Raw genomic sequence first — 57,119 nt, 5'->3', positions numbered from 1 at the left:
GCGGGCCTCATGGGAGCCGGTCGCACCGAGCTGGCGATGAGCGTGTTCGGTCGGTCCTACGGGCGCGACATCCGGGGCCGGCTCTTCGTCCACGGGCGGGAGGTACAGGCCCGCACGGTCGCCGAGGCGATCGACAACGGCATCGCCTACGTCACCGAGGACCGCAAGCGCTACGGGCTCAACCTCATCGACGACGTGCGGCGCAACGTGTCCGCCGCCGCGTTGGACCGGCTGTCCCGCCTGGGCTGGGTGAACGGCAACGAGGAGATCAAGGTTGCCGAGACGAGCCGCAAGGAGATGAACATCCGTACGCCGAGCGTCATGGCGGTGGTCGGCAAGCTCTCCGGCGGCAACCAGCAGAAGGTGGTGCTGTCGAAGTGGCTGTTCACCGACCCGGACGTGTTGATCCTCGACGAACCGACCCGCGGTATCGACGTCGGCGCCAAGTACGAGATCTACACGATCATCAACCGGCTGGTGGCGGCCGGTAAGGCGGTGATCGTCATCTCCTCCGAGCTTCCGGAGCTGCTCGGAATGTGCGACCGCATCTACACCCTCGCCGCCGGCCGGATCACCGGCGAGATGCCGGTGGCCGAGGCGACTCAGGAGAGCCTCATGGAGCTGATGACCAAGGACAAGGAGCTCGTCGGATGACCAGCATCAAGACCCCTTCGACGGAGCGCCCCACGCCGCCGGACAGCACACCCACCGCAGCCCTGCACAGCGGGACGAACGACCTGCGCGCGCTGGTGTTGAACAACCTGCGGCAGAGCGGCATCTACGTCGCCCTGGTCGTCATCGTCGCGCTCTTCGCGGTCCTGACCGACGGGGTGTTGCTGAGCCCCGGCAACATCACCAACATCGTTCTCCAGTACTCGTACATCCTGGTCCTCGCGATCGGCATGGTCATCCTGATCATCGGCGGGCACATCGACCTGTCGGTCGGATCGGTCGTCGCGCTCACCGGAGCGGTCTCCGCCGTCCTGGTGATCCAGCAGGGCCATCCCTGGTGGATCGGCGTCGTCGCGGCGCTTGTCGTCGGCGTCGCGGTAGGCGCCTGGCACGGGTTCTGGGTGGCGTACGCCGGCATTCCGGCCTTCATCGTGACCCTGGCCGGCATGCTGCTGTTCCGGGGTCTCACCTTGCGGGTGCTCGACAACATCTCGCTGTCGCCGTTCCCCTCCGAGTACCAGCAGGTCGCGGCGGGCTTCCTCAACGGCCTGCTCGGTGGCGAGGGCTTCGACGCCTTCACGTTGCTGATCGGCGCCATCGCCGTGGCCGGCTACGCGGTCAGCGGCTTCCGCACCCGCGTGGCGCGGATCCGCTACCAGCAGCCGGTCGAGTCGTTCCCGCTGTTCGTCGCCCGGGTCGTGCTGGTCGGCGCGGTCCTCATGTACTTCGCCTGGCAGTTGGCGCACGCCCGAGGGCTGCCGATCGTGCTGATCATCCTGGCGGTCCTGGTGCTGGTTTACGGCCTGCTCACCCGGCGTACCGTCTTCGGCCGCCAGGTCTACGCGATCGGCGGCAACCTGTCGGCGGCGGCGCTGTCCGGGGTGAAGGTCCGCACCGTCAACTTCTGGATGTTCGTCAACATGGGCTTCCTGGCGGCGGTGGCCGGCGTCATCTACTCGTCGCGGTCCAACGGCGCCCAGCCCGCCGCTGGCAACATGTTCGAGCTGGACGCGATCGCCGCGGCCTTCATCGGCGGCGCGGCGGTCACCGGCGGCGTGGGCACCGTGGTGGGCGCGATGGTCGGTGGTCTGATCATGGCGGTGATGAGCAACGGCATGCAGCTCATGGGCATCGACCAGTCGACCCAGTCCGTGGTGAAGGGCCTCGTCCTGCTCGTCGCGGTCGCCTTCGACGTCTACAACAAGCGTCGCGCCGGCACGTCCCGCTGACGCCCTGACGTACGCCCGTGTGCCCCTGCCCGCGTTCCGGGCGGGGGCACACGTCGTTCGGTCGCGTGCCGTCGGGACTTGACCGGGTCGGCCCTGGCAGCGGATCGCGGCGCCGGACGTGGCGATTTTCGTAGATCTTGGACAGTTTCCGTTCCGGGTGAACGGAAACTGTCCAAGATCTCGCCGTGGAACCGCGCGGGTCGCCGCGATCGAGCGGGCTCCGTCGGCCAGGGGGAGCGAGGGTCCCGCTGCGCCGCTGACGGCGCAGCGGGACCGCGCGGTCAGTGGCAGGAGGTGGTGCCGGTGTCCGTGTAGGTCTGGCCGGCCACCGGGACGAACTGCCAGTCGTAGCTGTTGGAGTGCAGGGTGAACTTCAGCAGGCCCCACGCCGAGCTGTTACGTGCCTCGCTGTTGGGCTGGATGGTGCCGAAGCCGTAGTGGCCGGCGCCGCCCATCCCGGCGACGAAGCTACGCAGCCCCCGACTCGAGTCGGCGGCACCGGCCGGGTTCATCGGGGCGAACCGCTCGTACACGTGGTTGTGCCCCCACACCACGACGTCGGCGTTGTAGTCGTAGAGGGCCTGGTACAGCGGACGCGTCGACGTCGACGGCGCGTGGTTGGAGCTGGACGTGAACAGTGGGTGGTGCCAGTACGCGAGCGTGCACGGCTTGCCGCTGGCGGCCAGGTCCGCACGCAACCACTGCTCCTGCGCCGAGCCGGCCGACATGCTGATGTTCGAGTTCAGCGACACGATGTGCCAGTTGCCGAGGTCGTACGAGTAGTAGCCGCGACCGCTCGGGCCGGCGGACGTACCGAAGTAGTTGTAGTAGCCGGTCGCGCCCGACGTGTTGTAGTCGTGGTTGCCCGGCGACGGGCGGGTACGGGACTTGTGCCGACCCCAGGTGGGCTCGTAGTAGCTGTTGAACTGCGACGCCGTCCCACTGTCGTAGACGTTGTCGCCGGTGGTGAAGACAGTGCCCGGGATGGTGTCGAGCAGCGCCGCCGTGGCACTGTCGCCGGAGCCCGAGTCGGCGATGTCGCCAGCGCCGACGAAGACCGGGTCGCCCGACGGGGGCGGCGTGGTGGTCCCGGTGGTGACCACCAGCTGCGGGGCGTCAGCGCCGCTCTCCCGGGTGTCGTAGTAGGCGCCGTCGCCGCTGGCCGAGGTGGCGCCGAAGCTGTACGTGCCGTTGCCGGTGACCGCGGCCGTGACATCGACCTCGTACCAGGTGTTGCCGCTGACCGCGCCGATGGTGCCGAGCGTGGCCCCGTCGATGGCCGGCTGGTTGTTCCAGGTGGTGCCGGTCTCCGACCAGGTGGTGTTGGACATCCGGCGGAACGTGCCGCCGGCGTCGCTGCCGCTGTTACCGCTGATCGTGCGCAGTCGCAGCTTGGCGGCGGTCACCGTGCCGCTGACACCGCTCACGGTGAAGCGCAGGAACGAGCGCCGCACCGGTGAGTTGTCCACCACGACCTGCGTGGACGTGCCGTAGTTGGTGGTGGCCGTGTCGCTCTGGACGTAGGTGTCGGCGACCGGCGTGAAGGTCACGCTCGCCGCCGACGCCGCGCCAGCGCCGGTCACGACGACGGCGGCGGTCGCGGCGACGATCACCGTGACCAGCCCCAGCGTCACCGACGGACGGGGGAATCGAATGTCCATCCAGGACTCCTTACCTCGTGGGAAGAGCGCAAGGAATGTAGGAAGGTCGATGAGCCGGCGGGCGACGGGCGGATGAACACTGCGTCCCGGCAGGCGAACACCTCGTTGTTGGAAAGCCGTTCACCCGGCCCTCGCCCGGATGCCACCGACGGTCCGTTGTGTCCACCGCGGCGAGTACGGACGATGGCTGCCCGTCAGCCGTCGATCCGAGGAGATGCGCGTGTACCTGTCGACCGTCTCCCGACCCGTCGCCGACCCGCCCGGACCGGGGCCCCGACGTGGCCGGTTCGCGATGGTCAGCGGCAACGTCATCGCGCTCGGCACGGTCAGCCTGATCACCGACGTGTCGGCCGAGATGGTGGCCGCGGTCCTGCCTCTCTACCTGGTGCTGGGCCTGAACCTCAGCCCGGTGGCCTTCGGCGTGCTGGACGGCGTCCACACCGGCGCCACCGCGCTGTTGCGGGTCGTCGGCGGTTTCGCCGCCGACCGGTTCCGGCGGCGCAAACTGATCGCCGGCCTCGGGTACGCGCTCTCGGCGGTGGCGAAACTCGGACTGCTGCTCGCCGACCGGTCGATCCCGGCGATCGGTGCCGTCATCGCCGTCGACCGGCTCGGCAAGGGGGTGCGCAGCGCGCCACGCGATGCTCTGATCACCCTCTCCACCCCGCCCGAGGCGCTGGGTCGGGCATTCGGGGTGCACCGGGCGATGGACAGCTTCGGCGCGTTCCTCGGGCCGCTCGCCGCGTTCGCGGTCCTGCTGGTCGTCGGGCAGTCGTACGACGCGGTCTTCGTCACCAGCTTCTGCATCGCGGCACTGGCCGTCGTGGTGCTGGTGCTCTTCGTCCGGGAACGGCCCACCGGCCCGGCAGCCGACGGCCCGGCGGCGGACGGGCCGGACGACCCGAAGGTGTCCGTCCGCGAGGCGGTCGGCCTGCTGCGCGGCGGGCCTGCCCGGCGGCTGGTGCTGGCCGCCGCGATGCTCGGCCTGGCCACCATCGGCGACGGCTTCGTCTACCTGCTGCTGCAACGCCGGATGGACCTCGGCCTGCGCTGGTTCCCGCTGCTCGCGGTGGGAACCAGCCTGGCCTACCTGCTGCTCGCCGCCCCGCTCGGCGCGCTCGCCGACCGGATCGGTCGCCTGCCCGTGGTGATCGGCGGCTACACCGCCCTCGGTGCGACGTACCTGCTGCTGGCCGGCCCGGTCGACGGCTGGCCACTGATCGCTCTGGCGCTGACGCTGTACGGCGCCTTCTACGCGGCCACCGACGGTGTGCTCATCGCGCTCGCCGGGCCCGTGCTGCCGGCGCGACTGCGGACCACCGGAATCGCGCTGGTGCAGACCGGGCAGGCCCTGGCGTACCTCGTCTCCTCAGTGCTGTTCGGTCTGGCCTGGCAGGCGTGGGGACCGGAGCACGCGGTCCGCGCGGCGGCGGTGGCCGTCGCCGGCGTCCTGGTCGGCACGCTGCTCCTGCTGACCTCCCCGTCCCGACCCACCACCCGGAAGGTGCTCCGATGACCGCGATGTCGACCCGAGCGAAACTCGGCGTGGTGGTCGCCTCGGCCGTGCTGCTGGGCACGGTGGCGGCCGGCTACGCCGCCACGGCCGCGCAGGCTCCCCGGACACCGCCGCCCGTCGGCGGCGAGCAGGCGGTCAGCCTGGCACCCGGGCGGCGTCTGCTGGCGATCACCGACCGGCACGTCTCCACCGTCGCCGCGACCGACCCCGCCGGGCCGCGCACGGTCGGCGGTCTGGAATGCCTGCGGGTGTACGCCGCGGCCGGCACCGGGGTCTGCCTGAAGCCGGAGACCGCGTGGTCGTACCAGGTTGTCGTGCTCGACGCGGAGCTGCGCCAGACCCGGGCGGTCGGTGTACCCGGTCTGCCGAACCGGGCCCGGGTCTCGGCCTCCGGCCGGATGGTCTCCTGGACCACGTTCGTCGGCGGTGACTCGTACACCTCCAGTGGCTTCTCCACCCGCACCGGGATCCTCGACACCGTCACCGGTGCCACTGTGGCGTCGCTCGAAGACTTCGCGATCACGATGGACGGCCGCCGCCACCGCAACCCGGATGTCAACTACTGGGGCGTCACCTTCACCGCCGACGACAACCGCTTCTACGCGACCATGTCCACCGGGGGTCGGCGGTACCTCGTCCGGGGTGACGTCGCCGCCCGCACCGTCGAGACGCTCAAGGAGAACGTCGAGTGCCCGTCGCTGTCACCGGACGGCACCCGGCTCGCGTTCAAGGAGGCGATCGACGCCGACCCGGCGAAGGGCTGGCGGTTGTCGGTCCTCGACCTGTCGAGCATGCGGGTCACCGCGACCGCGGAGACCCGCAGCGTCGATGACCAGGCGGCCTGGCTGGACAGCGGACAGCTTGCCTACACGCTGCGTCGGGACGACGGCCAACCCGACGTGTGGAGCGTCCCGGCGGACGGATCGGGTACGCCGGCGCTGACGATCCCCGGCGCCGAGTCGCCGTCGCCGCTCACCTGACCGCGACCGCGGACAACACGGCCCACCGAGCCGAGCGGGGCCGTTCAGACGGCCTGGTCAGGGCGGGTCGCCGACGCTGGTCACCCCGTCGTCTCCGGGGCGGGACGACGGGGTGGTCACGGCGCGCAGGGTGATCGACTGGTCGGTGTGCTCGACCTCGAACAACGTCCCGGCGGGGAAGGCCGCCGACGTCTCGGGCGGCAACTGGATCGTGCCGTCACCGGCCACCACGGCGAAGTCCCGGCCGTCACGCCCCTCGGCGCCGACCCGGCCGTCGCGGATGGTGACCGCCCGGCCCAGTCGGGCGCCCACCTCGCCGTCGTGGGTCACCACCACCACTGTGGTGCCCCGCTGCGCGTTGACGGTGGTCAGCGCGGCGAGCACCTCGTCACGACCGGCCACGTCGAGCTGACTGGTCGGCTCGTCGACCAGGAGCAGGCCGGGCCCGGCGGCGAGCCCCTGCGCCAGCGCCGCCCGCTGGCGCTGACCCGGGGTCAGGTCGGCGACCCGCCGCGCGCCGGCACCGCCGAGACCGACCAGTTCGAGGATCGCCTCCGGTGGGTCGAGCCGGCGTCTGGCCGTGCGCGCCACGGCTCGCTGCGCCAACCAGATGTTGCGCGACAGCGACAGGTACGGCAGCAGGTTGCGTTCGGCGCCCTGGAGCACGGTGCCGACAGTGGTGCCGCGCAGGGCGGCCAGGCCCTTGGCGGGGAGCCGGGACAGCTCGTGGTCGCCCACCTGGACCCGCCCGGCGGAGGGCTGCATGAGCCCACCGAGGATCGCCACCAACGTGGACTTGCCGGAGCCGGACGGACCCACCAGCGCCAGCATCTCACCGGCCGCGATGCTCAGGTCCACGCCGGAGAGAGCGACGACGTCCCCGGTGGCGGTGGGGTAGATGTGGATCAGTCGATGGCAGCTGACGGCCACCCCCTCGGCCGGCCGTGCGGTGGTCACCGGCGCGTCCTGCCGGGCCGCGGTCATCGACCGCTCCGGCGGCGCACCGAGCTGGCGATGATCCGACCGAGCACGACAGCGGTGAGGGCGAACAGGACGACGGCCGGCACCGCGAACAACAGCAGCCGGTCGACGGTCGGCCAGTCGGGTGTCGGGACCGGTGAGCGGCCGTCGCTGAACAGGCGCTGCCCGCCCCGGGTGAGGAGCCAGATCACCAGGGTGACGAGAGCACCCGACCCCACCGCGAACGCGACCGGCCATCCGTAGCCGCCCCGTACGGCGCGTGGCGGCAACCCCTGCCGACGCAGCGCCACCAGCGTGGCCACCCGGGCGCGTTGCTCGGCGGAGGCCGTCGCCACCATGCCGGCCGCCCCGATCAGCACCCCGGCCAGCGCGGCGAAGACGTTGAAGCGCAGCGCCAGGGCCGCTCCCTGTCGATCGAAGTCCGCTCGGACCTGGGTGATCGTCCGGTCGCCCCGTACGACCAGGCCCTGTTCGCGAAGCCGGTCGAGGACATCGGTGGGAGCCGACCGCGCCAACCAGACCTCCTCGCTGCCGTTCTGACTGGCGACGGCGAGTCGGTCCGCGTACTCCAGGTCGGCGATGAGACCGGACGCGCCGAGCCGCGGCAGGCGGTCGACCAGACCTCGAACCGACCCGTTGGTCGGTGTCCCGTCGACACCGTCGTACGGATGAGACCCGCCGAGGCTCGTCCCCTTCGACCGGGTCAGGTAGATGGGCAGCGGGAACGGCGAATCGAGCACACCGACACCGGCCGGCCTCGCGCGCGGGCCTTCCGCGACTTTGAGGACCAACGCGGCTTTCGTTCCGCTCGCTGTGCTGATGGACGTGTCATCCGTATCGAGCAGCCGCCACCGTTGCAGATCGGCGAGCTGTGCGCCGGTCAGCACGACCGACTCGCCCTCGCCGTCGGCGGTGCTCAGCTCCTCGAACTGGACCGTGAGTGGCCGGGACACCACGGGAGCATCGATCTCGATCTTGACGAGTCGGCATTCCTGCGCGCACTCGGGCACCTGGAGGTCGTAATCCTTCCGGCCGGGCGTGATGTCCTCGCGGGCAAGGGCAACCCGGGTGCCGTTCCGTCCGGAGATCGTGATCGCGAGGCGGACCCGATGCCCGCCGAAGATCTCGGCGTCGAAGTCGGCGGAGAGCGCCATGATGAGCTGCTGACCCCGCAGCCGCACCGGTTGCCCGGGTGCGGGCGGGTGGATGTCTCGGGCGATGTCCGCCAGCGAGGCGCCGTAGGACGGATGCGGCGCGGCCACCGTCGCCAGCCTCTCGGAGTCCACTGCCAGCAGCGGTGTGCCGGCCGCGGCGGGCGTACCCGACACCACGGCGGCCATCGCGAATCTGCCCTCGGGGTCGACCGCCCGCACGGCTGTCAACAGATGTGCACGCGACGTCGCGTCGACCTCGACGACGCGGGGCGCGCCGACCTCGACGACCGACCGGTCGAGGTAGGCGGCCGAGGCGACCTCACTCGTCGCGACGGTGAAGGCGAGCATGGCGACGGCCACGGTGAGCAGGGCGATCAGCGGCCGGAACCGGGGTTGGCGGGCCACCTGCACCAGGGCGAGGCCGACCGCTGTGCGGCCACGCGCGAGCAGCGCCGCGCCCACAGCGGCGCCGGCGAGCATCGCGACCCGCGCCAGCAGCACGCCTGCGGCGAGCGCTCCGGCGATCGGTGCCACCAGCGCCAGACCACTGGGCGATCCGCCGGAGCGCAACTGCACCACGGCGCCCACGGCGATGGACACCGCGACGACGTCGCCGATGGTGGCCCGCCACCCTCGTATCCGGGCCGGCACCCTACGCAGCAGGTCGACGACCGGCGCGGACATCATCCGGGCCTGGGCCAACAGCACCGCGGCGAGCGCGCCGAGGGCGGCGACAGCGGCGAAGACGATCGTCGTCGCGTCCACGGCGACGTCGGCGTGGGCCGGGAGGGTGCGCGCGGCGAGCAGGTCGGCGGCGGCCAGACCCGCCAGGCAGCCGAGGGGGATCGCGACCAGGACGGGCACGGCGTGCTCACCGATCGCCAGCACCCACAGCCGTCGACGCTGCACGCCACGGAGCAGGAGCAGGCCCTGCTCCGGTCGGCGTTGGTCGGCCGCCGAACCGACAGCGACGAAGAGGACCAGCCAGCAGAGCAGGACGAGCAGCCCCGCGCCCAGCACCACGCCGTCGGCCAGCTGCCCGCGTTGCAGTGTGACGCGGTCCAACAGACTCGGCAGGCTGCTGCCGGCCCCGTAACCCTCACGCCCCCCGTCGCGCTCCAGCACCGCGATCGTCTCCCGCAGGTCCGGCACGGATCGGCCGTCCAGCAACCGTTCGGTGGCGTAGAGATCGGCGGTCGAGCGGGACAGGATCACGTCGTCGGCGAGGGGTGACGACTCGGCGCTGAAGATGGCGTCCTCGGCGCTACCCGGGATCGACGTGGTGGCCGTGTCCGCGGCGGGCGGCCGGATGAGCTCCTCGCCGAGCCAGTACGGATCCCGCACGTCCAACGGTTGGTAGACGCCGGACACCCGCACCGGCACGGCGCCGAAGGTGAACTGATCCCCGACGCCGACACCGAGCCGCGCCGCGGTGTGCGTACTGACCATGACCTCGGGGACCTGACCTCTCGCTGTGGCCCGGGGGCAGGCGCCGGTCACGGCGACCCGCTCGCAGACCCCCGCCCGATAGGTCAGGTTCGAGGTCACCCTGCCGGCGCGACCGGCGGCGACACCGCCGCTCTGGGCGCCCAGGACGACGTCGAACCCGGCCGGCGTCAACTGACGGACCCTGTCGGCGAACACCGTCCTGGTCGGATCGCCGGGCATCCCCGGATACTCGACGGGCTCGGCGAGTCGCACCCGCCGCTCGTTCGGCTGCGCGGTGGACAGTTCGTAGCGCCACAGGGCCTGCCCGGCCGCGGCGGTGTAACTCGGTGCGGCCGCGGCGGCGGCACTGGCGAGCAACGCGAGCAGGAGCACGGCGGCGGCCTGCGCCCGACGGGCCGCGAGCGCTGCCCAGATGATGGTCAGCATTGACGGCGATGCTATCGGCGGTGCCTTTCGCCCGCCGTCCCGTGCGGATGGACTGAGATCTGCCGGTTATCGCAGGCCCGTCAATCGCGGACGATCTCCGCCCGACCCTCGACGAGATGCAGCTCCGCCTCGCAGGCGGCGGCCACCTCCGGGTCGTGGGTGGCGAACACGACCGCCGCGCCCCGGCGTGCCTCGTCGTGCAGCAGATCCAGCACGCGCTGCCGATTACCCGCGTCCAGCTCGCTGGTCACCTCGTCGGCCAGCAGCACGCCGCCGCGCAGCGCCAGACCGCGAGCGATGGCCGTCCGCTGCTGCTGGCCGCCGGACAGCTCCTCGACCAACTGGTCGGCCTGGCCGGAGAGACCCAGCCGATCCAGCATCGTTGCGGTCTGCTGGCGGGCCTGCGCCGCTGCCACACCGCCGGCGACCAGCGCCACCTGCAGGTTCTCGGTGGCGGTCAGGATCGGGGCCAGACCGTTGTCCTGCGGGACGAGGACGATCCGGTGCTCGACCGCGTGGTCGCGGTCGCGAAGCGCCTGCCCGTCGACTGTCACCGCGCCGTCTCGCGGGCGCAGCAGCCCGGCCATCGCGTGCAGCAGGGTGGTCTTGCCGGCACCCGACGAACCGGTCAACGCAAGCACCCGACCCGGACGGACCGTCACCGACACGTCCCGGAGCACGGTCGGCGCATGGCCGTAGCCGATCGACACCCGTTGAAGAGTCAACATCCGCGCTCGCCCCCTCCGGTAGCGGCGTTCCGCACAGTGCCGCGCCCTACCGCATGGCGCAATTCTCGTTCAGGGGTGGTGCGGCGCGCAGCCCGGCCGAGGCCGGCTCGGGCGCGAATCCAGGGATGTAGAAAACCTTCGATGGGTTCGTTGACTTTTGACGATTTGCTACACAACAATCGGCGTCAATATCGACGGTTGTCTCTCGGTTGTGATCCGGCGGGAGGCATCCGTGGCGGAACTCGACGGTCCGAGAACCCATCCGAAAGTGAGGCCACGATGAGACACGGTCGACGACTGGTCGGCGGCACAGCCGCCGCCCTGTTGATGGTCACGAGCCTGATCGGGGCGGCGCCCAGCGCCGCCGCCGCGGCCGTCACCCCCGCGCTCACCGCCGCGGTGACCGCCAAGCTGCTCGGTTCTGCCGAACTGTCAGTGGCCGGAGCGCGACCGGAGACCCGGGTCACCGTCAGCCGTACCAGCGGCCGGTGGGCGTTCGGCACCGCCGTCGCCCTCGCGCCCCGGCAGGAGGACGCCCACCCCACCGGGTCGATCTTCATCGCCCGGTCCGAGCCTGCCGGGTGGCGGATCGCCTTCGACGGCGAGGCCGCCTTCGGCGCCCTGGCCGCCGAGTCGCCGCTGACGACCGCGCAGGAGAGGGACGTGCTCACCACCACCCCGAGCCCGATGTACGCGGGCGGCGACTACCGGACCGGGATGGCCCTGCCGTTCGGCGTTGGCCAGACGTGGACGCTCACCAGCGGCCCGCACGGCTGGGGTGGAACCGAGTCGCCGTACAGCTCGGTCGACCTGGCCGGCGGCGACCAGGTGGTCCGTGCCGCCCGGGCGGGCGCGGCGTACACGATGTGCCAGGGGTGGATCCGGGTGATCCACGACCGGGGCTACTCGACCGACTACTACCACCTGTGGAACAGCATCTCCGTCAACGGCGCCAGCGTCGGTCAGGGCGCCGTCCTGGGTAACACCGGCACCGACGTCACCTGCGGCGGTGCCGCCTACGGCCGGCACGTCCACTTCGGGCTCCGGCAGAACAGCGCGTACGTGCCGATCGCCGGGCACGACATCGGCAAGTGGGTGCTGGCCAACGGGGCCGCCGCGTACCAGGGCGGTGCACGGCACGGGTCGGCCTGGGCCGGTGCTGGTGGCGGTCTCTACAACTACGGCGCGCTCGGCTTCAACCAGGGGGTGGTCGACGCGAACGGCGGCGGGGCGCTCACCCGACGTGCCGGGCCGGGGACCGGCTACGGCTCACTCGGCTCGGTGGCCGACGGCGCCACTGTCACCATCTCCTGCTCCGCCAACGGCACCTCGCACACCGGCCGGTATGGCACCACGGCGCTCTGGAACCGGTTGAGCGACGGCAGTTGGGTGTCCGACGCCTACCTGTCGACAGGTGTGAACGGTCCGGTCAACGGCTGGTGCTGACGAGCCCGACCCCGAGGTGGGCGGCCCCGCGCCGCCCACCTCCGTCACCGCGAGGAGTGCTGATGTCCGCTCGAACCTCCCACCGAAGCCGCTTCCTGCTCGCCCTGACCACCGCCCTGACCGGGGTGGTCGTGGGTGCCACCCCCGCCGCCGCCGACCCCGGCGGGACACCAGCGACGGCCACCCCGCTGGCCGTCGCGTTCGACACCGCCGCCGCGCGCTACGACGTTCCGCGCGACCTGCTGGTGGCGCTCGGGTACGCCGAGTCGCGGCTGGACATGCACGGCGGCGCGCCGAGCGCGGCCGGCGGGTACGGGCTGATGCACCTGACGAGCAACCCCGAGGTGCGCACACTGGACGAAGCCGCCACGCTCACCCGGCTCAGTCCGGCCGCGCTGCGGACCGACGCTACGGCGAACGTCCTCGGGGCGGCAGCAGTGCTGCGCGCGTACGCCGATCAGGCCGGCCGCACCGCCGCGGACCGCGACGACGTGAACGCCTGGCATCCGGCGCTGGCCCGCTACGGCGGCGCGCACGACCCGTCGGTGGCGCGGCGCTACGCGGACAGCGTCTACGACCTGCTGCGCGCCGGGTTCAGCGAGCGCGGCGAGACGGTGTCGGGCCGACCGGTAGCGCCGCGCCGGGGCACCCTGGAGCGCGCCGGCGGGGTCGGCACGCTCAGCACCGACTACGGGCCGGCCGTCTGGGCGCCGGCCAGCACCAGCAACTACACGGTGGCCAGTCGGCCGGGCAGCCACCCGGTCACCCGCATCGTCATCCACACCGCGCAGGGCTCGTACTCCGGCACCGTCGGCTGGTTCCAGAACCCGGCCGCGCAGGCCAGCGCGCACTACACCTTCCGCTCCTCCGACGGGGCCGTCACCCAGTCGGTGCGGGAGAAGGACATCGCCTGGCACGCCGGCAACTGGACCTACAACACCCAGTCGATCGGCATCGAGCACGAGGGGTACGTCGACAATCCCGCCTGGCTCACCGACGCGATGTACCGCGCGTCCGCCGCACTCACCCGCAGCCTCGCCACCAGGTACGGCATCCCGAAGGACCGGGCGCACATCATCGGGCACAACGAGGTGCCCGGCGCGACGCACACCGACCCGGGCCCGAACTGGAACTGGACCTACTACCTGCAGTTGGTCAACGGCATCACCGGCGTCGGCTCCGGCACGGTGAGCACCAGCGCGAGCACCCTGAACGTCCGCTCCGGCCCCGGTGCCAGTTATCCGGTCGTCGGCTCGGTCGCCGACGGCGCCACCGTCGCCGTCTACTGTCAGGCCGTCGGCAGCACTGTCACCGGCCCGTACGGCACGACGTCCGTCTGGAACCGGATCGGCACCAACCGCTACGTCTCCGACGCCTACCTGCTGACCGGCTACGACGGGTACATCCCGAACGTGCCGCGCTGCTGACGGCCCGGTACGACCACTACCGCTCAGGCGGTCGACGACGCGCCGAAGAGCAGGTCCAGCTGGGCGTCCAGCGCGCCCAGCGCCTGCTCGGCGGTGTACTGCCCGCCGAGCAGGTAGACACCCAGCCCTTCCATCAGCGCCAGCAGACCGGCCGCGGCGGCGGCGTCGTGCCGCTCGGGCAGGAGGCCGGCGATGAACTCGGTGAGCTGCCGGGTGCCCTCCCGCAGGCCGGTCGCGGCGGCCGGACGTACCGCCGTGTAGGCGAGGAACGCCAGCGCCACCCGACCGTCGTCGCGGGTGTGCGCGTCGACCGGCAGCAACGCGGCGAGCAGGGTCCGCAGCAGCAGCCGGGGCGGTGGGTCAGCACCCAGCCGGGCCACCGCCTCGGTGACCCGGATCTGGCTGCGCTCGCGGACCACGCTCAACGCGAACGCCATCATCTCGTCCTTGGTCCGGAAGTAGTGCTGGACCATGCCGGCCGACACGCCGGCTGCGGCGGCCACGTGTCGGAGGCTGACCGCTTCCAGCCCCTGAGCCGCGGCGACCCGCATCAACGCGTCCGCGATGAGGGTGCGTCGCTCCTGGTGGTCGACCTTCTTCGGCATGGCCTCGATCGTTTCACAGTGGTTGGCCCGGGCACCCCGCCAGCGGCGGTGGTTACCGGCTGACGGTGCCGCCCGTGGGGGTGCCCCGGGCGCTGCGCAGCAGGCCGTCGGGGTCGTCGGCGTACAGTCGCAGCTCGTTCGTCGGCGCGGACCCGCCCCTCGGCAGGTCGAAGGTCAGCGGCCGGCGCAGCAGGACGTCGACGCTCGTCTGGCTGCCGACGGCGATGGACACCACCCGGCGGTCGCCCTCCTGCTCGACCTGGACCGACCTGCTCGACGGCAGCGAACGGTACCGCTTGCGCAGTGCCTCGACGTCGGCCCACGGGATGAAGATGTCGATGCCCGCGTTGAGCCGCACCCGCAGGCCACTGTCACCCACGACGTGGGGATGGATGGTCATGCCGGCGTACAGCCCGATCATCCAGAGCAGACCCCAGACGCCGAGGCCGAGCACGATCCAGCGGGCGGGCCGCCAGGGCACCACGTGGGTGACGACGACATCGAAGATCGGGATCTCCAGCGCCGACAGCCCGATGAAGATGCCCAGGATCGGCTTGACCACGCCGAGGTAGCCGAACGGCTCGTCGCCGGGCCGCAGTGGCAGTGCACGCCGCCGCGCCCACACGTAGAGGTTGCGCCACGTCGCGGCCTCGGCCTCGGCCGCGCGACGCAGCAGCGGGCCCACCCGCGCCCTGGTCGTCGCCGTGGTGTCGCTCATCGTCGTCCTTCTCCGTAGGGGTGGACGGTCAGTGGACCGTGACGGTGCCGGCGCCGCCGTCGACAGTGACGAGTTGCCCCGTGGTGATCGTCCGGGTGGCGTCCGGCACGCAGATGACGGCGGGAATGCCGTACTCGCGGGCCACCGTCGGGCCGTGCGCCATGATCGCGCCGGTCTCGGTGACCAGCGCCGCGGCGGTGAGGAACAGCGGGGTCCACCCGGGGTCCGTGGTCGCGGCCACCAGGACGTCGCCGGGCTCGACGTGGGCGGTGCCCGGGTCGTGGACGACCCGGGCGGGGCCGGTCACCCGACCCGCCGACGCGCCCACGCCGGCGAGCGTCCCGTCGCCGGCCGCCGTCGGGGGCAGGACCGCCTCGACGTCGGTGCCGTCGGAGAGCAGCGCCACCGGCACCGTCGCGCGGCGTAGCTCCCGGCGGTGCACGGCCCGCCGGGAGGTGACTGTCGCTCGCGGGTCGACACCCTGGTGTACGGCGGCGTGCACCTCGTCGAGGGTCAGGAACATGATGTCGTCGGGTTGGTCCAGCAACCCGGTGCCGTGCAGGTCGGCGCCGATGAGCAGCAGTTGCCGGCGGGTCTCGCGCAGTGGGTACAACCCGGCGAACTTGCCGGCCTCGCGCAGACCGGCCAACGACCGCGCCCGGCGCAGCAGGAAACCGGCGATGGTGCCGCGCACCGGCCGCCGACGGCGGGCTCGCCCGATCAGCTCCGCCAGCGCTCGCTCGGCGGCGACGGCGGCCTGTCGGAAACGTTCGTCGGGGCCCTGGCGTGGATCGGTGACCCGCAGGTAGTTGGCGACAGCGGCGAAGACCGGCGCGGGGTCCTCCTCCCAGCGCGGCACGCCGAGGTCGACTTCGGCGACGCCCCGGTGGCCGTAGGCCTCCAGGAAGGCGACCATGCCGATGTCGGGCAGGGTTCCGCGCAGGTAGCGCGTGGCCAGCTCGGCCGGCGGGGTGTCGAGCAGGAGTCGGCGGTGCTCGCCCGCGCCCTGGGCCAGCCGCCACAGCGCCAGGTCCATCTCGATGGTGACGTTGTGCGGCATGCCGCCCAGCACGGTGTGGATCTCGTCCGGCCCGGTGAGGCCCTTGAGCAGCGCGGCCGGCAGCGCGGCGGCCAGCATTCCCGCGACGATCGGCCACATGATCGCGTCGGCGCTGTCGTCGGCCTCCTGCGCCGTCTGCACGAAGCGCAGCCGGTCGGCGGCGGTGCGCAGGTCGGCGGGGGCCGCAGACCGGGTCCTCAGCCGCTCGACCGCCTCGAACATCCGAATCCGTGCGGTGTCGGGACGGGCCAGCGCCCGCAGGATCCCGACCACCGCACGCCGGGCCGTCCGCAGCGAGGCGGCCCCCGGGGCCCGGCCGCGGCGGGGGCCGCCGTTGGTCGGGGCGAAGCGGGGGTCGTCCAGCAGGTGCTCCATCACCGCCTGGGCGCGCGGCCCGAAGTCGACAGCCATGAGCTTGACCAGCCGTTTGCGCGACGACCGGTCCCGGGCCAGGTCGGTCAGGTCGCCGTAGAGCCGCCCACCGATGTCCACGATCTCCACCCGCACCCCGAGCGCGGCCAGCATGGCGGTGATCTGCGTCCGCAGTGTCGCCATGCCCATCGGGGTGACCGGTCGCAGCATGCCCTGGACGTGACCGAACTCCAGGTAGACCCGGGGGAGGGGCTTGTCGGTGGCCGGCGGCTGCGGAAACATCGTGGTGATCGGCCGGGCCTGCAGCAGCCACTGGACGTCGTGCGCGTCGATCGCCCACTCGATGTCCTGCGGGCAACCGAAGTGGGCCTGCAACCGTTCGCCGGTGGCGCGCAGATCGGCCAGGTGTGCGGAGGTCAGGCAGCCGGTGTCGGCTCGGCTGACGCCGTCGAGGACGTAGTGGTCCACAGTCGCCGCGCCGTCCACCACGGCCGTGCCGAGACCGGGGGCCGCGTCGACGGTCATCTCGTCGCGCCGCCCGCTCAGCGGGTTCGCGGTGAACAGCACCCCGGCCACCGTGGGCGTGATCATGCATTGCACCACGACGGCCATCCGCACCTGCCGGTTGTCGATCTGTCGGGCGTCGCGGTAGGCGGTCGCCCGGTCGCTGTGCAGCGAGGCCCAGCACTTCTCGACGGCGGCGATCAGCTCGGCGTCGCCGACGACGTCGAGCACGGTGTCGTGTTGCCCGGCGAAGCTCGCGTCGGGCAGGTCCTCCGCCGTGGCGCTGGAGCGCACCGCGACCCGGCCCGCGCCGAGCCGTTGGTACGCGGCGACGACCTCGGCGGCCGGTACCACGCCGAGTCGGTGTGCCTCGGTGGTGACGCAGAAGCCCTCGGGGACCCGTTCGCCGCGCCGGATCAGCTCGCCCAACCCGGCGGCCTTGCCGCCGACCAGGTCGAGCAGGTCGGTGGTCGCCTCGGACAACGGGATCACGTGCATGGGGGCCCACTCTCTTTGCAATACAACTGCATTGAATGCGATGGTACCTCGTTGACGATGCGACTGCAATGTCACCGCTCGCGGTGCGACAGGGCTTTGAGGCGCTGACCCGGCGCCGTGGCGTTGCCGGGATCTGCCATGCTCGGGCCGGTGACGACCGGCCGCCCCGCCAGAGCCCGTGCCCACCGCCGCCCCCGACGCCGTGCCATCCGCGTCCTCCTCGCGCTCGTCGCGGTGGCGGCCGTCCTGGGCATCGCGGTGGTGGCGGTGCCGATGCTGCGACCGGCCGGGCCGCGTCCGCTCTTCCAGATGCCGGTGGCCTGTGGGGAGACGTGGCAGCTCAGCACCTATCCCGGCCACGACGACTACGACGTCGACTTCTTTCCCGTCGAGGGCGAGACGTGGGGGCGGCCGGTGCTCGCGTCCTATGCCGGAACTGTCACCGTGGCGGGCGTCAACGGGTCGCTCGGTGGTCGTACCCCGGAGAACCCGGAGGGTCCGCGCGGGCGCGGCGGCGGTTACTGGGTGAAGATCGATCACGGCGGCAAGTGGGAGACGCAGTACCTGCACCTGCTCGAACCACCACTGGTCGAGGTGGGTCAGAAGGTCGCCCAGGGCGAGCAGATCGGGAAACTGGGCAGCACCGGCAACTCCGGCGCGCCGCACCTGCACTACGAGCAGCGCCGAGGCTGGGAGAAGGTCGAGACGCACTTCGACGGCGAGCCGTCGGGCATCACCACCGACGAACGCGAACAGATCCTGCGGCGGGTGAGCAACAACTGCCCGGCCGTCTCCTGAGGACGGCGGTTTGCCCGGTGCTTCTCGGGGCACTGATTCGGGGAACAGTTCGGACCCAGGGAGGAGCCGGCCATGGTCAAGGGTGACGTCGACACGTACCACGAGGACGGTCAGTGGAAGAACAAGCCGGAGGGCAACGAGCGGGCCAGCAGCACGCATGACGTGAAGGCCGACGCGCAGGCCCAGGGCCGCGAGATGGCGGCCGACCGCGGCGTCGAACACGTGGTCAAGAAGCAGGACGGCACGATCGGGGAGAAGAACACCTACCCCCGCAGCCGTGACCCCCGCGACATCGAGGGCTGAGCGCCCTCGTCCCGAATCTCGCACGGACCGACCCCCTCGGCAGGAGTGCCGGCGGGGGTCGGTCCGTTTCCGCTGGCGGTCGTCGGCCTGCCGCGGTTATCCGAGTACCGAAATTATGGGTGTTTTTGGGGGTTATAGTCCGAATCGGTACTGGAGTGAAAGCTGGGAGTGGGCATGTCGTTGTGGAACCGGCGTGGTCCGTCGAGCGCCGGGGCGCTGATCATCGTCGTGCTCGCCGGGATGCTCGTGGTCGAACCGCTCCCGGCGTCGGCGGCCGGCTCCGTCCTGTTCGACCAGCCCTTTCACCAGAACACCGCGAACGGCATCGGCGCGGTGTCGCTGCCAGCAGTGCCCGGCACCGGGACTACCAACGCCGCCTGCCTGAGCGCGGCCGGCAACTCCACCACCGGCCCACTGCTGAGTTGCACCACAGCCACCGACCCGCAGGGCGCGGGCAAACTGCGCCTCACCCCCGCGACCGTCAACCGGCAGGGCGGGGTGTTCGGCGCGGTGAGCGTCCCCACCTCGCAGGGCCTGCACCTGACCTTCAACACCTACCAGTACGGCGGCGGCAACCCGGGCGCGGACGGCCTCGCCTTCGCGCTGGCCGCCGTCGACCCGGCCAACCCGAGGTCGCCGTCCACCCTCGGCCCGTCGGGCGGCTCGCTGGGCTACTCGGCGGCCTTCAACGGCGTGTCGGCGGGACTCTCCAACGGCTACCTGGGCATCGGCCTGGACGTCTTCGGCAACTTCAGCAACAGCACGTACCAGGGCACCGGCTGCACGAACCCGCCGTACATCTCGACCACCAACGCGCGGGTCCCCGGCCAGGTGGTGGTCCGGGGACCGGGCCGCAACGGGGTCGGCTACTGCGCGCTGAACAGCACCGCCGCAAGCACCTCGGCTCCTGCGCTGCCGCTGCGGGCCAGCACCCGAGCGGCGTCGGTGGTGCCGGTCGAGGTCGTCGTCAACACCACCTCGTCGTCGTACACCACCGACACCGGCATCACCGCTCCCGCCGGCCAGTACCGGGTCAGATTCACCCCGGTCGGCGGGCAGGCCCGAACCCTGGAAGGCGCGCTCCCGGTGGTGTCGCCCAGCCTGTACCCGTCGCCGACCTGGCTCAACGCCAACGGCTACCCTCGGCAACTCGCCTTCGGCTGGGTGGGCTCGACCGGCTCGGTCACCGACTTCCACGAGGTCGACGACGCCCGGGCGGTCAGCTTCAACCCGGTACCCGACCTGAACGTGGCGCAGACCAGCGCGGTCGGTGCCACCCCACAGCCCGGTGACCCGGTGACCTACTCGATCACCGCGGGAGTCGACGCCGGCACCGCCGAGACGGCACCGATCTCGGTCACCCAGACCCTCCCCGCCGGTGTCGTCCCGCGCGGCGCGTTCGGCTCCGGTTGGGTCTGCGGCGCACCCTCCGGTCAGAGCGTCACCTGCACCAACAGCAACGGCCCGTTCGCCGGCGGAACCTTCCTGCCGCCCATCACGGTCACCGCGACCGTCACCGGCACCGGCGTGACGCCGGCACAGATCCAGACCGCGACGGTGGCGACCTCGTCGTCGATCGACGCGAACCCGGGTCTCGCCACCGGCACCACCCCGGTCGCGCCGGCCACCGCACCGAGCGGCGTCACCGTCACCCCGGCGCAGAGCACGGTCTCCGGAGGCATCCCGGTCACCGTCGGCGGCAGCAACCTCACCGCAGCGACAGCGATCACCATCGGTACGGCCGCCGAGCAGCAGGCCGGCACGTCGGTGCTGCTGGTGCCGTGCACCTCCGGCCCGGCCGCCGGCTGCTTCACCGTGAACCCCGACGGCACCCTCGGCATCTCCGCCATGCCCGCCCGGTCCAGCCCGGCGACAGTCACGGTCAGCGTCGTCACCCGAGGCTCCGCCGGATCGGCGAGCTACGTCTACGCGTCCGCCCCCGGCACGCCGAGCACGCCCACCGCTGTCGCTGGTGGCGCCAGCGCCACCGTGAGCTGGACCGCGCCGGCGAACAACGGCAGCCCGATCACCAGTTACCTGATCACCCCGATCCGGGACGGCGTCACCCAACCGACAGTCACCTTCGACGCCTCCACCACCAGTCGCACCCTGACCGGGCTGACCGTCGGCGCGTCGTACACCTTCCGGGTGGCAGCGGTGAACGCCTACGGCACCGGTGCGGCCAGCCCACCCTCGGCGGCGGTGGTCCCGTACACGCTGCCCGCGGCCCCGACGAACACCTCGGCCACCGCGGGCACCAACGCCGCCACGGTGAGCTGGACGGCCCCGGCCAACGGGGGGTCGCCGATCACCGGTTACACGGTGACGCCCTACCTCGGTGCCGTGGCGCAGACCCCCCGGGTCTTCACCGGCACCGCCACGACCCAGATCGTCACCGGGCTGACCGCCGGTGCCTCGTACACCTTCCAGGTGGCCGCGACGAATGCCGCCGGGACCGGTCCACAGTCGCCCGCCTCCGCGTCGGTGACCGTCAACGCGCCACCGACGCTGACCTTCCCACCGCCCCCACCCGGCAAGGCGTACGACCCGTACCAGTACCAGCTGACTGTCACCGGCGGCACGGGCCCGTTCACCTGGGCGGTCAGCGCGGGGAGCCTGCCGGCCGGGCTGACCCTCGACCCGCTCACCGGGCTGCTCTCCGGCACGCCCACCGAGGCCGGGACGTTCCCGTTCACCGTCCGGGTGACCGACTCGTTCGACCAGTCCGCGACCCGACCGGTCGACCTGGTCATCACCCCGCTCGGCGGGCTCTCCATCAGCGTCCCGGCGGTCTCCGCACTCGGCACCGTCACCTCGGGCACGACCGGCGTCTCAGGCCAACTCGGTCCGGTGACCGTCACCGATGACCGGGGGCCGTTCTCCGGAAACTGGGTCAGCGTCGTCTCCAGCACGAGCTTCACCACGGGTTCCGGCTCGGGCGGCGAGACCATCCCCACCAGCAACATCACGTACGCCTCCGGGCCCGCCCTGGCCAGCACCGGGATCGGCACCTTCGTGCCGCAGCCCGGGGCGTCGCTGTCCACCCCGCGTACCGCCGCCGGGTGGTCCGGCCAGGCGGGGGGCCCGAACGCCGCGACATGGAACCCCACCCTGTGGGTGGCCATCCCGTCCGGAGTGGTGGTCGGCGACTACGTGGCGGTCGTGACCCACTCCGTCATCTAGGGTCGCTTCGCTGGCGGGACGCCGCTGCCCGGCCGTTGGAAGGCAACGGCCGGGCAGTCTCTGCGGTGGTGCGGGCGTCAGGCCAACCGGGTCCGGTGCCTGCGGACGAGATGCCAGCCACCAAGGGTGCCCAGCACCAGCAGGGCGATCCCGCCGACCAGGTAGACCAGCCAACTCGGCCCGCTGGAGGCCGAGACCGTCATCGGCGCCGCGACGGGAAGGACGATCTTCCCGGTCGCGGTGCGCTGCACAGTGCCGCTGGCGAGCGTCGCGTGCACGTCCCAGGTCCCCGCGGGCAGCGTCTGGTTGACCTCGATCCGAACCTGACCGCTCTGGCCGGGCAGGATCGTCACCCCGTTGGTCACCTTGAACGGTCCGGCCTGGACCGCGGTCTTGGTCAGCGACAGGGTGCCGGTCATGTCCAGCGCGCGTTCACCGGTGTTGGTGACCTTCGCGGTGACGACGGGGAACTCGCCGGTGCCGGGCTCCGCGGCCAACCCCTCGATCCGGAAGTCCGTTGGCGGCTCACCACCCGGACCGACGTCGAGGTAGACCCGGATGCCCACCCGGTGGATCTGGGTGACGTTGCCGGCGCCTTCCGTCGCGCTGGTGACCTGTGCCCAGATCGCGGCGTACCGCTCGCCCTTCGAGGCCTTCTCCGGCACGGCGACCTCGACCTCGACCGGTCGTCGCTCGCCCGGGTCCAGCCGCATCGCGGCGGTCCTCAGCCGGATCCACCCGCTGAGCTCGTTGCCGGTGCGCCCCTCGGGCACGGTGAAGGCGTTGTTCTCGACCGACGCGGCGCCGGCATAGAACTCGATCTTCTGCGTCTCGGCGGAGGTGTTCTGCACCTCGACCCGGCGGTTGATCGTCGCCCCGGGCTTCAGGTGGTCCACGATGTAGACCCGAGCGCGGGGATCCTGCACCCGACTCGCCGGGATGTCCAGCATCCGGATGCTGATCGCGGCCTCCTCGGCCGGATCGTGTCGCTGCTCCCGCACGGCAACGGCTGGTGCCGCCGAAACCCCGAGCGCCACGAGGGCGACCGAGGTCAGCAGCACCAGCCGGCCGAGCGGCTCAGAACACCGAATGTGTCACCGTCCCGGTGTAGACACCCTGGACGGTGCCGACGGGCACGTTCACCACCAGGGTGGGGTTCCAGGCGGCGAAGTTGTTGCCGGTGCCGCCGGTGTGGGTCATCGCCGTCCGGGGCACGTTGATGACCACCGCGTCGGCGGAGGTCGGCTGGCCCGGTGTGAAGGTGCCGCCGCCGGCGGTCGCCGTCGCGGGGCCGGACCAGTACAGGACGTTGATGTTCGGGATCGTCTCGCCGGAGCTGCCGCCGCCGGTGGTGAAGTCGGTGGAGATGACGTTGGCGGTCCAGTTGGGGGTGAGCGACCCGCGTTGGTCCAGCACGGTGACCGGGCCGAGTTGACCGGAGACGGTCGTGCCCTCCACGCCGTTGCCGATGTTCGCCGTCGACGGCACAGTGATCGACAGACCACCGGCGGCGTCGACGGTGAGGGTGACGACAGTGTTGCCCGTGGTGTCCGCGGCGGCGGGTCCGGCGAGCGCGGCGACGGCGGCAACGCCGGCCAGGCCCGCGAGAATCTTTCTGCGCATCGAGTCTCCTTCGTCCTAGAAAACCTGGGAAGCGCTTCCGAGACTAACTACGCAAAACGCCCATAATGGGCTGAACGACGCGAACGTCACCCGGTCGTCGGCCGGTGGTCGTGTTCGGTCTCGGCGAGGGCCCGGCGCCCTGCTGGCCGCCGAGCCCCGCGAGCAGCCTCAGGCCGGAACCACGTACGGGAATGTGGCGGAACGGGCCGCCTTGGTGACCTCCGAGGTGAGACCGGAGGTGGTCGCGGTGTTGAGAACCAGGGAGAACATCACCTCGGGCGCGTTGTCGGCCAGGCCCCGTCCGTTGCGGCCCGCGAAGCCGAAGTTCGCTGCCGTGCCGACCGTGTACGACAGCAGGTCGGGGTAGAGCTGCCGGGCGACGCTCCAGCCGTACGCCTGTGGATCCGGCGCGGTGCCGTTCGCCTTGACGACCCCGGCGACCGCGTTCGCGATCTCCTCGCCGCCTTCGGCGAGGTCGCTGCCGGGGTGCCGGAAGTTCGCGGGGTCGGAGAAGTCGGTGTCGTGGGGCCAGAAGATCGGCCACATCATGGGGTGGCCGGCGCGGTTGATCTGGCGCCAGCCGCCGGCGTCGGTGGCCAGCAGGGTGCGACACCACACGCCGATCTCGGTGCCCTCGCGCAGCAGTGGCTCGTCATGGGAGACCTCGAGAACGATCGACTCGACGGTGGTGCCGGCGAAGCTGTTCCTGGCCTGGTCGGCCCGCCACGCGGAACGGTCCACCACTGAGCCGTTCTTGACCGCGCCGTTGATGGTGGCGAGTTCGTCGAGGTCGATGAAGAAGGGGTCGGTGATCCGGCCGGCCCAGACCCGCACGTTGCCGCCGGCCGTCACCTCGGCGGTCCGCCCCTCGACGATGGGGGTGCCCATCGCGGCGTCGTCGCGGGCGTCGGCCCCGGTGAGCTCGTACAACTGGAGGGCCTGCCGGGCGTCGCCGTCCGGTTCGCCGAAGGCGAACCGGTAGGTCAGGTCCTCCGCCTCGGAGCCATTGATGTGAATCTTGATCTCGTAGCGCGCCTCGGCGTGGAAGCCGCGCTTGATGTCCGCCTTGGTCACCGAACTGTTCACGTCCATCACGAAGACAGTGGCGCGGTCGCCGTTGAAGACGAAGAGGTCGTCGATGTACAGCTGGCCGCCCTGGGCGGCGAGGGGCGTATCGAGGTGGTGCGACATGAGCTCACTCCCGGAACTGGCCAGATTATGGATTAATCCGAACATAGAGGGCGCAAGCCTGGCCGCTGCGTTCATCGAGCCAATCGGTCTGCCGGGAACGCGGACACACACCGGTGGGCCGCCCGAGCTGCGCTCGGATGGCCCACCGGTGAACGGGTGGTCAGATGCGAGACCACTTCTGGTTGGCCGCGCCGAGGCAGTCCCAGAGGTGCAGCTTGCCGCCGTTGTTGGGGTTGGCCTCCCGTACGTCCACGCACTTGTTGGCGTTCAGGTTGACCAGGTCGCCGGCGGCGTTGAGGGTGAAGCGCTGGGCGCTGTTGCCGTTGCAGCTGACCAGGTTGACCTCGGTGCCGTTGGCGGTGCCGGCCCAGGCCGGGTCCATGCACTTGCCCATCGCGCGGATGGTCCCGTCGGAGGCGAAGGTCCAGCTCTGGGCCGCCGTGGTGTTGCAGTCCCAGATCTGGAGTTTGGCGCCCTCCACCGGGTTGGCGCCGGGGATGTCGATGCAACGACCGCTCTGCGCACCCCGGATCCGGCTGGTGCCGGCCCCCGGGTCGCCCCCGCCCGAGGTGTAGCTGGACACCCGGACGTAGTCGACGAGCATCTGCTGCGGGAACTGGGTCGAGCCGTCCGGGTAGCCGGGCCAGTTACCACCGACCGCCACGTTGAGGATCATGAAGAAGGGGTGGTCGAACACCCAGCGGTTGCCGCCGAGCCGAGCGGGATCGACCCGGTGGTACTGCACGCCGTCGACGTACCACGTGATCACGTTCGGTTCCCAGTCCACCCGGTAGGTGTGGAAGGTGTCGGCGAGCGGCGCGCCGAGGGTGCGGCTGCCCGTGATGCCGCCGCCGCCGGAGTAGCCGGGCCCGTGCACGGTGCCGTAGACGGTGTTCGGCTCCCGGCCGATGTTCTCCATGACGTCGATCTCGCCAGCGTCGGGCCACCCGCCGCCGGTGCCGAGCATCCAGAAGGCCGGCCAGATGCCCTGGCCGCGCGGGATCTTGATCCGGGCCTCGAAGCGCCCGTACGTCTGGGTGAAGGTGGCCGCCGTCAGCAACCGCGCGGAGGTGTACTCGCAGCGCCCGTAGTGGCACTGGTAGTTGGCGGGGTTGTCCCGACGGGCGGTGATGACCAGGTTGCCCTGGCCGTCGTGGACGGCGTTGCTGGTGCTGTTCGTGTAGTACTGCCGCTCGTTGTTGCCCCAGCCGCCGCCGCCGATGTCGAACCGCCACTTGTTCTGGTCGACGGGGGTGCCGGCGGGGGAGTTGAACTCGTCCTGCCAGGTGATGGGGCCGATGGCGGCCTCGGCCCGGTCGGGGTGCGCCGGGAGGACGAGCGCCGTCGTGGTCGCGACGAGGGCGACCGCCAGGAGTACGAGAGGGCGGAAGCGGAGGCTGGGCCGGGCTGTGAACACGGGAGGCTCCTCAGCGTGGGGGTGGTGGAGGCGCTTGACCAGGATAGAGAGCGCTCTCTGGAGCGAAGTATGTCGATATCGTGGCTTTCTGTCAAGAGTGTTTCCAATACCACGACCGTCCGTTACCGCCCGATGCTGACCAGTGAGCGGCAAGCGCCGGACCGCTGTCGTTGACCTGCGGTCGATCGATGCCTCCGAGATGGACGGCGCTGACCCGTCGACGGAGTTCGGCGGCGGCACGACTGTTACTCGATAGCGGTCGAATCGACCCTTCCTATTGCCGTGGGGCGTCCACCCGCGACAGGATGGCGAGGCGTGCCGGAAACGTTTCCGTAACCTGCGCGCTGCTGGTCTCTGTCACAAGGAAGTGGGAGTCAGTCATGAGCGAGGCGTCGACGGCGCTGGGTGTGCGCCTTTACCCGGACCTGGTCGAGCGGGGTGGCCTGGCCCCCGCGCTCATCGACACCGCTGCCCGGCACGGGCTCGATGTCGGCCGGGTGACCGCGCCGGAGCAGGGGCGGGCCCGGTTCACCTGCGCCGAGCTGCACTCCGACGAGGGCGTGGTCTGCGTGGGGCTGGGATCGCAGGCTCGATACTTCATGATCGACCTTCGGGTCTCGGGCGAGGTTCTCGCGCGCGGTGACGTCATGGACCTCGCGCAGGTCGCCCACGTGGCCGCGGCCTGGCGGGCCGGCCTGACGATCGCCGAGCTGACCGCCCGGTTCCCGTTCATGGAGGAGATCAAGCACCGCCCGGCACCGGTGGCCCAGGTCGGCTGACCGGCCGGCCCGGTCAACAGCGCAGCCGAGGTGGCAGTGGTGACTCGGCGCCGGCCCCACGGTTGAGGTAGGTCGACTGGACGAAGGCGACGAAGCGTTCCGCGTCGGTCGCCGTGGACGCCAGTCCGAACGAGACGCGGACCGCGCCGCCCGTCGGCAGCCGCAGCGCCGCGAGGTACTTGTCGATCGTGTAGACCCCCGCCAACAGTCGCTGCCGCGTCGCGGCCCGGCTGATCCCGAACGCGCCCTCGCCCGCGCCGGGATTGCAGAAACAACCGGTACGCAGGGAGATGCCGGCAGCTGCCGCCTCCCGCGCCACGAGCCGTTCGTCGACCACCGTGCCGTCCGGGTGGCGGAGGTTGAACGTCACAGTGCCGCCGCGCCCCGCACCCGTCGTCGGCCCGTACACCTCGACCAGCGGCCCGCCGGTGTCGTGCCGCAGGGTGGCCAGCCGCTCCAGCAGCCAGGCGGTGAGCAGGCCGACCCGGGAGTGGACGAGGTCCACGCCGATCGAGTCGAGCCAACGCAAGCCGAACTCCACGTCCGGGATGCTCAGGAAGTTGAGCGTGCCGTCCTCGAACGCCGACTCGTCGTCCATCGGCCGGTGCCAGTCACCCTGCACACTCACCGCCCGGATGGTGCCGCCGGCGAACCACGGCCGGCGCAACCGGGCCAGCGCCGAACGGCGGGCCAGCAACGCGCCGACGCCGGTCGGGTAGCCGAAGAGCTTGTACCAGCTCAGGCACACGAAGTCCGGCCGTACGACGCTGAGGTCCAGCCGGTTCGTCGGCGCGAAGGCGGCAGCGTCGAGCAGCACGTCGTAGCCCCGTTGGTGGGCCAGCTCCACCCAGCCCAGCGGGTGCTGCACGCCGGAGAAGTTGCTCTGTGCCGGATAGGCGAACAGCCCGCGCCGACGCGACCGACGGGCCAGGCGGCCCCGGCCGGCGTCGAGCGCCGCGACCAGGTCCGACTCGGCGACCCGCAGCTCCGGCCCGTCCAACGGCACATAGCGCACGGACCCGCGGGCGGACCGGGCGTACTCGCGGATGCCGTTGACCGAGTTGTGGTTGTCCCAGGTCAGCACCAGTGACGCGGTCCTGCCGAAGTGGTACGCCTCGCCGACCAGCCGGCAGGCGCCGCTGGCGTTCGGGGTGAAGACGACCGCGTACTCGGCCGGGTCGGCGCGGAAGAAGTCGAGCACCGCGCGTCGCGCCGACTCCACCAGCGAACCGGCCGCCGCGCTGGTCGGGTTCTCCGAGTGCGGGTTGCTGTACAGGCCGGCGAGCAGCCGATCGTGGTGGGCGCGCACCTGGGCCTGGGCCGTCACCCCGGCCCCGGCGTAGTCGAGGTACACCCGCCCGTCGGCGTCCAGGTGTCGGTACTCGGTGGCGCGCAGCTCGTCGATCCGGCCGGTGGCGGCGTATCCCGGCAGCGCGGTGGGGGAGGTGTGCGGGGCCGGCTCACTACGCACGACGGAAGTCCCTCCGCACCAGCACCGCCCAGGCCGCGCCCAGGAAGAGCAGCACGAAGCCGCCGAGCACCAGCCAGTCGACCCACACCGGTCGGGAGAAGCTGTCGCCGTACGTGGCCAGTAGCGGCGGGCCGAGCGGGGAGCCGCCGTCGCGCCAGAGCCGCTCCACCCCGGCGGTGTGCCCCAGGCCCTCGAACGCCCACCGGTTCGACATCGCGTAACTGAGCCACTGACCGCCGACAGCCATGGCCGGCACCGGCAGGATCGCGCCGACGAACAGCACCTGCGGGAAGCAGAGCATCGGCAGCATGAGCGTCGCCTGCGCCGCGTCGGACACGGCCGCCGAGCAGAGCAGGCCGAGGGCGAGCGCCGCCGCCGAGGAGAGCAGCAGGGTCGCGTACAGGGCGGCGAAGTCGGCGCCGCCGACCGGCGGGAGCCGGTCCATGCCGCGCAGCACCCCGAGCAGCGCCAGGTCCACCAGGGCGAGCAGTGGCAGCAGCACCGCGACCTTCGCCAACAGGTACGGGGCCAGCCGGACACCGGCCAGCCGCTCCCGGCGCAGGATCGGCAGCTCGGTGCAGATCTGGAGGAGCCCGTAGGTCAGCCCGAAGAAGAAGCCGCCGAACGCGATCCAGAAGAGGATCATCACGGTCACCGTCGGGCTTGGTCGGCTCGGCTCGAACGCCCCCGGCCGGAACAGCAGCGCGAACATGCCGAGCACCATCAGCGGGGAGCCGAGCAGGATCGCCAGCGTCAGCCGGTTGCGGGCGACGATCTCCGCGTTGCGCGCGGTGAGGACCGCCCACTGGCGCAGCCGGCCGGCGCGCCGGGGTGGCGGCACGGCGCCGCCGTCATCGTCGGTGCTCCGGGCCGGCTGCTCGGCGGTGCTCCGGGCCGGCTGCACGGCGGTGCTTCCGGCCGGCTGGTCGGTGGTGCTTCCGGCCGGCTGGTCGGCGTCGCGCTGTTCGGCGAAGCGGTCGGGCCACTCGGCGGGCCGGGTGGTGTCGTCGAGTCGGAGGTGCAGCTCGACGAGGGACCGCAGGCCGAAGAACTCCCGGGCGGCGGCCGGGGTGCCGCTGAAGGCCAGCCGGCCCTGACGGGTCAGCACGACGACCCGGTCGCAGTGGTCCACGTCGGTGACCTGGTGAGTGGTCAGCACGACAGTGGCTCCCGTGTCGGCGAGCGCGCGGAGCACCCGGAGCAGCTCCACGGCGATCGCCGGGTCGAGTCCGGAGGTGGGTTCGTCCAGGAAGAACACGCCGGGTCGGGTGAGCAACTCGACGGCGATGCTGGCGCGCTTGCGTTCACCGCCGCTGAGCAGGCCGACCGGCGTGCCGGCCCGGTCGGTGAGTCGCAGCTCGGCGAGCACCTGTGCGACCCGGTCACTGATCTCCTCCGGCTCGGTGGCGGAGGGGAGGCGTAGTCGGGCGGCGTACCGCAGGGTGCGGGCCACTGGCAGCTCGCGGTGGATGATGTCGTCCTGCGGCACCACCCCGATGGCGCCGGTAGCGGCGGTGCCGTCGTACGTCACGGTGCCCGCTGTCGGGTGCTGCACCCCGGCGAGGACCTCCAGCAGGGTGGTCTTACCGGCGCCGCTGGCGCCGACGATCGCGACCAGCTCGCCCGGCGCGATGCTCAGCGAGATGTCGGCCAGGATCTGGCGGCCGCCTCGCACGCTCTGGCCCAGCCCCTGAGCGGCGATGCCGACACCGGCTCGCGGGGGAGACGTGGTCTGCTCGGTGGTCATGGCGAGTGCTCGATCCGGTCGGGGAGTGGTCCGCCTGAAAATCGTGACTCGTCGATGCTACTGAGTGACCGCGCAGTGTTGCCCGGAGTGGACGGTCAGTGACCGTTGTCCGGTCAGCCGATGGTGGTCCGTGGCGGCGGCCGGTGCACCACCGGCCGCCGCCGTGCGGGCGGGTGGGGTCAGAGCGGCGGGGCCTCGGCGAAGAACTGCCGCAGCGCGTCGGCGACCAGGGTGGGCGCCGTCATCGTCACGAAGTGCGACTGACCTGGCCAGACGAGGTAACGGGCCGCCGGGATCGTCGCCGCGAGGGTGGCCATCGTGGTGGGCATCGGCTCCCAGGTGTCCGCGCCGGCCATGAGGAGAGTCGGTACGGCGATCGAGGACCACCGGCTGATGTCCGTGCTGTCCTGCGCGAGAGCCTCCAGGTCGTGCAGCCAGCCGACCGCCGAGCGGCGCGCCTCGACCGGGTCGGGCACCCGGTCGCCCATGCTGGCGGCGATCGCGGCGACGACCTCGGCCGGAACCCGGGTGACGTCGTTCAGGGCCGCGGCCATCGCGGCGGCGTCGTCGCGATCGAAGGCGGCACGGTACCGGTCGAGCGGCGGCGCGATCTCCGCCCCGGCCGCGAAGAGCGGCGGCTCGAAGACGGCCAGCGAGCGGACGGGGCGCGGATCGGCCAGGACGGTGTGCAGCGCCGCTGTCGCTCCATAGGACGCACCGACGAGATGGACCGGTCGGCCTGAGGATCGGCGGGCCGACTCGATGACGGCGATCAGGTCGGCGGTCTCGTGCCGGAAGGACTTGGTGCCGGCCGGGACGTCACTGGGACCGTAGCCGCGCCGGGCCGGCAGCCACACCTCGTGGTCGTGGGCGAGGTGCTCCGCGACGGCGGCCCAGGAGTGCAGCCCGCCACCCGAGCCGTGCACCAGGACGACGGGGTCCCCGACGCCCAGGCGTCGTACCACCAGGCGGGTCCCGTCGGTCGACTCGATCGACTGGTCGTGGCTGTTCACTGCTGCTCCCGGGTCTCGGTCGGCCAGTTGCTCAACGTGGTGTGCACCGCGTCGAGGATCGACTGCCACGACGCGTCGACGCTGCGGGGATGCCCGAAACCGTCGACCGTTTCGAGGCTGGTGAAGCCGTGGAAGGTGCTGCGGACGAACCGCATCGCGTCGGTGAGTGCCGGTTCGTCGAGCCCGTACCCGCGCAGCATCGCGTAGCTCAGCTCGATCAGGCGCAGGTGCCCCGCCGACCGGGTGCCGACCTCGGGCGGCAGCTGAAGCTGGGTCGCCGCGTACTGCCCGGGGTGCGTCACGGCGAAGGCGCGCCAGGCGTCGGCGAACCCGATGAGGGCCTGGTGGCCGGCCCGCCCCGCCACCGCGAGCGCGAGCGCGTCGGCGAACGTGGCCGCCGCCCGCACCGCGACGTGTTCGATCAGCGCGTCGCGGCTGCGGACGTGGACGTACAGGGCGGCGTCGGAGACCCCGAAGTGTCGGGCGACGGCCGCGACGGTCAACCGGGACAGGCCGACCGCGTCCGCCAGCTCGGCTGCGGCGGCCGAGACGCGCGCGCTGGTCAGACCCTGCCGTGGCATACCGAACCTTTGCCTCGTTAAGCGGAAACTTAGGGGTCCTAAGATAGCACCGGCGGCGCGCCCCGTGGGGCCGGCCCGGCATGAACGGCGCAGCCGGGGGAAGACCGCCGGGCCCAGCGCCGAACAGGAGATCCGTGATGAGAGCCGTCGTGTACGCCGACGTCCGGACGGTCGAGGTGCGCGAGGTGCCCGACGCGACACTGGAGGCGCAGACCGACGCGCTGGTGCGGATCACCTCCACCGCCCTGTGCGGCACCGACCTGCACATGTACGACGGACGAACCAGCGCCGAGCCGGGTCTGGTGCTCGGGCACGAACCGTTGGGTGTCGTGCAGGAGGTGGGCGCGGCGGTGCAGACCGTGCGGCCGGGCACCCGGGTGGTGATCCCCACGCACCTGTTCTGCGGAACGTGTGTGATGTGCGCCCGAGGGCTGTCGGCGGCCTGCCTGCGGGCCCGGGCCGAGGGGCCGGGCGCGGCGTACGGGTACGCGGGGATGGGTCCGTACCGGGGTGCGCAGGCCGACCTGCTGCGCGTGCCGTGGGCCGACGCCAACTGTGTGCCGCTGCCCGGCGAGCCGGGGGACGCGTACGAGGACGACTTCGTGCTGCTCGCCGACGCGTTCGTCACCGGCTGGCACGCCGCCGCCACCCTCGCCGAGGTCGAGCCCGGCGACACCGTGGCGGTCTTCGGCGCCGGCACCATCGGTCTGCTCGGCGCCTACTCGGCACTGCTGCGCGGCGCCCGGGTGGTGTACTCCGTCGACGGCGTCGACGCCCGCCTCGACAAGGCCGGCGAGGTCGGCGCGGTGCCTGTCGACTTCCGCCGGGGCGACCCGGTCGAGCAGATCCGCGCCGATCGGGCCCGGGCCGGGTTGCCGCTCGGCGAGGAGAAGCTGGGTGGGGTCGACAAGGTCATCGACGCGGTCGGGTTCCAGGCACGTGACCGGGAGCACCCGGACCGGGAGCGTCCGAACCAGGTCATCACCGACGCCGCCCGGCTGGTCAACGCCGCCGGCGCGATCGCGGTAGCCGGTGTCTACCCGGACCGGGACCCGCACCCCGCCCCCGGTGCTGACGGCCAGGAGGACCTGGTCGCGCCATGGGGAGCGCTGTTCGCCAAGGGGGTCGCGGTCCGGTTCGGTCGCACCCACGACCGCCGGTACACCACACTGCTGCGCGACCTGGTCGTCGCCGGTCGAGCGCGGCCCAGCATGATCGTCACCCATTACGGCACCCTCGCCGACGCCCCGGAGTTGTACCGGCGCTTCGACCGCCGGGAAGACGGGGTGATCAAGGCCGTGCTGCGCCCGTCCTGACCGGCAGGCACCGCGCGGGCGCGTCGCTGGCGAACCGCCCCGATTCGCCCGTAAGGGACGTTGGGGAGCAGTCCACTTCCTGGTCCGGGGCCTGACGAGACGATCATCGTCGATTCGACCCGTGCGCAGAGGCGTGGGTCACACCGGCGGCCGACGGCTGTCGTGCCGTCCCGGGGGCGTCGACCGCCCTGCGGCTCGATCAAGATCATTCAATGCTGGCGATCGCCTCGCCCGCTGCCCTCTTCGGGCGCCTGGCGGGATCGTGCCTGGTGGCGGGCCTGGGGAGGGTGGCAGGAGTCGATAGCGGCGTCGCGCTCCATTTGACAACGTTGCCACCGACAGGCGAAGGTGCCCGGAGGGGCTGCTGAGGTGGCTGTGACGGGCGAATACTCTGCTACGTCTATATTGCCGGATTGTTACTTTTTCAACAGTCTCTCGCCTTGCGGATAGCCCTCCGGCCGCAATACGTTGCCGTCAACAACAAAACCAAGTGAAGGTTCAACCTTCCGGAGGCAACCGATGACGTTGGCGAGGTGGTACGAGCTATGAGCGACGTGCCGATCCTCCTTGAGATGCGCTCCATCACCAAGGAGTTCCCCGGAGTCAAGGCCCTCTCCGACGTCAACCTGGTGGTTCGCGCCGGCGAGATCCATGCCATCTGCGGCGAGAACGGTGCGGGCAAGTCCACCCTGATGAAGGTGCTCAGCGGGGTCTACCCACACGGCAGCTACGACGGCAAGATCATCTATCAGGGGTCGGAGAGCAAGTTCTCCGACATCCGGGCCAGCGAGAACGCTGGCATCGTGATCATCCACCAGGAGCTCGCGCTCATTCCCGGGATGTCGATCGCCGAGAACATCTTCCTCGGCAACGAACCGCGCAAGCGGGGCGCGATCGACTGGAAGGCCGCGAACCGGATGGCGCTGGACCTGATGGCCCGGGTCGGTCTGGAAGAAGACCCGGACACCCTGATCAAGGACATCGGGGTCGGCAAGCAGCAGCTCGTCGAGATCGCCAAGGCGTTCGCCAAGGACGTGAAGCTGCTCATCCTGGACGAGCCCACGGCGGCCCTGAACGAGGCCGACTCCCGTCACCTGCTGGACCTGCTGCGCGGTTTCCGGTCCCGCGGCATCACCTCGATCATGATTTCGCACAAGCTGAACGAGATCGAGGCGATCGCGGACCAGATCACCATCCTGCGCGACGGCCGGACCGTGGAGACCCTCGACGTCAAGGCGGACGGGGTCGACGAGGACCGGATCGTGCGGGGCATGGTCGGCCGCGAGCTGAGCAGCCGTTTCCCGGACCACACCCCGAAGATCGGTGACGTCTTCTTCGAGGTCCGCAACTGGAACGTCCGGCACCCGATCTCCGCCGACCGGCAGGTCTGCAAGAACGAGAGCTTCGTGGTGCGCCGCGGCGAGATCGTCGGCTTCGCCGGTCTGATGGGCGCGGGCCGCACGGAACTCGCGATGAGTGTCTTCGGCCGCTCCTACGGCGTGTACGAGTCGGGCACCATCATCAAGGACGGCAAGGAGATCGTCCTCAAGTCGGTCGCGGACGCGATCGACAACGGGCTCGCGTACGTCAGCGAGGACCGCAAGGCGATCGGCCTCAACCTGCTCGACGACATCAAGTCGTCGACGGTGGCGGCCAAGCTGTCCAAGATCTCGCACCACGGCGTGCTGAGCGAGGTCGAGGAATACCAGGCGGCCGAGGCGTACCGCAAGGAGTTGCGGACCAAGGCCCCGACGGTCGACGAGAGCGTCTCCAAGCTCTCCGGCGGCAACCAGCAGAAAGTCGTCCTGGCGAAGTGGATGTTCACCGACCCGGACCTGCTGATCCTCGACGAGCCGACGCGCGGCATCGACGTGGGCGCCAAGTACGAGATCTACGGCATCATCCAGCGGCTCGCCGACCAGGGGAAGGGCGTCGTCGTCATCTCCTCGGAGCTGCCTGAGCTGATCGGGCTCTGCGACCGCATCTACACCGTGTTCGAGGGCGCCATCACGGGCGAGATCGCTCGGGCGGACGCGACCCCGGAGACCCTCATGAAGCAGATGACCTCGACGAAGAAGTTGGCCACCCGATGAGCCGTATCAAGGACCTTCAGAAGAACCTGTTTGGAGGCACGACCTCCAACGCTCGCCAGTTCGGGATGATCTTCACCCTGGTGGCGATCGTCGTCCTGTTCCAGATCCTGACCGATGGCCTCACCCTGCGGTCGGACAACCTGATCGCGCTGTTCCAGCAGAACTCGTACATTCTGATTCTGGCCATCGGCATGCTCATGGTGATCGTGGCCGGGCACATCGACCTCTCGGTCGGCTCCGTCGCCGCCTTCGCGGGCATCCTGGTCGCCAAGTCGATGGCCGACTGGTCGCTGCCCTGGCCGGTCGCCATCCTGTTCGGCCTCGCCATCGGCGCGATCATCGGCGCCTGGCAGGGCTTCTGGGTGGCGTACATCGGGGTGCCGGCGTTCATCGTCACCCTGGCCGGCATGCTGCTGTTCCGTGGTGGCAACCAGTACATCGGTAACGCCAACACCATTCCGGTGCCGGAGGGCTTCCGGGAGATCGGCTCCGGCTTCCTGCCCGAGTTCGGTCCGAACACCGGCTACAACAACGCCACGCTGCTGCTCGGGCTGGCCGCAGCGGTAGCAGTGGTGTGGCGCGAGATCCAGGCCCGCAAGACCCGGCGGGCGATGGACGCCGACCCGGCGCCCATGTGGATCTCCATCCTGCGGATGGCCATCATGGTCGGCGTGATCGCCTTCGCGGCACTGCGCTTCGCCAGTGGTCGCGTCGGCACCAGCTTCCCGATCTCGGGCATCATCCTGCTGGTCCTGGTGATCGCGTACTCCTTCTACACCCGCAACACGGCCGGTGGCCGGCACATCTACGCGGTGGGCGGCAACTCCCGGGCGGCCGAGCTGTCCGGCGTGAAGCTCAAGCGGGTCAACTTCTTCGTCATGATGAACATGTCCGTCCTGGCCGCGCTGGCCGGCATGATCTTCGTGGCCCGTTCGGCGGCCTCCGGACCGCAGGACGGCAACGGCTGGGAGCTGGACGCCATCGCCGCGGTCTTCATCGGTGGTGCTGCCGTCTCCGGCGGCATCGGCACCATCAGCGGCTCGATCGTCGGCGGTCTCGTGATGGCCGTGCTGAACAACGGCCTGCAGCTGATGGGCGTCGGCACCGACCGGGTGCAGATCATCAAGGGCCTGGTCCTGCTGCTGGCCGTCGCGATCGACGTCTACAACAAGAGCCAGGGGCGCTTCTCCATCATCGGGAGCCTGATGCGGCCCTTCCGCCGCGACGACTCCGCCCCACCCGCCTCACCGCCGGACGCGGAGCGCGAGCCCGCCAAGGCAGCGGTGTCCGGCTGACGGCCACCGACCTCACCACCCTGTTACACCTCAAGAAAGGCAAGTCCTCACCATGCGTAAATTCTTCGGCACGTCGGTGGTCGCGGTCAGCGCCGCCGCCATGCTGGCCCTCGCTGGCTGCGGCTCCGGCCGTGACGGCGACAGCGACTCCGGCGGCGAGGCCGCCAAGGGCTTCGCGGCCAACTCCCTGATCGGCGTGGCCCTCCCGGCCAAGACCTCGGAGAACTGGGTCCTCGCCGGCGACCTGTTCACCAACGGTCTCAAGGAGGCCGGTTTCCAGGCTGACGTGCAGTACGCGGGCGCGTCGACCACTGTCGCCGACCAGCAGGCCCAGATCACCGCCATGACCACCAAGGGCGCCAAGGTCATCGTCATCGGCGCCACCGACGCCGCGCAGCTGTCGACCCAGGTCGCCGCGGCGCACGCCGCCGGTGTCAAGGTGATCGCGTACGACCGGCTCATCACCAACACGCCGGACCTCGACTACTACGTCGCGTTCGACAACTTCAAGGTCGGCCAGCTCCAGGGCCAGGCCCTGCTGGACGGCATGAAGGCCAAGAAGCCGAACGGCCCGTACAACATCGAGCTGTTCTCCGGCTCGCCGGACGACAACAACGCCGGTGTCTTCTTCAACGGCGCGATGGACGTGCTCAAGCCGGAGATCGACAAGGGCAACGTCGTTGTCGCCTCGGGTCAGAAGGACGTCAAGCAGACCGCCATCCAGGGCTGGAAGGCCGAGGGTGCGCAGGCCCGCATGGACCAGCTGCTGACCTCGACCTACGGCAACAAGGAGCTGGACGGCGTCCTCTCCCCGAACGACACCCTGGCCCGCGCCATCCTGACCTCGGTCAAGGGTGCCGGCAAGCCGATCCCGGTGGTCACCGGTCAGGACTCCGAGGTCGAGTCGGTCAAGTCGATCGTCGCTGGCGAGCAGTACATGACGATCAACAAGGACACCCGCAACCTGGTGAAGGAGACCATCAACATGGTCAAGGCTCTCCAGGCCGGTGACAAGCCGCAGGTGAACGACACCGAGTCGTACAACAACGGCAGCAAGGTCGTCGACACGTTCCTGCTCCCGCCGGTCGCCGTCACCAAGGCGAACGCGGCTGAGGCGTACGCCAACGACCCGAAGCTCGCGCCGCTCACCAAGTAATCACCGCACGGTAGGTAGCAACGCCGATGGGTCCCGGGTCTCCTCTTCCGGGACCCATCGTCGTCAGTGCACCCCCGCACCAACCGGCATCGACCCGGAAGGAGGTCTGACCGTGGCGGCACCAGTACGGTCCAGGCCAGCCGGCGTCGGCCGCAACGCTGAATCCCCGCTGCCGTCGCTCCCCGGCGCCAGCCAGGAGGAGATCCGGCGGCAGAACCTCGGCGCTGTTCTGCGCTACGTCCACCTGCACGGACCGACGTCCCGCGCCGAGCTGACCAGCCGGCTCGGGCTCAACCGAAGCACCATCGGCGCCCTCGCGGCCGACCTGGTCACCAGCGGCCTGGTCACCGAGGAGGCGCCGGCCACCACCCGCCGCGCCGGCCGCCCCTCACTGGTGGTCAGTCCCCGCTCCGACCGGGTCTACGCCCACGCGTTGAGTATCGACGCCGACCGGCTGCGTGCCGCCCGGGTCGGCCTCGGCGGGCAGATCCTCGATCGGCGGGAGCTCCCGCGACCCAGCGGCATGTCGGCGATCGACGCCGTCGGACCCCTCGCCGACCTGGTCCGGGACATGGAACGCGCCGTGGTGGGCGACGCGCTGCTGGTCGGCGGCGCCGCCGGGGTCACCGACACCACCCGCGACCCGGACGGCAGGATCCGGATCGCCAGCATGGACGAGACGCTCGGCGCCGCGCTGGGGGCGGAGTTCAGCGCCGGCCCCGGTTTCGTGGCCGGCGACCTTGCCGACATCGCCGGCCTGGCCGAGCACGTGCGCGGCGTCGCGGTCGGTGTCGACGACGTCATATACCTGCACGGCGACCTCGGCATCAGCGCCGGCATCATCATCGGTGGCCGACTGGTGGTCGGCCACCGGGGTCACAGTGGCAAGGTCGGCCACATGGTCGTCAATCCCAACGGCCTGCCCTGCGGCTGCGGTTCACGCGGCTGCTGGGAAACCGAGATCTCCGAAGCCGCGCTGTTGCGCCACGCGGGCCGTGACCCGAGCGACCGCGCGGCGGTGGCCGAGGTGCTGCGCGCGGCGGCGGACGGCGACCCGACCGCCCGCGCGGCGGTCGAGCAGGTGGCGGACTGGCTCGGCTTCGGCGTGGCGAATCTGGTCAACGTGGTCAACCCGGACCTCGTGGTGTTCGGCGGCGCGCTGCGCGACATCTTCACCGCCGGGGCGGACGTGGTCCAGGACCGCCTGGACACCATGCCACTGCCGGCCTCCCGTGAGCACCTGCGGTTGCGCGCGGCGGCACTCGGGCGCGACGCGGTCCTGATCGGTGCCGCCGAGTTGGCGTTCGACAAGCTCCTGGCCGATCCGCTGAACGTCGGCGTCGCGGGCCAGGTCGGGACCAACGAACCCGGCTAGCCGTGGAGTGCCCGCCGGCTCCGGCGGGCTCCCCCTTCTCACCTCCCTCGCTGTGCTGTGGGCTTCGACGCGCTCAGCATTCTCGTACGGCCTACCGTATGTTGTACGGTAGCGGCGTTGACAACGTGGTGAGGGGAGCGCTGTGACGACAAGAGGCGACGCGATAGCGGCCCAGGGGCTGCGCAAGCGATACCGGGAGCGGTACGCGCTGGACGGCTTCGACCTGCGGGTGCCGCAGGGAACGGTGTGCGGCCTGCTCGGCCCGAACGGTGCCGGCAAGACCACCTCGGTACGGATCCTGTCCACACTGCTACGGCTGGACGAGGGTCGTGCCGAGGTCGCCGGGTTCGACGTGACGAACCAGCCCGACCAGGTGCGCTACCGCATCGGTCTGGTGGGGCAGCATCCCGCGCTCGACGAGGCGCTCAGCGGTCGGCAGAACCTGGTGCTCTTCGGCCGGCTGTTCCACCTCGGTCGCCGGCGGGCCCGGCAGCGGGCGGCCGAGCTGCTGGAACGCTTCGGTCTCGCCGACGCCGCCGAGCAGCCGGTCAGCACGTACTCGGGAGGGATGCGCCGCCGGCTCGACCTGGCGGCCGGCATGATCCTGGCCCCCGCGGTCCTCTTCCTCGACGAGCCCACCACCGGGCTGGACCCGCGCGGGCGCAACGAGGTGTGGGAGTCGGTCCGGGAGTTGGTGCGCACCGGCACCACAGTGCTGCTCACCACCCAGCACCTGGACGAGGCCGACCAACTCGCCGACCGGATCTCGGTGGTCGAGGCCGGCCGGGTGATCGCCGAGGGTACGCCGGACGACCTGAAGACCCGGCTCGGCGGCGACCGGATCGAGGTGGTCGTCGCGGCGCCGACCGACCTCGCCGTCGCCGTCGCCGAGGTCCGCCGGGCGGTCGACGACGAACCGACTGTCGACGTGGACCGGCGGATGGTGAGCGTCCGGGTCGGTCACCGGGCCGGCGCGCTCGTCGACGTGTTGCGGGCGCTCGACGCCGTGAACGTCCCGGTGGCGGACGTCGCGCTGCGCCGACCGACCCTGGACGACGTGTTCCTGCACCTCACCGGAGACCGGGCACCGACCGCCGAGGTGGTGGCATGAGCGCGGTGAGCATGCCGGCCCCGGCGGTGGATCTGACGCCCGGCCGTCCCGCCCTCCTGGCCGACAGCGGCACCCTGATCTGGCGCAACCTGGCCCGGTGGCGACGCGACCCCGGCCCGCTGATCGCCTCGCTCGGCTTCAACATCCTGATCGTGCTGATGTTCGCCTACCTGTTCGGTGGCGCGTTGCAGGTGCCCGGCGGCGGCAGCTACCGGGAGTTCCTGATGCCCGGCATGTTCGTGATGACCATGGTCTTCGGCATCAGCCTCACCACGGTGGCCGTCGCCGAGGACCTGGAGCGCGGCGTGACCGACCGGCTCCGATCGATGCCCGTTTCCCCGCTGGCGCCGCTGGCGGCCCGGGCGGTGGCCGACATGCTGTTCGCGCTGGTCACCCTCGGAGTCCTGCTGCTGACCGGTCTGGCAATCGGGTGGCGGGCGCACGGCGGGGCCGCGGCCACGCTGGCGGCGGTGGGGTTGATCCTGCTGCTGCGCTTCGCCCTGATCTGGGTCGGCATCTTCCTCGGGCTGGTCACCCGTGGACAGACGGCCGTGGTGGCCGTGCAGACCCTGGAGTTTCCGCTCGGCTTCCTCTCCAACGCGTTCGTGGCACCGTCCACCATGCCCGCCTGGCTCGGTGCGGTGGCCGCGTGGAACCCGCTGTCGGCGACCGTCGGCGCCACCCGCGAGCTGTTCGGCAACCCCGGTTGGGGCGGTGACTCCTGGGCTGCGCAGCACTACCCGTGGCTGGCGGTGCTCTGGCCGCTCGTCCTGGTGGCGGTCTTCCTGCCACTCTCGGTCCTCCGGTACCGGCGGCTGGCCGACTGAGCACGAGCCGCTGAGCAATCCGACTCGCTGGGCCCGGTCGATGCCGCTGAGCGCCGCTAGGCTCGCCGGCGTGGACGTGCACCGACTCGATCGGGCCCAGGCGCGACGGATCGCCATCCGGGCCCAACTGCTGGCCGCCCCGCGCCCGAGCGACCTTCTCACAGTGGTCCGTCAGTTGACCCTGGTGCAGCTCGACCCGACGGCCGCCGTCGCGCCCAGCGCCGATCTCGTCTGCTGGAGCCGGCTCGGTTCGTCGTACCAGCCGACGCAGTTGCGCGACGCCCTCGAACGGGACCGGACGCTGTTCGAACACCAGGCGATGGTGCGTCCGATGGACGACCTGGGGCTCTTCCTCGCGGCGATGGCGGCGGCGCCCGGTCACGAGCGCCACCGCGAGTGGCTGCGCGCCAACGACTCGTTCCGGCGCGACGTGCTCGACCTGCTCGGCCGCTCCGGTCCGCTGCTGTCCCGCGACATCCCGGACACGAGCGTCGTGCCGTGGCCGTCGTCAGGCTGGACCAACAACCGCAACGTCACCCAGATGCTGGAGTTCCTGGTCCTGCGCGGCGAGGTCGCGATCGCCGGCCGCCAGGGCCGACAGCGGCTCTGGGACGTGGCGGAGCGGGTCTACCCGGCCGGCGTGCCCGTCGTCGAGCTGGAGCAGGCACGCCGGCTCCGCAACGAGCGACGGCTGCGGGCGCTGGGCATCGCCCGGGAGAAGGCGGTGGTGGTGCCCGGCGAGCCGGCCGAGGTCGGTGACGCGGGCGAGCCAGCGGTGATCGAGGGAGTCGCGGGCCAGTGGCGGGTTGACCCGGCCGCGCTCGGGCAGCCCTTCACCGGTCGTACGGCGTTGTTGTCGCCGTTCGACAGGCTGGTGCACGACCGGGTCCGCCTCGCGGACCTCTTCGCGTACGACTACGTGCTGGAGATGTACAAACCCAGGGCGGGTCGGCGGTGGGGCTACTTCGCGTTGCCGATCCTGCACGGCGACCGGCTCGTCGGAAAGCTGGACGCCACGGCCGATCGTCGGCGCGGCATCCTCACCGTGCACGCCATCCACGAGGACGTGCCCTTCACCCCCGACGTGACCACCGCCGTGCACGACGAGGTGCACGACCTCGCGTCCTGGCTGTCGCTGACCGTGGACCTTCCCCGCTGACGGGTGATCGCCGAGGCCCCCGCCGCCCCGACGAGCACCCGTCAACCGGTTAGGCGATCCGGCGGACCCGGCGGACGGCGAGATAGAGCAGGAGCAGGGCCAGGGCGACGAAGATGCCGGTCTCGATGCCCTGGAACAGCCAGAACCGGTCCGCCGGCTGGTACAGCTGCCAGTTGTACGCGCCCGGTTCGAGGCCCAACTCGGCCCCGCAGACCCGGCCGTCCGGGGCCTTCCCGCCCGGCGGGCACTGGATCCGGGTGTCCTCCGCGATCATCGTCCCGTCCGGGTTGCGCACACCCTGGGTGAGGATCCAGTCCCCCCGGCTGACCTCCGGTGGCCCTTCCCCCTCGATCGGGAAGGTCTGGGTGCGGGCCGGCTGGTAGTGCGGTCGGGCCAGGATCTCCACCGCCGCCCGTACGCCGATGAACCCGGCGAGGGTGATGCCCATGGCGGGCAGCATCCGCTTCCACATCGTGCCGGCGAAGATGCCGAGCGCGACGGCGAAGAGGGTGTAGCCGATCGGCGCGATGCCCTGCAGGTCGAAGACGATCATGCCGAGCCGGCCCTCGTACGCGGCCTGGGTCAGCGGGTCGACCCACCACGACATGCCCAGCCCGTAGACCGCCGCGAGAACCAGGACGGCCGCGCCCACCAGCCCGAACTTCACGAGGGCCCAGCGGGTCCGGCCGACGCCCTGGGTCCAGACGAACCGGTGCGTGCCGTGCTCCACCTCGCGGGCGACCAGTGGTGCACCCCAGAACAGACCGACCAGCACCGGCAGGGAGACCAGCAGTACGGCCACCAGGTTCAGGCTGCTGTACTGGTTGCCGAAGCGGCGGAAACCCGCGTCGCAGGCCTCCCTGGTCGCCGCCGTCACATTGGTGTCCGCGAGCTGACGTGCGCAGTCCGCCAGCCCAAGATCGGAGAAGGTGTGCCGCATCGACAGACCGATCGGCACCAGCATGGCGGCCAGCGCCGCGAGCGCCAGCACTGTGAAGAACGCCTGCTTGCGGTGTTGCCGCCAGGTCAACCAGATCATGCTGCCACTCCCCACTCGCTGTGACTGGTCTGCGTGGTGCCGTCGGCCAGGTAGGCCAACACGACGTCCTCCAGGCTGACCTCGCGGATCGTCCAGGCCGGATCGGTGACCGGCCCGTCGGTGCGGACCAGCAGGGTGGTCTGCCGGTCGGTGTGGCTGGCCCGGATCACGGCGGTGACGCCCCCGATGACGCCGCCGTCGTGACGGGGGCCGACCAGCTGCCGGTGCTCGGCGACCAGGTCGTCGACCGCGCCGGTGAGCTGCACCTGGGAGGCGTTGAGCACGATCAGGTAGTCGCAGACGCGTTCCAGGTCGGCCAGCAGGTGTGAGGAGAGCAGGACGGTGGTGCCTGACTCCGCGACGCTGCCCATCAGCGACTGGAGGAACTCCCGTCGGGCCAGCGGGTCGAGGCTGGCGACCGGTTCGTCGAGCAGCAGCAGCCGTGGCTGCTTGGCCAGTGCCAGGGCGAGCGCGACCTGGGCCCGTTGACCGCCGGAGAGCTTGCCGACCGGCTTGTCCGGCGGTATGCCGAGCTGGGCCAGCCGCTTGCGGGCCAACCCCGCGTCCCACCGTTTGTTCAGCTTGCCGCCGGCGATGACCAACTCGGACGCCGTGAAGTCCCGGTACAGCGGGGTGTCCTGGGCGACGAAGCCGATGTCGGCCAGCCCGTCCGTGTCGCCGTAGGGAGACCGGCCGAACACCCGGACCGTGCCCTCGGTGGGCTTGAGCAGCCCGACGGCCAGGTGCAACAGCGTGCTCTTGCCCGCGCCGTTGGGCCCGACCAGCGCGGCGATCCGCCCGGCCGGCAGATGCAGTGAGCAGTCCCGTAAGGCCCAGGTGCTGCCGTACCGCTTGCCGAGCCGGTCTGCTTCCAAGACCATGTCCATCCCTTGTCCTCTCGTTGCGTTCACGCGGGCTCCTTCTGCGGGGCGTCGTCGGCGAGGGTGGCGCGCAGCGTCGTCTCCACCAGGGCGATGACGTCCTCGGCCGTGAGGCCGGCGGCCTGCGCCCGGTGCAGCCAGGCGACCAGGTCGTCGCGCAACTCGGCCTGATTGGGCAGGGACGCCCCGGCCAGGGTGCGTTGGACGAAGGTGCCCACCCCGGGCCGGCCGCCGACCAGACCCTCGATCTCCAACTCCCGGTACGCCTTCAGCACCGTGTTCGGGTTGATCGCCAGGGATTGCGCGACGTCCCGGACCTTCGGCAACTGGTCTCCCGGCGTCAGCAGGCCGACCCGCAGCGCCTGTTTCACCTGCTGCACGAGCTGCATGTAGGTGTTCACCTTCGACCGGCTGTCCAGTACGAACTCGATCACTCGCGATGATCCTTCCTGTTGTCCTACGACAGTAGGACTAATAGACAGCTTCATCGTTGCCCGGTGAGCTGTCAAGCCCGCCCCGGCCCGTTCACCCCCGCGCGCACTGTCGGCTCGCGGGTGCCGGGCCGGCCCAGGTGGCACCGGCAGGCCAGCGGTTGGCCCCGACGGGCCAGCCCGACGGGAAGGGACCGGCAGCGATCCGCGTGGAGGGGGAGGGGTTCGATGGTCACCAACGAACTGACGACGTCGAGGACGACTCCACTACAGGCCGCTCGCGCCCGGGGCCGGGTACGCGGCCGGCTGATCCTGCTCGGCCCGGCGTTCGTCGCCGCCGTCGCCTACGTCGATCCCGGCAACTTCGCCACCAACTCCGCCGCCGGTGCCCGCTACGGCTATCTGCTGGTCTGGGTCGTGGTGGTGGCCAACCTGATGGCGATGCTGGTGCAGACCCTCACCGCGAAGCTGGGTCTGGCCACCGGGCGCAGCCTGCCCGAGCTGTGCCGGGAACGCCTGCCCCGGCCGGTGAACCGGATGATGTGGGTGCAGGCCGAGCTGGTCGCCATGGCCACCGACCTGGCCGAGGTGATCGGTGGGGCGGTGGCCCTGTACCTGCTCTTCGGCATTCCCCTGCTGCCCGGCGGGATCATCATCGGCACCGCCGCGTTCGCCGTGCTCGCGCTGCGCTCACGCGGCTACCGCGCCTTCGAGGTCGCCATCGCCGTCCTGCTCGGGGTGATCGTGCTGGCCTTCGCCGCCAACCTGCTCGCCTCCGGCTCCGATCCCGGCTCGGCGATGGCCGGTCTGGTGCCGCGCCTGCAGGGCACGGACAGCGTGCTGCTGGCCGCCGGCATCCTCGGCGCGACAGTGATGCCGCACGTCATCTACGTGCACTCCGCGCTCACCCGGGACCGCATTCCCGCCGCCGACGACGCCGAGCGTCGGATCCTGTTCCGCGGTCAGCGCACCGACGTCCTGCTCGCCCTGAGCGTGGCCGGCGCGGTCAACCTCGCCATGCTGCTGATCGCCGCGGCCAGCTTCCGGGGCGGTGGCCCGGGCGGTGCGGACAGTCTGGAGGGGGTGCACGCCGGGCTCGGCCAGAGCATCGGGACCGCCGCCGCGTTCGGCTTCGCCGTCGCCCTGCTGGTCTCGGGGCTCGCCTCCACGAGCGTGGGCACCTACGCCGGAGAAGTGATCATGCAGGGCTTCCTGCGGCGCCGGATCCCGCTGCTGCTGCGTCGGCTGGTCACCCTGCTGCCCGCACTGGGGGTGCTCGCCATCGGCCTCGACCCGACCCGGGCGCTCGTGCTGTCCCAGGTCATCCTCAGCTTCGGCATCCCGTTCGCGCTGATCCCGGTGGTCGCCTTCACCCGCCGCCGCGACCTGATGGGCAACCTCGTCAACCACCCGCTCACCACCGCCGCCGCGTCCCTGGTGGCCGTGCTGGTGGTCGCGCTCAACGCGTTCCTCCTCTGGCAGGTGGCCGTCGGCTGAGCCGGCCGGTCAGCGCCGTCGGCTGAGCCGGCCGGTCAGCGCCGTCGGCTGAGCCGGCGGGCCGCCTGGGTTCGACTCCCCACGAGCATGATGCCTGTGGGTCATCTTTATGACCCACAGGCATCACCCGTTGAAGACCAGGTCGGCTGGGCCCGTGTGGTGGCGGGGCGGGCGTGGCTCAGGTGCGACGTCCCTCGTCGCGGGCCGGGATCTCCTGACGCTGTTCGAGGGCGTCCGCCGGGTTGGCGTCGGCCGGCAGCGACGTCACCTCCTCGAGCGTGCCCGCCGGGAAGGCGCCCTGCTCGGCCAGGTCGGCCTCGGCCGCCTCCGGGTCCACGTCACCCGACACCCGGTCCGGCGGGCCGACGTCGAACGCGTCCTGTCGTTGCTCAAGGGCGTCCGCCTCCGGAGGAGGGATCGTGCCGCCCTGTTCATCCCGGTACGTGCTCATCGGAGCCTCCCACCCGGCGGGTATGGATATGCCGCCGGGCCGCTGCCTACCCACCACAGCCGCACTCAGACTGCCACGCCAGCCGAGATCTGGCGGTTTCCGGGAGGTGCTGCCTCCACGGCGACGGGCCCGGGACCGCTCGGCGCAGCCAGCTCGGCGTTTGGCTCGCGTCCGCGCCGCAGTCGGTCCAGCCGGACGAATTGATTGTCCATCATCAATGAATGCGTCTGGAGTGGTCGTCGTTTCGGCGGGACAGGCACCGCTGACGGCCCGGACGACCTTCGAGGAGAGGGATCAACAATGCGATGGAACGCACGACGGGCCGCCGCGGGGGCCTTCGGGCTCGTCCTCGGCGCCGTGCTGGCGCTGACCCAGGTCGCACCCGCCCAGGCCGAGTCGAACGGCGGCGTACGCGTGATGCCACTCGGTGACTCGATCACCGATGGCTACAACGTTCCGGGCGGCTACCGGATCAACCTGTGGCAGCGGCTGGTCGGTGGCGGCTACACCGTCGACTTCGTCGGCTCGGGGTTCAACGGGCCGGCCAGTCTCGGTGACCACGACCACGAGGGCCACTCCGGCTGGCGCATCGACCAGCTCGACGCCAACATCGTCACCTGGTTGCGGGCCACCGACCCGCGTACGGTGCTGCTGCACATCGGCACCAACGACGTGAACCAGAACTACGACCTCGCCAACGCTCCGGCACGCCTCTCCGGTCTCATCGACAAGATCAGGTTGACGGCTCCGCTGGCGGACGTCTTCGTCGCCACCATCACCCCCGAATCCGACCCGAACCGGGAGGCGCGGGTCTAGGCGTACAACGCGGCGATCCCCGGCATCGTGGCGCAGAAGGGCAGCCGGGTGCACCTGGTCGACATGCACGCCGCGCTCACCACCACCGACCTCGCCGACGGCGTCCACCCGAACGCCGGCGGGTACGACAAGATGGCGGCCCGCTGGTACGCCGCGCTGCAGTCGGTGCCCGGCAGCCTGGTCCCGGCGGGCGGACCGCCGGTGGGCACCGCCGTCGGCCTGGTCAACCCCGTCTCCGGGCGGTGCCTGGACGTCTCCGGAGCCAGCACCACGACCGGTACCCCCACGATCATCTGGGACTGCCATGGGGGCACCAACCAGCGTTGGACCCGTACCGCCGCCGGGGAGCTGCGGGTCTACGGCGATCGGTGCCTGGACGTGAACGGCGCAGCGAGCGCCGACGGCACGAGGGTGCAGATCTGGACCTGCAACGGCACCGCCGCGCAGCGCTTTACGTTCCGGACGGACGGCACGATCGTGCTCACCTCCGCCGGCAAGTGCGTCAGCGTGACCTCCGCCGGGACGGCCAACGGCACGACCACGCAGCTCTGGACGTGTGACGGCACCGGCGCCCAGCGCTGGTCCGTCCGCTAGCCGACGCCCAGGGTCCGGCCCACGTCGTACCCCGGCGGGGCCGGCCCTGGGCGTGCCCGGACCGGTGCGACGGCGGTCAGCCGGTCGCCGCCTCGGGTGTGGTGCCCCGACGGGGTCCGGCGGCCAGCCCCAGCGCCAGCAGCGCGCACCCGGCGCCGACCAGGAAGAGCAGCGAGGCGGTCGGCTGGCCCAACCACTCCCAGTACGGATGCCAGGCCGGGTGTGGCTCGTCCCGATGGTGCCCCAACAGGACGGGGACGCTCAGCGGCACCGGCAGCCACCACAGCACCGTGGCCACCCCGACCAGGCCGTTCACCGCGCCCCGGCGTCGACGCCCCTCGGTGCGACGGCTGACCCAGCCGAAGACCATCCAGCCGGCCACCGCGCCGAGCACCGTGGCGAGCACTCCGGCGGGGACCACCAGGGGCGGCGGCGCCCGGTGCAGCTCGACCGAGAGGTACGTGGCGTCCACGGCTGTCTGGGAGGAGATCGAGGCATTCAGGATGGTGTCGCCACGTCGGGCGGTCAGCGCGGTGTCGCTGATCGCCTCCGGGGTGGCGCAGAACTTGTCCGCGCAGCCGACCCGGTCGGACACCTGAGGGTCGTACACCCGCCAGCCGGCACCGGTCAGGCGCTCCCTGGCCACCGCGACGATCTGCGCGGCGGGCACCGGTGGCGCGCCGAAGGCAGCCGCGCCGGTGGCGCTCTCCTGATATTCGCCACCGTCACCGAACAGCAGTGTCTTGACGGTCTTCAGACGCAGCGCGTGCCCGTAGACGACGAAGAGGGCCGGCGGGGTGTCGATCTCACCGAGGTCGTGCCCGGGAAAGACCTCGGTGAGGATGGCGGCGGCCTCGGCCCGGTCGGGTTGCGGCCGAGACGTCTCCCAGGCGGCCCGGCTCGCCAGCGCGCCGGTGAAGAGGCCACAGATGACCGCGGCGAGCGGCACCCACGCGACGGCGGCGCCACCGGCCGGGCGGCCGAGGCGGCGCAGCAGCCGTCGCCCGAACCGGTCGGCCGGCCTGGTGTCGCGCACGGTCATGGACATCCTCCGGCTGCAGAATCGGGCGCAGCGACAGTACATCGACCAGGGGTCCGGGTGCGTCCCCCGGATGACCGCCGCCGCTGGCCGGGATCGGCCAGGATGGGCGGGTGGCCGCTCACGGCCGCGACGAGGAGGGTGGGCGATGCGGGTACGCGGACGGTTGACCTGGGGGCGGCGTGCTCGCGCGCTGGCGGTGCTGACCGTGTTGCTCGCTGGCGTGCTGCCGCCGGCGGTGGCACTGGTGCCAGGCACCGCCTCGGCGGGCGCGGCGGCGGGCACGCCGGTCTGCGAGGTGCGGGACAACCGGCTCCGCGAGATCTCCGGGATGGTCGCCACCGACGACGGGTACGTGGTGATCAACGACGGGGCCGACGACGAGGCGCGCCGCCGGATCTTCTTCCTCGACCAGCGGTGCGCGGTGCGGCGAACTGTCTCCTTCCCGTCCCGGCCCCGGGACACGGAGGACCTGGCCATCGGCCGGGACGGCACCGTCTGGGTCGCCGACATCGGCGACAACGACCGGTCCCGGCCGACGGTCGGGGTGTGGCGACTCGCGCCGGGGGCGGAGCAACCGGTGCTGCACCGGATGACCTACCCGGACCGTCCGCACGACGCCGAGGCGCTGCTGCTCGACGCGTCCGGTCGGCCGCTGATCATCACCAAGGGCGGCAGTGGCACCGTCTTCCTGTACGCGCCGACCACCGCGCTGCGGGCGGACGCGACGACGCCGTTGACCGCGTTGGGCCAGGTGACACTGCCGACAACCACGACCAGCAACCCGTTCTCCTTCCTGGGGCGCGGGGTGATCACCGGCGCGGCGGCCGCCCCGGACGGACGGCGGGTGGCGCTGCGCAGCTACGCCGACGCCTTCGAGTACGACGTGCCCGACGGCGACGTGGTCCGCGCGTTGACCACCGGCACCGCGCGGATCACCCCGCTGCCGGACGAGCCCCAGGGCGAATCGATCACCTACAGTCGCGACGGCCGGTCGTTGCTCACCGTCTCCGAGGCTGCCGGCCAACCCACCAGCCGCCCGACGATCCTGCGCTACCCGGCCACCGCCACCACGGCCACCGCCACTCCCGCCACGGAGTCCGTCGACCCGGTGTCGCCCACGGCGGTCCGTCCGGCCGCCGGGGAGATCGGCGGCGCGGGTGGGCGGACGTGGCCGCTGGTGGCCGGAGCGGGGACGCTGGTGCTCCTGCTCGGGCTGGCCGGCGTGCTGCGCTGGAGGCACACCGCGCGCCAGTGAGCGGCCCGGGCCTGCGGCAGGATGGGAGGATGTCCGTCCTGTCCACGTTGCGCCACCCGATCATCGCCGCCCCGATGGCCGGCGGCCCGTCCACCCCCGCGCTCGTGGCCGCCGTGTCCGCGGCGGGCGGACTGGGCTTCCTCGCCGCCGGAATGATCGACACCGAACGGTTGGTCGCCGACGTCGCCGAGGTCCGCGCCCGCACCGACCGGCCGTTCGGTGTCAACGTCTTCCTGCCCGACCCCGGCGGCGTCGACGAGGCGGCCATCCAGGCGTACGCCGAACGGCTCGCCCCGCAGGCCGGGCAGCGCGGGGTGAGCCTGGGCGAGCCGGTGGGAGGCGACGACGCGTACCCGGAGAAGCTGGCCGCGCTGCTCGCGGACCCGGTCCCGGTCGTGTCCTTCGTGTTCGGTCTGCCCGACCGGGCGGCGGTGACCGCCCTGCGCGAGCGGGGCACCGAGGTGTGGGCCACCGTCACCCGCCCGGACGCCGCGACCGCCGCCGCCGACCTCGGTGTGGACGCCGTGGTGGTGCAGGGCACCGAGGCCGGTGGGCATCGTGGCGGCCTGCCGGACGACGACGACTACGGGGTGCTGCCGCTGCTCCGGCTGACCGCCGCCCGCTGTGACCGGCCGCTGGTGGCCGCGGGCGGCCTCGTCGACGGTCCCGCGGTGGCCGCCGTGCTGGCCGCCGGCGCCGCCGCCGCGCAACTCGGCACGGCCTTCCTGCGCTGCCCGGAGGCGGGCAGCTCGCCGATGCACCGGGCGGCGGTGGCCGGTGCCACGCCGACCGCGTTGACCCGGTCGTACACCGGTAAGCGGGCCCGTGGGGTGGCCAACGACTTCCTGCGCCAACACGACGCGGTGGCACCGCGCGGTTACCCCCAGGTGCTCCACCTGACGCGCCCACTGCTGGCCGCCGCCCGGCGCGACGGGGACGCGTCGGTGGCCAACCTGTGGGCCGGGCAGGCCCACCCGCTGGCCCGGGAGCTGCCGGCGGCGCAGGTGGTCGCCGAGGTGAGTGCCGACGCCCGGGCCGCGCTGGCCACAGTGGTCGCACGGTCCGCTCGCTGGGGCTGATCAGGGCGCCGGCAACCGGCTCGGGCGGGCGGGACAGGCCCGGCGGGCAACCGGTTAGAGTCTCGCCGTGATCGAGATCGGTGCGCAGGTCGACCTGTCCCACCCGGCTGAGCGGGTCTGGCTCGCCCTGACCGACCGGCAGTTGCTCGGCCGGTGGTTCGCCGAGGCCGAGACGGTCGAGGGCGTGCCGGACCGGCTGCTGCTGCACACCGCCGGCCTGCCCGGCTTCGACGCCAACGTCGAGGTCGAGGTGACCGAGCGACAGGAGCCGGACCTCCTCGTGCTGTCCTGCGACGAGGCTGGCCGGCTCAGCGAGCTGACCTGCACGGTCACCGCCACCAAGCAGGGCTGCCGGTTGGAGCTCCGGGAGGTCAGCACGCACGGCGCGTGGTCCGGCGAGCAGCACGAGCCCCGTGAGCAACAGCTGCGGCAGGCGCTCACCGTGCGGCTGCCGGCCATTCTCGACTGGCTCGCCTTCCAGCAGGTCGACCTGCGCCGCGCCGACGGTGGGATGACAGCGGAACTGCCGGTGCTCGGCGTACGCGGCGGGGCCGGCCGCAACCCCCGCCGGCGTCGCACGCTGGTCGCCGTTGTGGCCGGGGCGGTGCTGCTGGCCGGGACGGCGGCCTGGGTGACGTTGCCGCCCGACCCGGAGCCGGTCGCCGCGCCCGCACCGGCCCCCAGCGCGTCGCCGACGGTGACCCCCGCCCGGAGCACCGTCGCGCCCACGGCGACCCCCTCGGCGCGCCCCACGCGGGTCACCGCGTCACCGACCACCCGGCCGAGCCGGACCCCGTCGGCGAAGCCCTCGCGCACCACCGAGTCGGCTGCGCCACCCCCGCCACCGACGCCCATGACGGCCCGCTACCAGACCGACTCCAGCCGGCTGTTCGGCTACACCGGCGAGATCGTGGTCGGCAATCCCGGCACCGCCGCGGTGGCGGACTGGGCGGTGGTGGTCACCCTCGCCGAGGGCACCACAGTCGACGACGTGGACGGCGCGAACTGGCGACAGGACAAACGGGTGATCACCTTCACCGGAACCGCCGTGCCGGCCGGGGGATCCCAGACGATCAGCTTCGACGTCCGCGACAGCCGGCCGAAGGCCCGGGAGCCGGAGAGCTGCACGATCGGCGGGCAACAGTGCGCCGGCCTCTGACTAGGCTGCCGTCATGGCACTGCTGCACAGGGCGACCCTGCACCCCACGAAGCTGAACCTGCTGACGGCCTGGCTGCCCGACCGACAATGGTTCGCCGGACCGACCGGCGTCGAGGTGGTGAGCCGGGGCGCCTACCGCTTCGACGACCCGGCCGGCGAGGTCGGCATCGAGACGATGCTGGTCGCCGCCGCCGACGGGCCGGTCCACCAGGTCCCCCTCACCTACCGCGCCACCCCTCTCGACGGTGCCGAGCAGTGGCTGGTCGGCACCACCGAGCACTCGGCGCTCGGCCGACGCTGGGTGTACGACGGCTGCGCCGACCCGGTGTACGCCGCCGCGCTCGCCCACGCGATCCTCACCGGTGGCGGCCAGGCGGAGCAGTACTTCGAGGTCGACGGCCGGCGCGAGGTACGCGAGCCGACGATGACGATCGAGGTCAGCGAGACCGGCAGCGACAACCCGCCCCCGGTCGGCGCCCTGCGCCGGGTCGTCGACGGGGACAGCACGCTCATCAGCACCGACACCGTCGAACTGGTGGTCGTCCGGCGGCCCGGGGCCGGGGCCGACGGGGCCACCGGGGCCACCCTGAGCGGCAGGTGGGATGGTCAGCCGACGAGCGTGCCACTGGCGTACGCCCGGGTGCGCTGACCCGCCTGTCCCGAGTGTGCGGTGGGCGGCCCGGATGCCGGACCGCCCACCGCGTTCACCACCGCGCAGGAGGCGGGGGCGGTGACACGGGCGGCCGGTCGTCGCAGGTGATGGTGTTGGGCAGCAGCCACGGTGCGAGCCACCCGCCGTCGTTACCGCCGAGGTCGGTCACTGTGAACTCCGAGCCGGCCGCGGTGAAGTGGAACGATCCGCAGTTGTTGACGCCGACCGCGCCGACGTTGCGGGCGTCCACGTTGGCGAACGAGGCGGACCCGGCCGTGCGGGCGCTGACCACCGAGGTGCCGGTGCCGTCGACCCGGACGTCCCGGAACCGCACGTCGGAGATCGAGTAGAGGTCCTTCACCGGCCAGTCGCTGACCAGCATGATCGCGTTGTACGTGTTGTCCAGGTACGCGTCGCCGGTCACCTCGATGCCCGCCTCGATGCTGCGATCCAGGGCGAAGAGCCAGATCGCCCCCAGGCCGATGTTCCAGTTCAGCTCGTACGTGCCGGCGCGGGCGGTGGTGTTGTTGGTGAACCGCAGGTGCCCGGTGAACGGCTCCGCGCCGAAGCGGGACCCGGCGTGCAGGCCGCTGCCCTCACGTACCGGGTCGGCGACGAGGTTGTGCGAGACGGTGGTGTCGGTGCCGCCGTAGATGGCGATGCCGTTGGCCAGGGTCGGTGACTGCACGGTGTTGTGGTCGAACGTGTTCCGCGCGTTGGCCGTCTTCTCCGACCACATCGCCAGGCCGTCGTCGCCGGTGTTGCGGACGAAGTTGTGCGCGACCAGGGAGTCGGTCACCCCGGTGTGGAAGTTGAGGGCGTCGGCGATCTGGTCGACGATGATGTTGTTGGTGACCCGGACGTTGCGCATCGGGCCGTCGAACCACAGGCCTGCCTTGGTGTGGTGCAGGTAGAGCCCGTCGATGGTGGAGTCGCTCATCGCCCCGCCGATCGCGTTGACCTGGTCGGTGTCGATGCGCTCCCGCACGTCGCCCTCGATGGCGAAGCCGGAGAGGTGCACGTTGCGGCTGCCGCCGTCGGCGGCGTCCCGACCGTAGAACCCGACTCCGGTGTGCACCGAGCCGTCCGGCGCGGGGGCCGGCAGGGCGACCTCGCGGCCCTTGATGATGGTGTGCCAGTTGCCGGCGCCCTCGATGGTCACGTCGTCGACGATGACGTGCCGGTTGACCTGGTAGGTGCCCGGCGGGAGGTACACGGTGAGGTGGGCGCGCCGGGCGAAGGCGATGGCCCGGTCCAGCGCGTCGGCGGAGTCCCGCCGGCCGGTCGGGTCGGCGCCGAAGGCGAGCACGTTCGCCGCGAGCAGCCGGACACGCGGCGGGGCGACCAGTTCGGAGTCGAGCAGGTCGATGACCGTCCAGGCGGCGGCGCTGCCGGGCGGCGCGGTGAGCCGGACAGTGTCGCCGGCCCGGTACGTACGCCCGAGCAGGAGCCGCTGCTCGTCGTAGAAGTGGGTGGGCCGGAACGGTGTGCTGATGCTCGGGTACGGCGTGGTGGCCGACGGCACGCACTGGCACTCGGTGATCCACCAGTCCGGGTGCAGCAGCCCGGCCTGCGGGTCGTTGGTGAAGGGGTACTGGTTGTAGAGCCACGAGTACTGCGAGGTGAGCGTCATGGTGCGCAGATGCTTGCCGTTCACCGCGACCTTCAGCGGCGCGGTGATCCCACCTCCCTGCGGCGCGTCCGGGATGCTGTACCGCACGGTGATCCCGTTCGCCGCGCTGGGCAGGACGAACTCCACGTACTCCCCGGGGGTGAGCCGGACCGCCCGGCGGCCGGAGGCCTCCGCGGGCAGGGTGTAGGCGGACCGGTCCGGCCCGATGATCTCGCCGTTGGTGCGCGCGTTCTCCGCTTCCTGCTCCAGGAAGCCGACGTCCGCGCCGCGCCCGGCGACCAGCGCCGGGTCGAGGGCGGCGCGGGTGACCACCGGCCGCGCGCCGGCGGACCCCGGTGGACTGGCGGCGGCCGAGGTGGGCCCGGCGACCAGCACGGCGAGACCGGCCGCGAGCGCGACGGCGGTGCCGCCGGGCCGTCCCCGCGTCGGCGTGAGGCTGCGAAACATCGGTGACCCTCCTGAGTGGGTGGTGGTGGAGGTCCGCCCGGCGCCCCCGACGCCCGACATTGATCGTCATGATGCAGCACCGAACATGGCACTGCAAGACACCTATCGAACAACGAAAATAAACGACTATAAGGCCGCAAGAAATGGACGGTTGTCGAGTTGAGGTGTCGCGCGTCGCCCGCCCCGACCAGCTCGCGCCCGGCGTAGGCTGATCCGCGTGGATCAAGAAGACCGGATCGCCCTCTTTCTCGACTACGAGAACCTCGCGCTGGGCGCGCGTGACCATCGCGGCGGCGTAGCCTTCGACTTCCGGCCCATCGCCGACGCGTTGGCCGAACGGGGCCGGGTGGTGGTCCGCCGGGCGTACGCCGACTGGTCCTACTTCGACGAGGACCGCCGGATGCTCACCCGCTCCCACGTCGAGCTGATCGAGATCCCGCAACGGATGGGCGCCTCCCGCAAGAACGCCGCGGACATCAAGATGGCCGTCGACGCGATCGAGTTGGCGTTCGAACGCGAGTACATCTCCACCTTCGTGATCTGTAGCGGTGACAGCGACTTCACCCCGCTGGTGCACAAGCTGCGGGAGCTGAACAAGCGGGTCATCGGCGTCGGGGTCGAGGGGTCCACCTCGGGGCTGCTGCCCCCGGCGTGCGACGAGTTCCTCTACTACGACCGGCTGGAGGGCGTGGACATCCCGCCGGCTCGTGGTGGGCGCGCGCGTTCCGCCGCCCGGCAGGCCGGCGCGGAACAGCGCCCGCCCGAGCCGGAGCAGGAGGTGGACCGTCGACCGCAGGAGGCGGAGCCCGACCGGGACGCGGACGCGCTCGCCGTACAGGTCGCCCAGTCGGTCGCCGGCCTGCAGGGCAGCGCCAACGGTGAGGTCACCGCGTCCCGGCTCAAGCGCACCCTGCTGCGCAAGGACCCGACCTTCAGTGAGTCCGACTACGGCTTCCGCACCTTCGGTGAGCTGCTGCGCCACCTCGCCGAACGCAACGTGATCGAGCTGGCCGAGGGGCCGGCCAAGGGTGACCCCGAGGTGTCGCTGCCCGAGCACGGCGACCGCGAGGTGGCGTTCGGCCTACTCCGGGGCGTCGTGGCGGACCTGGGCAGCGGCGGCAACCCGGTGGCGCTGTCCGGGCTGAAGAACCAGGTACGCCGGGCCCGCCCAGACTTCAGCGAGAAGAAGCTCGGCTACCGCAGCTTCCTGCAGTTCTGCAAGGCCGCCGCCACCGCCGGCGTACTGGACCTCCGCTGGAGCCCCGAAGCCGACGACTACCTCCTGACAACCCACCCCTGACCCGCTGCCCCTGCCCTCCCTTGTTGATCAAGAAGTTTGCGTCGTCGACGGCGCGATTGGTGACGCAAAGTTCTTGATCAACAGCGGTGGGCGGTGGGAGTTGCGGGGGTGGGGCAGGGTGGGGTTCTCCTGATGCGCAACTCAGGAGAGGGAGAACCGCCCGTTATGGTTTCGAACCGTCAACGGTTGGGCGGAAATGCGCCCGGATTGTCGCCCTTGCCCCGGTCCGGTCATACCTGCGCCGTACCCTCGGCGCGGGAATTGCTATACGGTCGGCGAATGAAGGTGGAGGAGCACTGGTGGAACGGAGACACGACCCCGCGCGGGCGCCGGGACGTGTACATCCGTACTGACGGGCAGGGTTGGGAGGTCCGCGCCCAGATCGGTGGGGCGTCGGGTCGTGAGCGGGTGCAGCAGTGCCCCAGCCGGGCCTCGGCGGCCATCCTCGCCGACGCCTGGCGCGGCACCCACCCATCCTGGCGCGAGCTGAAGCAGCGCTGATCCGGCACCGGGCCGGGTCGGCAACGCTCCCGGGTTCCAGCCCGGCGCGCCCGCCGACCGGCCCGGCGCTCGGTACGTCGGTGCCGACAGCGCGCAGCGGTCACCCACCGGCCACGCCGCCTCAAGAGCGGGCGGGCCCTCGTGTCCCCGCCGTCAGTTCGGGTACTCGCAGGGCTGCTGGTCGCGCCCGATGGAGGTCGCCCATGTCGCAGGGCCCCGACGAGGAGAACAGCAGGCTCGACGAGGAGATCCGGGAGGCCGAGCGCCGGCTCGCCGACCTCACCACCTCGTCCGACGACGCGCTCACCGATGACGACGCCCGGGCACCGGACGACGCCCCCTCGGAGAGCAACGCCGACTAGGGCCTGTTTCATAAGGGCGGTCGAGCCGAGGCGGAGTCCGGGCGGCGATCCGGCAAGGCGCGGTTTCGTCCGGATACCGGTGTCGTATCCGGACGAAACCGCAACGCCGCCGGTCG

Annotated in this window: 49 protein-coding genes (1 of these 49 running past the window's edge); 28 read left to right on the top strand and 21 right to left on the bottom strand. The window is 71.6% G+C overall.

Annotated elements, in window-relative coordinates; genetic code table 11:
- Together mmsA (AB0C03_RS00245) and mmsB (AB0C03_RS00240) are read left to right on the top strand one after the other, a co-directional pair.
- A protein-coding gene (gene mmsA, locus AB0C03_RS00245) for a multiple monosaccharide ABC transporter ATP-binding protein (RefSeq protein WP_030336025.1) crosses the window boundary here: on the top strand, positions 1-654 show its 3' end. Its footprint begins 885 nt before the window's first position; 654 of the gene's 1,539 nt are visible here — the last part of the coding sequence; its start codon lies off the left edge, out of view; it ends in the stop codon at positions 652-654.
- The gene (mmsB, locus tag AB0C03_RS00240; RefSeq protein ID WP_030336023.1) at positions 651-1,901 is read left to right on the top strand and encodes a multiple monosaccharide ABC transporter permease; all 1,251 of its coding nucleotides are present in this window, start codon (positions 651-653) and stop codon (positions 1,899-1,901) included. The genes mmsA (AB0C03_RS00245) and mmsB (AB0C03_RS00240) overlap by 4 nt, the downstream gene beginning before the upstream one ends.
- Positions 1,902-2,182: 281 nt before the next feature.
- Here mmsB (AB0C03_RS00240) and AB0C03_RS00235 read toward each other — a convergent pair whose 3' ends face one another.
- The gene (locus tag AB0C03_RS00235) at positions 2,183-3,562 is read right to left on the bottom strand and encodes a CBM96 family carbohydrate-binding protein (RefSeq protein WP_210866703.1); all 1,380 of its coding nucleotides are present in this window, start codon (positions 3,560-3,562) and stop codon (positions 2,183-2,185) included.
- A gap of 214 nt (positions 3,563-3,776) precedes the next feature.
- On the opposite strand from AB0C03_RS00235, the gene AB0C03_RS00230 reads away from it, so the two are divergent.
- Together AB0C03_RS00230 and AB0C03_RS00225 are read left to right on the top strand one after the other, a co-directional pair.
- On the top strand, positions 3,777-5,078 hold the full coding sequence (locus AB0C03_RS00230; RefSeq protein WP_435823352.1) for an MFS transporter: 1,302 nt from the start codon (positions 3,777-3,779) through the stop codon (positions 5,076-5,078).
- Positions 5,075-6,058 carry a TolB family protein gene (locus AB0C03_RS00225; RefSeq protein WP_357632973.1) on the top strand — a complete coding sequence of 328 codons (984 nt, stop codon included), beginning with the start codon at positions 5,075-5,077 and terminating at the stop codon, positions 6,056-6,058. Before AB0C03_RS00230 ends, AB0C03_RS00225 begins: the two co-directional genes overlap by 4 nt.
- A gap of 57 nt (positions 6,059-6,115) precedes the next feature.
- Here the strand turns inward: AB0C03_RS00225 and AB0C03_RS00220 are convergent, their stop codons facing one another.
- The 3 genes from AB0C03_RS00220 to AB0C03_RS00210 form a co-directional block, all read right to left on the bottom strand.
- Entirely contained in the window at positions 6,116-7,042 is a 927-nt protein-coding gene (locus AB0C03_RS00220; RefSeq protein ID WP_210861297.1) for an ABC transporter ATP-binding protein, read from the bottom strand.
- Positions 7,039-10,068 carry an FtsX-like permease family protein gene (locus tag AB0C03_RS00215; RefSeq protein WP_357632969.1) on the bottom strand — a complete coding sequence of 1,010 codons (3,030 nt, stop codon included), beginning with the start codon at positions 10,066-10,068 and terminating at the stop codon, positions 7,039-7,041. The genes AB0C03_RS00220 and AB0C03_RS00215 overlap by 4 nt, the downstream gene beginning before the upstream one ends.
- 80 nt (positions 10,069-10,148) lie before the next feature.
- Complete coding sequence (locus tag AB0C03_RS00210) at positions 10,149-10,796, bottom strand: ABC transporter ATP-binding protein (protein WP_210866698.1); 648 nt, start codon at positions 10,794-10,796, stop codon at positions 10,149-10,151.
- A gap of 279 nt (positions 10,797-11,075) precedes the next feature.
- On the opposite strand from AB0C03_RS00210, the gene AB0C03_RS00205 reads away from it, so the two are divergent.
- Both AB0C03_RS00205 and AB0C03_RS00200 read left to right on the top strand, forming a co-directional pair.
- Positions 11,076-12,242, top strand: a complete 1,167-nt coding sequence (locus tag AB0C03_RS00205; protein ID WP_030336008.1) for a peptidoglycan DD-metalloendopeptidase family protein — start codon at positions 11,076-11,078, stop codon at positions 12,240-12,242.
- 62 nt (positions 12,243-12,304) lie between these two features.
- A complete protein-coding gene (locus AB0C03_RS00200) occupies positions 12,305-13,669 on the top strand; it encodes an N-acetylmuramoyl-L-alanine amidase (protein ID WP_357632964.1) in 1,365 nt (454 codons plus the stop codon).
- Between the two features lie 23 nt (positions 13,670-13,692).
- Here AB0C03_RS00200 and AB0C03_RS00195 read toward each other — a convergent pair whose 3' ends face one another.
- Genes AB0C03_RS00195 through AB0C03_RS00185 form a run of 3 tightly spaced genes read right to left on the bottom strand, consistent with a single transcriptional unit; the run spans position 13,693 to position 17,426 of the window.
- The gene (locus tag AB0C03_RS00195) at positions 13,693-14,274 is read right to left on the bottom strand and encodes a TetR family transcriptional regulator (protein ID WP_030336004.1); all 582 of its coding nucleotides are present in this window, start codon (positions 14,272-14,274) and stop codon (positions 13,693-13,695) included.
- A gap of 52 nt (positions 14,275-14,326) precedes the next feature.
- Entirely contained in the window at positions 14,327-14,992 is a 666-nt protein-coding gene (locus AB0C03_RS00190) for a hypothetical protein (RefSeq protein WP_051708768.1), read from the bottom strand.
- A gap of 28 nt (positions 14,993-15,020) precedes the next feature.
- On the bottom strand, positions 15,021-17,426 hold the full coding sequence (locus tag AB0C03_RS00185; RefSeq protein ID WP_357632960.1) for a PEP/pyruvate-binding domain-containing protein: 2,406 nt from the start codon (positions 17,424-17,426) through the stop codon (positions 15,021-15,023).
- 150 nt (positions 17,427-17,576) lie between these two features.
- On the opposite strand from AB0C03_RS00185, the gene AB0C03_RS00180 reads away from it, so the two are divergent.
- The 3 genes from AB0C03_RS00180 (at position 17,577) to AB0C03_RS00170 (ending at position 21,710) form a co-directional block, all read left to right on the top strand.
- Positions 17,577-18,224, top strand: a complete 648-nt coding sequence (locus tag AB0C03_RS00180; protein ID WP_387223150.1) for a M23 family metallopeptidase — start codon at positions 17,577-17,579, stop codon at positions 18,222-18,224.
- A gap of 72 nt (positions 18,225-18,296) precedes the next feature.
- A complete protein-coding gene (locus AB0C03_RS00175; protein ID WP_030335996.1) occupies positions 18,297-18,527 on the top strand; it encodes a DUF2188 domain-containing protein in 231 nt (76 codons plus the stop codon).
- 174 nt (positions 18,528-18,701) lie between these two features.
- A complete protein-coding gene (locus AB0C03_RS00170; protein ID WP_030335994.1) occupies positions 18,702-21,710 on the top strand; it encodes a fibronectin type III domain-containing protein in 3,009 nt (1,002 codons plus the stop codon).
- A gap of 77 nt (positions 21,711-21,787) precedes the next feature.
- On the opposite strand, the gene AB0C03_RS00165 is transcribed toward AB0C03_RS00170, so the two are convergent.
- From AB0C03_RS00165 to AB0C03_RS00150, 4 genes are all read right to left on the bottom strand, one after another.
- Complete coding sequence (locus tag AB0C03_RS00165; RefSeq protein ID WP_210859045.1) at positions 21,788-22,771, bottom strand: COG1361 family protein; 984 nt, start codon at positions 22,769-22,771, stop codon at positions 21,788-21,790.
- A gap of 16 nt (positions 22,772-22,787) precedes the next feature.
- Positions 22,788-23,333 carry a hypothetical protein gene (locus AB0C03_RS00160; protein WP_030335990.1) on the bottom strand — a complete coding sequence of 182 codons (546 nt, stop codon included), beginning with the start codon at positions 23,331-23,333 and terminating at the stop codon, positions 22,788-22,790.
- Positions 23,334-23,501: 168 nt separating this feature from the next.
- The gene (locus AB0C03_RS00155) at positions 23,502-24,524 is read right to left on the bottom strand and encodes a DUF4331 family protein (protein ID WP_357632953.1); all 1,023 of its coding nucleotides are present in this window, start codon (positions 24,522-24,524) and stop codon (positions 23,502-23,504) included.
- Between the two features lie 160 nt (positions 24,525-24,684).
- Positions 24,685-25,941 (bottom strand): glycoside hydrolase family 16 protein, encoded by a 1,257-nt coding sequence (locus AB0C03_RS00150; RefSeq protein ID WP_030335985.1) that lies wholly within the window; start codon positions 25,939-25,941, stop codon positions 24,685-24,687.
- 380 nt (positions 25,942-26,321) lie between these two features.
- Here AB0C03_RS00150 and AB0C03_RS00145 point away from each other — a divergent pair, with 380 nt between their 5' ends.
- On the top strand, positions 26,322-26,720 hold the full coding sequence (locus tag AB0C03_RS00145; protein WP_210863986.1) for a hypothetical protein: 399 nt from the start codon (positions 26,322-26,324) through the stop codon (positions 26,718-26,720).
- 13 nt (positions 26,721-26,733) lie between these two features.
- Here AB0C03_RS00145 and AB0C03_RS00140 read toward each other — a convergent pair whose 3' ends face one another.
- The 4 genes from AB0C03_RS00140 to AB0C03_RS00125 all read right to left on the bottom strand — a co-directional run bounded on the left by AB0C03_RS00140 (position 26,734) and on the right by AB0C03_RS00125 (position 31,532).
- Entirely contained in the window at positions 26,734-28,191 is a 1,458-nt protein-coding gene (locus AB0C03_RS00140) for an aminotransferase class V-fold PLP-dependent enzyme (RefSeq protein ID WP_357632949.1), read from the bottom strand.
- Positions 28,184-29,938 carry an ATP-binding cassette domain-containing protein gene (locus AB0C03_RS00135; protein WP_357632946.1) on the bottom strand — a complete coding sequence of 585 codons (1,755 nt, stop codon included), beginning with the start codon at positions 29,936-29,938 and terminating at the stop codon, positions 28,184-28,186. The genes AB0C03_RS00140 and AB0C03_RS00135 overlap by 8 nt, the downstream gene beginning before the upstream one ends.
- A 179-nt stretch (positions 29,939-30,117) precedes the next feature.
- On the bottom strand, positions 30,118-30,951 hold the full coding sequence (locus tag AB0C03_RS00130; RefSeq protein ID WP_210857995.1) for an alpha/beta fold hydrolase: 834 nt from the start codon (positions 30,949-30,951) through the stop codon (positions 30,118-30,120).
- Positions 30,948-31,532 (bottom strand): TetR/AcrR family transcriptional regulator, encoded by a 585-nt coding sequence (locus tag AB0C03_RS00125; RefSeq protein WP_357632942.1) that lies wholly within the window; start codon positions 31,530-31,532, stop codon positions 30,948-30,950. Before AB0C03_RS00125 ends, AB0C03_RS00130 begins: the two co-directional genes overlap by 4 nt.
- A 137-nt stretch (positions 31,533-31,669) precedes the next feature.
- Between AB0C03_RS00125 and AB0C03_RS00120 the strand changes: the two genes are divergently transcribed.
- From AB0C03_RS00120 to AB0C03_RS00085, 8 genes are all read left to right on the top strand, one after another.
- On the top strand, positions 31,670-32,848 hold the full coding sequence (locus AB0C03_RS00120; protein ID WP_357632939.1) for an alcohol dehydrogenase catalytic domain-containing protein: 1,179 nt from the start codon (positions 31,670-31,672) through the stop codon (positions 32,846-32,848).
- 545 nt (positions 32,849-33,393) lie between these two features.
- Entirely contained in the window at positions 33,394-34,941 is a 1,548-nt protein-coding gene (mmsA, locus tag AB0C03_RS00115; RefSeq protein WP_030335974.1) for a multiple monosaccharide ABC transporter ATP-binding protein, read from the top strand.
- Positions 34,938-36,236: a multiple monosaccharide ABC transporter permease gene (gene mmsB, locus AB0C03_RS00110; protein WP_030335973.1), complete on the top strand. Its 1,299-nt coding sequence runs from the start codon at positions 34,938-34,940 to the stop codon at positions 36,234-36,236. The genes mmsA (AB0C03_RS00115) and mmsB (AB0C03_RS00110) overlap by 4 nt, the downstream gene beginning before the upstream one ends.
- A gap of 52 nt (positions 36,237-36,288) precedes the next feature.
- The gene (locus AB0C03_RS00105; RefSeq protein ID WP_210857992.1) at positions 36,289-37,392 is read left to right on the top strand and encodes a substrate-binding domain-containing protein; all 1,104 of its coding nucleotides are present in this window, start codon (positions 36,289-36,291) and stop codon (positions 37,390-37,392) included.
- A gap of 112 nt (positions 37,393-37,504) precedes the next feature.
- Complete coding sequence (locus AB0C03_RS00100) at positions 37,505-38,767, top strand: ROK family transcriptional regulator (RefSeq protein ID WP_435823351.1); 1,263 nt, start codon at positions 37,505-37,507, stop codon at positions 38,765-38,767.
- A gap of 142 nt (positions 38,768-38,909) precedes the next feature.
- Positions 38,910-39,878 (top strand): daunorubicin resistance protein DrrA family ABC transporter ATP-binding protein, encoded by a 969-nt coding sequence (locus tag AB0C03_RS00095; protein ID WP_030335965.1) that lies wholly within the window; start codon positions 38,910-38,912, stop codon positions 39,876-39,878.
- Positions 39,875-40,705, top strand: a complete 831-nt coding sequence (locus AB0C03_RS00090; RefSeq protein ID WP_030335964.1) for an ABC transporter permease — start codon at positions 39,875-39,877, stop codon at positions 40,703-40,705. The genes AB0C03_RS00095 and AB0C03_RS00090 overlap by 4 nt, the downstream gene beginning before the upstream one ends.
- 70 nt (positions 40,706-40,775) lie before the next feature.
- Complete coding sequence (locus AB0C03_RS00085) at positions 40,776-41,864, top strand: DNA glycosylase AlkZ-like family protein (RefSeq protein ID WP_030335963.1); 1,089 nt, start codon at positions 40,776-40,778, stop codon at positions 41,862-41,864.
- Positions 41,865-41,913: 49 nt separating this feature from the next.
- Here AB0C03_RS00085 and AB0C03_RS00080 read toward each other — a convergent pair whose 3' ends face one another.
- From AB0C03_RS00080 to AB0C03_RS00070, 3 genes are read right to left on the bottom strand one after another with little or no spacing between them, the layout of a single operon-like run.
- The gene (locus AB0C03_RS00080) at positions 41,914-42,903 is read right to left on the bottom strand and encodes an ABC transporter permease (RefSeq protein WP_030335961.1); all 990 of its coding nucleotides are present in this window, start codon (positions 42,901-42,903) and stop codon (positions 41,914-41,916) included.
- Positions 42,900-43,790, bottom strand: a complete 891-nt coding sequence (locus tag AB0C03_RS00075) for an ABC transporter ATP-binding protein (RefSeq protein WP_030335959.1) — start codon at positions 43,788-43,790, stop codon at positions 42,900-42,902. The genes AB0C03_RS00080 and AB0C03_RS00075 overlap by 4 nt, the downstream gene beginning before the upstream one ends.
- A gap of 20 nt (positions 43,791-43,810) precedes the next feature.
- Positions 43,811-44,218, bottom strand: coding sequence for a GntR family transcriptional regulator (locus AB0C03_RS00070; RefSeq protein WP_030335957.1), 408 nt, complete (start codon positions 44,216-44,218; stop codon positions 43,811-43,813).
- A gap of 225 nt (positions 44,219-44,443) precedes the next feature.
- Here AB0C03_RS00070 and AB0C03_RS00065 point away from each other — a divergent pair, with 225 nt between their 5' ends.
- Complete coding sequence (locus AB0C03_RS00065; RefSeq protein ID WP_210866687.1) at positions 44,444-45,712, top strand: Nramp family divalent metal transporter; 1,269 nt, start codon at positions 44,444-44,446, stop codon at positions 45,710-45,712.
- A 178-nt stretch (positions 45,713-45,890) separates the two neighbouring features.
- Here the strand turns inward: AB0C03_RS00065 and AB0C03_RS00060 are convergent, their stop codons facing one another.
- Positions 45,891-46,163: a hypothetical protein gene (locus AB0C03_RS00060; RefSeq protein ID WP_051708766.1), complete on the bottom strand. Its 273-nt coding sequence runs from the start codon at positions 46,161-46,163 to the stop codon at positions 45,891-45,893.
- A 300-nt stretch (positions 46,164-46,463) separates the two neighbouring features.
- On the opposite strand from AB0C03_RS00060, the gene AB0C03_RS00055 reads away from it, so the two are divergent.
- Both AB0C03_RS00055 and AB0C03_RS00050 read left to right on the top strand, forming a co-directional pair.
- Positions 46,464-46,979 (top strand): GDSL-type esterase/lipase family protein, encoded by a 516-nt coding sequence (locus AB0C03_RS00055; RefSeq protein WP_357632929.1) that lies wholly within the window; start codon positions 46,464-46,466, stop codon positions 46,977-46,979.
- A gap of 27 nt (positions 46,980-47,006) precedes the next feature.
- Complete coding sequence (locus AB0C03_RS00050; RefSeq protein WP_357632926.1) at positions 47,007-47,573, top strand: ricin-type beta-trefoil lectin domain protein; 567 nt, start codon at positions 47,007-47,009, stop codon at positions 47,571-47,573.
- A gap of 76 nt (positions 47,574-47,649) precedes the next feature.
- On the opposite strand, the gene AB0C03_RS00045 is transcribed toward AB0C03_RS00050, so the two are convergent.
- A complete protein-coding gene (locus AB0C03_RS00045) occupies positions 47,650-48,615 on the bottom strand; it encodes a hypothetical protein (protein WP_357632923.1) in 966 nt (321 codons plus the stop codon).
- A 145-nt stretch (positions 48,616-48,760) separates the two neighbouring features.
- On the opposite strand from AB0C03_RS00045, the gene AB0C03_RS00040 reads away from it, so the two are divergent.
- The 4 genes from AB0C03_RS00040 (at position 48,761) to AB0C03_RS00025 (ending at position 52,757) form a co-directional block, all read left to right on the top strand.
- Positions 48,761-49,870, top strand: coding sequence for an esterase-like activity of phytase family protein (locus AB0C03_RS00040; protein ID WP_247681116.1), 1,110 nt, complete (start codon positions 48,761-48,763; stop codon positions 49,868-49,870).
- 29 nt (positions 49,871-49,899) lie between these two features.
- The gene (locus tag AB0C03_RS00035; RefSeq protein WP_030335944.1) at positions 49,900-50,949 is read left to right on the top strand and encodes an NAD(P)H-dependent flavin oxidoreductase; all 1,050 of its coding nucleotides are present in this window, start codon (positions 49,900-49,902) and stop codon (positions 50,947-50,949) included.
- A 67-nt stretch (positions 50,950-51,016) separates the two neighbouring features.
- Entirely contained in the window at positions 51,017-52,108 is a 1,092-nt protein-coding gene (locus AB0C03_RS00030; protein ID WP_030335942.1) for an SRPBCC domain-containing protein, read from the top strand.
- A gap of 13 nt (positions 52,109-52,121) precedes the next feature.
- Complete coding sequence (locus AB0C03_RS00025; RefSeq protein ID WP_030335939.1) at positions 52,122-52,757, top strand: CG0192-related protein; 636 nt, start codon at positions 52,122-52,124, stop codon at positions 52,755-52,757.
- 55 nt (positions 52,758-52,812) lie between these two features.
- Here the strand turns inward: AB0C03_RS00025 and AB0C03_RS00020 are convergent, their stop codons facing one another.
- Complete coding sequence (locus AB0C03_RS00020) at positions 52,813-54,840, bottom strand: glycosyl hydrolase family 28-related protein (protein ID WP_210863013.1); 2,028 nt, start codon at positions 54,838-54,840, stop codon at positions 52,813-52,815.
- Between the two features lie 217 nt (positions 54,841-55,057).
- On the opposite strand from AB0C03_RS00020, the gene AB0C03_RS00015 reads away from it, so the two are divergent.
- The 3 genes from AB0C03_RS00015 (at position 55,058) to AB0C03_RS00005 (ending at position 57,003) form a co-directional block, all read left to right on the top strand.
- A complete protein-coding gene (locus AB0C03_RS00015; RefSeq protein ID WP_030335936.1) occupies positions 55,058-56,140 on the top strand; it encodes a PIN domain-containing protein in 1,083 nt (360 codons plus the stop codon).
- A 279-nt stretch (positions 56,141-56,419) separates the two neighbouring features.
- Entirely contained in the window at positions 56,420-56,641 is a 222-nt protein-coding gene (locus tag AB0C03_RS00010) for a hypothetical protein (RefSeq protein WP_030335934.1), read from the top strand.
- A gap of 203 nt (positions 56,642-56,844) precedes the next feature.
- Entirely contained in the window at positions 56,845-57,003 is a 159-nt protein-coding gene (locus AB0C03_RS00005; RefSeq protein ID WP_210861615.1) for a hypothetical protein, read from the top strand.
- Positions 57,004-57,119: the final 116 nt, after the last annotated feature.

Source organism: Micromonospora parva (genome assembly GCF_040649675.1).
GTDB lineage: Bacteria > Actinomycetota > Actinomycetes > Mycobacteriales > Micromonosporaceae > Micromonospora > Micromonospora parva.
Note: the sequence above shows the minus strand (reverse complement) of the source record. Positions and strands in the feature narration are given on the sequence as shown.

Bases quoted from the DNA above. Each gene is read 5' to 3' on its own strand.
- AB0C03_RS00005 (WP_210861615.1), top strand. From the start codon at position 56,845: ATGTCGCAGGGCCCCGACGAGGAGAACAGCAGGCTCGACGAGGAGATC.
- AB0C03_RS00205 (WP_030336008.1), top strand. From the start codon at position 11,076: ATGAGACACGGTCGACGACTGGTCGGCGGCACAGCCGCCGCCCTGTTG.
- AB0C03_RS00135 (WP_357632946.1), bottom strand. From the start codon at position 29,938: ATGACCACCGAGCAGACCACGTCTCCCCCGCGAGCCGGTGTCGGCATC.
- AB0C03_RS00025 (WP_030335939.1), top strand. From the start codon at position 52,122: ATGGCACTGCTGCACAGGGCGACCCTGCACCCCACGAAGCTGAACCTG.
- AB0C03_RS00010 (WP_030335934.1), top strand. From the start codon at position 56,420: ATGAAGGTGGAGGAGCACTGGTGGAACGGAGACACGACCCCGCGCGGG.
- mmsB (WP_030336023.1), top strand. From the start codon at position 651: ATGACCAGCATCAAGACCCCTTCGACGGAGCGCCCCACGCCGCCGGAC.
- AB0C03_RS00210 (WP_210866698.1), bottom strand. From the start codon at position 10,796: ATGTTGACTCTTCAACGGGTGTCGATCGGCTACGGCCATGCGCCGACC.
- AB0C03_RS00225 (WP_357632973.1), top strand. From the start codon at position 5,075: ATGACCGCGATGTCGACCCGAGCGAAACTCGGCGTGGTGGTCGCCTCG.
- AB0C03_RS00175 (WP_030335996.1), top strand. From the start codon at position 18,297: ATGGTCAAGGGTGACGTCGACACGTACCACGAGGACGGTCAGTGGAAG.
- AB0C03_RS00045 (WP_357632923.1), bottom strand. From the start codon at position 48,615: ATGACCGTGCGCGACACCAGGCCGGCCGACCGGTTCGGGCGACGGCTG.
- mmsA (WP_030335974.1), top strand. From the start codon at position 33,394: ATGAGCGACGTGCCGATCCTCCTTGAGATGCGCTCCATCACCAAGGAG.
- AB0C03_RS00075 (WP_030335959.1), bottom strand. From the start codon at position 43,790: ATGGACATGGTCTTGGAAGCAGACCGGCTCGGCAAGCGGTACGGCAGC.
- AB0C03_RS00055 (WP_357632929.1), top strand. From the start codon at position 46,464: ATGCGATGGAACGCACGACGGGCCGCCGCGGGGGCCTTCGGGCTCGTC.
- AB0C03_RS00230 (WP_435823352.1), top strand. From the start codon at position 3,777: ATGCGCGTGTACCTGTCGACCGTCTCCCGACCCGTCGCCGACCCGCCC.
- mmsB (WP_030335973.1), top strand. From the start codon at position 34,938: ATGAGCCGTATCAAGGACCTTCAGAAGAACCTGTTTGGAGGCACGACC.
- AB0C03_RS00040 (WP_247681116.1), top strand. From the start codon at position 48,761: ATGCGGGTACGCGGACGGTTGACCTGGGGGCGGCGTGCTCGCGCGCTG.
- AB0C03_RS00035 (WP_030335944.1), top strand. From the start codon at position 49,900: ATGTCCGTCCTGTCCACGTTGCGCCACCCGATCATCGCCGCCCCGATG.
- AB0C03_RS00120 (WP_357632939.1), top strand. From the start codon at position 31,670: ATGAGAGCCGTCGTGTACGCCGACGTCCGGACGGTCGAGGTGCGCGAG.
- AB0C03_RS00185 (WP_357632960.1), bottom strand. From the start codon at position 17,426: ATGCACGTGATCCCGTTGTCCGAGGCGACCACCGACCTGCTCGACCTG.
- AB0C03_RS00170 (WP_030335994.1), top strand. From the start codon at position 18,702: ATGTCGTTGTGGAACCGGCGTGGTCCGTCGAGCGCCGGGGCGCTGATC.
- AB0C03_RS00195 (WP_030336004.1), bottom strand. From the start codon at position 14,274: ATGCCGAAGAAGGTCGACCACCAGGAGCGACGCACCCTCATCGCGGAC.
- AB0C03_RS00020 (WP_210863013.1), bottom strand. From the start codon at position 54,840: ATGTTTCGCAGCCTCACGCCGACGCGGGGACGGCCCGGCGGCACCGCC.
- AB0C03_RS00200 (WP_357632964.1), top strand. From the start codon at position 12,305: ATGTCCGCTCGAACCTCCCACCGAAGCCGCTTCCTGCTCGCCCTGACC.
- AB0C03_RS00160 (WP_030335990.1), bottom strand. From the start codon at position 23,333: ATGCGCAGAAAGATTCTCGCGGGCCTGGCCGGCGTTGCCGCCGTCGCC.
- AB0C03_RS00215 (WP_357632969.1), bottom strand. From the start codon at position 10,068: ATGCTGACCATCATCTGGGCAGCGCTCGCGGCCCGTCGGGCGCAGGCC.
- AB0C03_RS00090 (WP_030335964.1), top strand. From the start codon at position 39,875: ATGAGCGCGGTGAGCATGCCGGCCCCGGCGGTGGATCTGACGCCCGGC.
- AB0C03_RS00080 (WP_030335961.1), bottom strand. From the start codon at position 42,903: ATGATCTGGTTGACCTGGCGGCAACACCGCAAGCAGGCGTTCTTCACA.
- AB0C03_RS00220 (WP_210861297.1), bottom strand. From the start codon at position 7,042: ATGACCGCGGCCCGGCAGGACGCGCCGGTGACCACCGCACGGCCGGCC.
- AB0C03_RS00235 (WP_210866703.1), bottom strand. From the start codon at position 3,562: ATGGACATTCGATTCCCCCGTCCGTCGGTGACGCTGGGGCTGGTCACG.
- AB0C03_RS00105 (WP_210857992.1), top strand. From the start codon at position 36,289: ATGCGTAAATTCTTCGGCACGTCGGTGGTCGCGGTCAGCGCCGCCGCC.
- AB0C03_RS00145 (WP_210863986.1), top strand. From the start codon at position 26,322: ATGAGCGAGGCGTCGACGGCGCTGGGTGTGCGCCTTTACCCGGACCTG.
- AB0C03_RS00190 (WP_051708768.1), bottom strand. From the start codon at position 14,992: ATGAGCGACACCACGGCGACGACCAGGGCGCGGGTGGGCCCGCTGCTG.
- AB0C03_RS00155 (WP_357632953.1), bottom strand. From the start codon at position 24,524: ATGTCGCACCACCTCGATACGCCCCTCGCCGCCCAGGGCGGCCAGCTG.
- AB0C03_RS00065 (WP_210866687.1), top strand. From the start codon at position 44,444: ATGGTCACCAACGAACTGACGACGTCGAGGACGACTCCACTACAGGCC.
- AB0C03_RS00125 (WP_357632942.1), bottom strand. From the start codon at position 31,532: ATGCCACGGCAGGGTCTGACCAGCGCGCGCGTCTCGGCCGCCGCAGCC.
- AB0C03_RS00060 (WP_051708766.1), bottom strand. From the start codon at position 46,163: ATGAGCACGTACCGGGATGAACAGGGCGGCACGATCCCTCCTCCGGAG.